This window comes from Haliea sp. E1-2-M8, from assembly GCF_030649675.1.
GTDB lineage: Bacteria > Pseudomonadota > Gammaproteobacteria > Pseudomonadales > Halieaceae > Haliea.
On the sequence record NZ_JAUTDR010000017.1, the window covers coordinates 57672 to 99307 of the forward strand.

Annotated in this window: 47 protein-coding genes and 1 pseudogene (1 of these 48 only partly in view); 22 read left to right on the forward strand and 26 right to left on the reverse strand. The window is 61.4% G+C overall.

Features of this window, described 5'->3' with window-relative positions:
* Positions 1-49, forward strand: partial view of a gamma-glutamyl-gamma-aminobutyrate hydrolase family protein gene (locus tag Q6D67_RS14670; protein WP_304706413.1) — the 3' end only. It extends 638 nt beyond the left edge of the window; 49 of the gene's 687 nt are visible here — the last part of the coding sequence; its start codon lies off the left edge, out of view; the stop codon is at positions 47-49.
* Between the two features lie 36 nt (positions 50-85).
* Complete coding sequence (locus Q6D67_RS14675) at positions 86-364, forward strand: DUF3144 domain-containing protein (RefSeq protein ID WP_304706414.1); 279 nt, start codon at positions 86-88, stop codon at positions 362-364.
* Here the strand turns inward: Q6D67_RS14675 and Q6D67_RS14680 are convergent.
* The 5 genes from Q6D67_RS14680 to Q6D67_RS14700 all read right to left on the reverse strand — a co-directional run bounded on the left by Q6D67_RS14680 (position 349) and on the right by Q6D67_RS14700 (position 7113).
* Positions 349-2697 (reverse strand): bifunctional diguanylate cyclase/phosphodiesterase, encoded by a 2349-nt coding sequence (locus Q6D67_RS14680; RefSeq protein ID WP_304706415.1) that lies wholly within the window; start codon positions 2695-2697, stop codon positions 349-351. The two genes, Q6D67_RS14675 and Q6D67_RS14680, sit on opposite strands and share 16 nt — an antisense overlap.
* Before the next feature lie 181 nt (positions 2698-2878).
* Positions 2879-3562 (reverse strand): YrbL family protein, encoded by a 684-nt coding sequence (locus tag Q6D67_RS14685; protein WP_304706416.1) that lies wholly within the window; start codon positions 3560-3562, stop codon positions 2879-2881.
* On the reverse strand, positions 3531-4406 hold the full coding sequence (locus Q6D67_RS14690) for a mitochondrial fission ELM1 family protein (RefSeq protein ID WP_304706417.1): 876 nt from the start codon (positions 4404-4406) through the stop codon (positions 3531-3533). Before Q6D67_RS14690 ends, Q6D67_RS14685 begins: the two co-directional genes overlap by 32 nt.
* Positions 4403-5650 (reverse strand): HD-GYP domain-containing protein, encoded by a 1248-nt coding sequence (locus tag Q6D67_RS14695; RefSeq protein ID WP_304706418.1) that lies wholly within the window; start codon positions 5648-5650, stop codon positions 4403-4405. Before Q6D67_RS14695 ends, Q6D67_RS14690 begins: the two co-directional genes overlap by 4 nt.
* 209 nt (positions 5651-5859) lie before the next feature.
* Positions 5860-7113: an HD-GYP domain-containing protein gene (locus Q6D67_RS14700; RefSeq protein ID WP_304706419.1), complete on the reverse strand. Its 1254-nt coding sequence runs from the start codon at positions 7111-7113 to the stop codon at positions 5860-5862.
* Positions 7114-7355: 242 nt separating this feature from the next.
* Between Q6D67_RS14700 and Q6D67_RS14705 the strand changes: the two genes are divergently transcribed.
* The 3 genes from Q6D67_RS14705 to Q6D67_RS14715 are packed head-to-tail and all read left to right on the forward strand — an operon-like array spanning position 7356 to position 9134.
* Positions 7356-7580 carry a hypothetical protein gene (locus Q6D67_RS14705; protein ID WP_304706420.1) on the forward strand — a complete coding sequence of 75 codons (225 nt, stop codon included), beginning with the start codon at positions 7356-7358 and terminating at the stop codon, positions 7578-7580.
* 25 nt (positions 7581-7605) lie between these two features.
* Positions 7606-8370 carry an SDR family NAD(P)-dependent oxidoreductase gene (locus Q6D67_RS14710; RefSeq protein WP_304706421.1) on the forward strand — a complete coding sequence of 255 codons (765 nt, stop codon included), beginning with the start codon at positions 7606-7608 and terminating at the stop codon, positions 8368-8370.
* An 11-nt stretch (positions 8371-8381) separates the two neighbouring features.
* The gene (locus tag Q6D67_RS14715; protein ID WP_304706422.1) at positions 8382-9134 is read left to right on the forward strand and encodes a glucose 1-dehydrogenase; all 753 of its coding nucleotides are present in this window, start codon (positions 8382-8384) and stop codon (positions 9132-9134) included.
* 18 nt (positions 9135-9152) lie between these two features.
* On the opposite strand, the gene Q6D67_RS14720 is transcribed toward Q6D67_RS14715, so the two are convergent.
* Positions 9153-10094 (reverse strand): zinc-binding dehydrogenase, encoded by a 942-nt coding sequence (locus tag Q6D67_RS14720; protein WP_304706423.1) that lies wholly within the window; start codon positions 10092-10094, stop codon positions 9153-9155.
* Positions 10095-10258: 164 nt separating this feature from the next.
* On the opposite strand from Q6D67_RS14720, the gene Q6D67_RS14725 reads away from it, so the two are divergent.
* Entirely contained in the window at positions 10259-11113 is an 855-nt protein-coding gene (locus Q6D67_RS14725) for an SDR family NAD(P)-dependent oxidoreductase (RefSeq protein WP_304706424.1), read from the forward strand.
* 8 nt (positions 11114-11121) lie between these two features.
* Here Q6D67_RS14725 and Q6D67_RS14730 read toward each other — a convergent pair whose 3' ends face one another.
* Both Q6D67_RS14730 and Q6D67_RS14735 read right to left on the reverse strand, forming a co-directional pair.
* Entirely contained in the window at positions 11122-11775 is a 654-nt protein-coding gene (locus Q6D67_RS14730) for a Dabb family protein (protein WP_304706425.1), read from the reverse strand.
* Entirely contained in the window at positions 11772-12116 is a 345-nt protein-coding gene (locus Q6D67_RS14735; protein WP_304706426.1) for a hypothetical protein, read from the reverse strand. The genes Q6D67_RS14730 and Q6D67_RS14735 overlap by 4 nt, the downstream gene beginning before the upstream one ends.
* A 23-nt stretch (positions 12117-12139) precedes the next feature.
* On the opposite strand from Q6D67_RS14735, the gene Q6D67_RS14740 reads away from it, so the two are divergent.
* Positions 12140-12574, forward strand: a complete 435-nt coding sequence (locus Q6D67_RS14740) for a nuclear transport factor 2 family protein (protein ID WP_304706427.1) — start codon at positions 12140-12142, stop codon at positions 12572-12574.
* 248 nt (positions 12575-12822) lie between these two features.
* On the opposite strand, the gene Q6D67_RS14745 is transcribed toward Q6D67_RS14740, so the two are convergent.
* From Q6D67_RS14745 to Q6D67_RS14755, 3 genes are read right to left on the reverse strand one after another with little or no spacing between them, the layout of a single operon-like run.
* Entirely contained in the window at positions 12823-13179 is a 357-nt protein-coding gene (locus Q6D67_RS14745; protein ID WP_304706428.1) for an EthD domain-containing protein, read from the reverse strand.
* Between the two features lie 10 nt (positions 13180-13189).
* The gene (locus tag Q6D67_RS14750) at positions 13190-14074 is read right to left on the reverse strand and encodes a crotonase/enoyl-CoA hydratase family protein (protein WP_304706429.1); all 885 of its coding nucleotides are present in this window, start codon (positions 14072-14074) and stop codon (positions 13190-13192) included.
* 50 nt (positions 14075-14124) lie between these two features.
* Positions 14125-15378 carry a sulfotransferase gene (locus Q6D67_RS14755; RefSeq protein WP_304706430.1) on the reverse strand — a complete coding sequence of 418 codons (1254 nt, stop codon included), beginning with the start codon at positions 15376-15378 and terminating at the stop codon, positions 14125-14127.
* A 173-nt stretch (positions 15379-15551) separates the two neighbouring features.
* Between Q6D67_RS14755 and Q6D67_RS14760 the strand changes: the two genes are divergently transcribed.
* Positions 15552-16421, forward strand: coding sequence for a TIGR03619 family F420-dependent LLM class oxidoreductase (locus Q6D67_RS14760; RefSeq protein WP_304706431.1), 870 nt, complete (start codon positions 15552-15554; stop codon positions 16419-16421).
* A 41-nt stretch (positions 16422-16462) separates the two neighbouring features.
* Here Q6D67_RS14760 and Q6D67_RS14765 read toward each other — a convergent pair whose 3' ends face one another.
* The 7 genes from Q6D67_RS14765 to Q6D67_RS14795 form a co-directional block, all read right to left on the reverse strand.
* A complete protein-coding gene (locus tag Q6D67_RS14765) occupies positions 16463-17122 on the reverse strand; it encodes an EthD domain-containing protein (RefSeq protein WP_304706432.1) in 660 nt (219 codons plus the stop codon).
* 19 nt (positions 17123-17141) lie between these two features.
* Positions 17142-18758 carry a fatty acyl-CoA synthetase gene (locus tag Q6D67_RS14770; protein ID WP_304706433.1) on the reverse strand — a complete coding sequence of 539 codons (1617 nt, stop codon included), beginning with the start codon at positions 18756-18758 and terminating at the stop codon, positions 17142-17144.
* A 94-nt stretch (positions 18759-18852) separates the two neighbouring features.
* A complete protein-coding gene (locus tag Q6D67_RS14775; protein ID WP_304706434.1) occupies positions 18853-19614 on the reverse strand; it encodes an SDR family NAD(P)-dependent oxidoreductase in 762 nt (253 codons plus the stop codon).
* Positions 19615-19629: 15 nt separating this feature from the next.
* Positions 19630-20619, reverse strand: a complete 990-nt coding sequence (locus Q6D67_RS14780) for an LLM class flavin-dependent oxidoreductase (RefSeq protein WP_304706435.1) — start codon at positions 20617-20619, stop codon at positions 19630-19632.
* Positions 20620-20713: 94 nt separating this feature from the next.
* The gene (locus tag Q6D67_RS14785) at positions 20714-21961 is read right to left on the reverse strand and encodes a sulfotransferase (RefSeq protein ID WP_304706436.1); all 1248 of its coding nucleotides are present in this window, start codon (positions 21959-21961) and stop codon (positions 20714-20716) included.
* Entirely contained in the window at positions 21958-22791 is an 834-nt protein-coding gene (locus Q6D67_RS14790) for an SDR family NAD(P)-dependent oxidoreductase (RefSeq protein WP_304706437.1), read from the reverse strand. Before Q6D67_RS14790 ends, Q6D67_RS14785 begins: the two co-directional genes overlap by 4 nt.
* 30 nt (positions 22792-22821) lie before the next feature.
* Positions 22822-24018 (reverse strand): DUF1214 domain-containing protein, encoded by a 1197-nt coding sequence (locus tag Q6D67_RS14795; RefSeq protein WP_304706438.1) that lies wholly within the window; start codon positions 24016-24018, stop codon positions 22822-22824.
* Positions 24019-24209: 191 nt separating this feature from the next.
* Here Q6D67_RS14795 and Q6D67_RS14800 point away from each other — a divergent pair, with 191 nt between their 5' ends.
* Genes Q6D67_RS14800 through Q6D67_RS14810 form a run of 3 tightly spaced genes read left to right on the forward strand, consistent with a single transcriptional unit; the run spans position 24210 to position 27378 of the window.
* A complete protein-coding gene (locus tag Q6D67_RS14800; RefSeq protein ID WP_304706439.1) occupies positions 24210-25316 on the forward strand; it encodes a DUF1254 domain-containing protein in 1107 nt (368 codons plus the stop codon).
* 36 nt (positions 25317-25352) lie between these two features.
* Positions 25353-26123: an SDR family NAD(P)-dependent oxidoreductase gene (locus Q6D67_RS14805; protein WP_304706440.1), complete on the forward strand. Its 771-nt coding sequence runs from the start codon at positions 25353-25355 to the stop codon at positions 26121-26123.
* 37 nt (positions 26124-26160) lie between these two features.
* Positions 26161-27378, forward strand: a complete 1218-nt coding sequence (locus tag Q6D67_RS14810; RefSeq protein WP_304706441.1) for a DegT/DnrJ/EryC1/StrS aminotransferase family protein — start codon at positions 26161-26163, stop codon at positions 27376-27378.
* Between the two features lie 14 nt (positions 27379-27392).
* Here Q6D67_RS14810 and Q6D67_RS14815 read toward each other — a convergent pair whose 3' ends face one another.
* From Q6D67_RS14815 to Q6D67_RS14825, 3 genes are all read right to left on the reverse strand, one after another.
* A complete protein-coding gene (locus Q6D67_RS14815) occupies positions 27393-28442 on the reverse strand; it encodes a DUF748 domain-containing protein (protein ID WP_304706442.1) in 1050 nt (349 codons plus the stop codon).
* Positions 28443-28487: 45 nt separating this feature from the next.
* Positions 28488-28721, reverse strand: a complete 234-nt coding sequence (locus Q6D67_RS14820; RefSeq protein ID WP_304706443.1) for a hypothetical protein — start codon at positions 28719-28721, stop codon at positions 28488-28490.
* Positions 28722-28847: 126 nt separating this feature from the next.
* Positions 28848-29126 carry a hypothetical protein gene (locus Q6D67_RS14825; protein ID WP_304706444.1) on the reverse strand — a complete coding sequence of 93 codons (279 nt, stop codon included), beginning with the start codon at positions 29124-29126 and terminating at the stop codon, positions 28848-28850.
* Positions 29127-29334: 208 nt separating this feature from the next.
* Here Q6D67_RS14825 and Q6D67_RS14830 point away from each other — a divergent pair, with 208 nt between their 5' ends.
* From Q6D67_RS14830 to Q6D67_RS14845, 4 genes are all read left to right on the forward strand, one after another.
* Entirely contained in the window at positions 29335-29934 is a 600-nt protein-coding gene (locus tag Q6D67_RS14830) for a DUF4112 domain-containing protein (protein ID WP_304706445.1), read from the forward strand.
* A 140-nt stretch (positions 29935-30074) separates the two neighbouring features.
* Complete coding sequence (locus Q6D67_RS14835) at positions 30075-30617, forward strand: PRC-barrel domain-containing protein (protein WP_304706446.1); 543 nt, start codon at positions 30075-30077, stop codon at positions 30615-30617.
* 48 nt (positions 30618-30665) lie between these two features.
* Complete coding sequence (locus tag Q6D67_RS14840; protein ID WP_304706447.1) at positions 30666-31415, forward strand: superoxide dismutase family protein; 750 nt, start codon at positions 30666-30668, stop codon at positions 31413-31415.
* Between the two features lie 10 nt (positions 31416-31425).
* The gene (locus Q6D67_RS14845) at positions 31426-31944 is read left to right on the forward strand and encodes a hypothetical protein (protein ID WP_304706448.1); all 519 of its coding nucleotides are present in this window, start codon (positions 31426-31428) and stop codon (positions 31942-31944) included.
* Here the strand turns inward: Q6D67_RS14845 and Q6D67_RS14850 are convergent.
* Positions 31941-32147 (reverse strand): cytochrome P450, encoded by a 207-nt coding sequence (locus tag Q6D67_RS14850; RefSeq protein ID WP_304706449.1) that lies wholly within the window; start codon positions 32145-32147, stop codon positions 31941-31943. The genes Q6D67_RS14845 and Q6D67_RS14850 overlap by 4 nt on opposite strands.
* A gap of 635 nt (positions 32148-32782) precedes the next feature.
* On the opposite strand from Q6D67_RS14850, the gene Q6D67_RS14855 reads away from it, so the two are divergent.
* The gene (locus Q6D67_RS14855; protein ID WP_304706450.1) at positions 32783-33259 is read left to right on the forward strand and encodes a VOC family protein; all 477 of its coding nucleotides are present in this window, start codon (positions 32783-32785) and stop codon (positions 33257-33259) included.
* A gap of 2 nt (positions 33260-33261) precedes the next feature.
* Here Q6D67_RS14855 and Q6D67_RS14860 read toward each other — a convergent pair whose 3' ends face one another.
* Positions 33262-34263 (reverse strand): polysaccharide deacetylase family protein, encoded by a 1002-nt coding sequence (locus tag Q6D67_RS14860; RefSeq protein WP_304706451.1) that lies wholly within the window; start codon positions 34261-34263, stop codon positions 33262-33264.
* On the reverse strand, positions 34260-35039 hold the full coding sequence (locus Q6D67_RS14865; protein ID WP_304706452.1) for a glucosaminidase domain-containing protein: 780 nt from the start codon (positions 35037-35039) through the stop codon (positions 34260-34262). The genes Q6D67_RS14860 and Q6D67_RS14865 overlap by 4 nt, the downstream gene beginning before the upstream one ends.
* A gap of 178 nt (positions 35040-35217) precedes the next feature.
* On the opposite strand from Q6D67_RS14865, the gene Q6D67_RS14870 reads away from it, so the two are divergent.
* From Q6D67_RS14870 to Q6D67_RS14880, 3 genes are all read left to right on the forward strand, one after another.
* Positions 35218-35610 carry an acyl-CoA thioesterase gene (locus Q6D67_RS14870; protein ID WP_304706453.1) on the forward strand — a complete coding sequence of 131 codons (393 nt, stop codon included), beginning with the start codon at positions 35218-35220 and terminating at the stop codon, positions 35608-35610.
* A gap of 88 nt (positions 35611-35698) precedes the next feature.
* Positions 35699-36235, forward strand: a complete 537-nt coding sequence (locus Q6D67_RS14875; RefSeq protein WP_304706454.1) for a methyltransferase — start codon at positions 35699-35701, stop codon at positions 36233-36235.
* 76 nt (positions 36236-36311) lie between these two features.
* Complete coding sequence (locus Q6D67_RS14880) at positions 36312-36578, forward strand: DksA/TraR family C4-type zinc finger protein (protein ID WP_304706455.1); 267 nt, start codon at positions 36312-36314, stop codon at positions 36576-36578.
* Between the two features lie 7 nt (positions 36579-36585).
* On the opposite strand, the gene Q6D67_RS14885 is transcribed toward Q6D67_RS14880, so the two are convergent.
* Positions 36586-37896, reverse strand: coding sequence for a tetratricopeptide repeat protein (locus tag Q6D67_RS14885; protein ID WP_304706456.1), 1311 nt, complete (start codon positions 37894-37896; stop codon positions 36586-36588).
* A 394-nt stretch (positions 37897-38290) separates the two neighbouring features.
* On the opposite strand from Q6D67_RS14885, the gene Q6D67_RS14890 reads away from it, so the two are divergent.
* From Q6D67_RS14890 to Q6D67_RS14900, 3 genes are all read left to right on the forward strand, one after another.
* Complete coding sequence (locus Q6D67_RS14890; protein ID WP_304706457.1) at positions 38291-38956, forward strand: CPBP family intramembrane glutamic endopeptidase; 666 nt, start codon at positions 38291-38293, stop codon at positions 38954-38956.
* Positions 38957-39042: 86 nt separating this feature from the next.
* Entirely contained in the window at positions 39043-39810 is a 768-nt protein-coding gene (locus tag Q6D67_RS14895; RefSeq protein WP_304706458.1) for a MauE/DoxX family redox-associated membrane protein, read from the forward strand.
* Positions 39811-40674: 864 nt separating this feature from the next.
* Positions 40675-41229 (forward strand): site-specific integrase, encoded by a 555-nt coding sequence (locus tag Q6D67_RS14900; protein WP_304706459.1) that lies wholly within the window; start codon positions 40675-40677, stop codon positions 41227-41229.
* Here Q6D67_RS14900 and Q6D67_RS14905 read toward each other — a convergent pair.
* A pseudogene (locus Q6D67_RS14905) lies at positions 41225-41569 on the reverse strand (transposase); the annotation flags it as partial. The gene Q6D67_RS14900 and the pseudogene Q6D67_RS14905 sit on opposite strands and share 5 nt — an antisense overlap.
* Between the last annotated feature and the right edge of the window lie 67 nt (positions 41570-41636).

Below are 41636 nucleotides of genomic sequence, written 5' to 3' on the forward strand. Positions count from 1 at the left end.
GGCGCTGGTGCAGGCCGCCACAGGCGATGAACGCTTTGCGCTCAGGTGATAGACTGTGTGTTTTTAGCAGGACGGGGATATTTTTATGAGCGAATCTGATTCTGAGATCCACTTGCAGTGCATGGAGCGTTTTATCGAGCTGGCCAATACGATGAAGAACGACGGCATGCCGACACGGGTCGTCTCGGCGGCCTTGATGACGGCGTCGGGTGTCTACGCAACCTATTCCGTTGCCGGCAATGACGGTGGGCTCAATGCTTCCGGCGTGGACAAGGTCACCGCGGCCTACAAGCAGAACCTGGAGAATATCCAGCGCGCCAAGCGCGAGCAGGCGGAAGCTGCCGGGTCTCAGCCAGGCAGCTGAGTGCTGGCCGGGAGATCCGCTTCCGCGCGTATCTCCCGGATCTGTTCCAGGAAGTAACCCGGCGCCAGCATGGGCCGTAACTCGGCGGCTGTCACGGGGCGGCTGAACAGGTAGCCCTGAATGACCTCGGCACCGTGGCGGGTGAGGAAGTGGAACTGTTCGCTGGTCTCCACGCCCTCCGCGACCAATTCCAGTTGCATGGACTGGCCCATGGCGATGATCGCCCGCACCAGGCTGGCGTCGTTTGCACTTTTGTCGAAATCGATCACAAAGCTGCGATCTATCTTGAGTTCGTCGAGTGGGAACCGGCTGAGGTAACTGAGCGAAGAGTAACCGGTACCAAAATCGTCAATGGACAGCCGCAAGCCCAGCGCCTTCAGCTCCTGCAGGGCCTTGACCGTGCCGTGGCTGTCTTCCATCAAGATGCTCTCGGTGAGCTCCAGTTCCAGCGCGGAAGGCGGCAGGCCACTGGCGTCCAGAATCTCCTTCACCGTCGGGCAGAAATTCTTGTTGAACTGCAGCGCCGAGACATTGACTGCAATTTTCGGCAGCTCCAATCCCTCCCTGCGCAGCTCGACGAGTTCGCGACAGGCCTCCCGTATGCCCCAGTTGCCCATCTCGCCGATGAGCCCGATTTCCTCCGCGACCGGGATGAACCTGAAAGGCGGAATCATGCCTTGCTCCGGATGTTGCCAGCGCAGCAGCGCCTCCGCGCCGACGACCGTACCGGTGCGTGTGTCTACCTGTGGCTGGTAGTGGAACAACAGTTCATTCCGCTCCAGGGCCTTGCGCAGATCGGTCTCCAGCCTCAGCCTCTCCACGCCTGCCGCATCCATGTCGCTGGTGTAGAACACGAAGGTATTCTTGCCTCTCGCCTTGGCGTGGAACATGGCTGTGTCGGCGGCCTTGAGCAGACCTTCGAGATCGCTGGCATCGTGGGGCGCCAGGGCGATACCAATGCTGGGGGTGATCACCAGCTCGTGGCCCTGGATTTCCACCGGCTGGAGCAGGGTATCCAGCAGACGCTGGGCGACAATGCGCACAGCCTCTGCGTCTTCAACCTGGTTCAGTACTACCGTGAATTCGTCGCCTCCCAAGCGCGAGACATCGATACGCGAGTCTGAATCGACAAAGTGGGCCACCACGTCACTCTCGCGGACACAACTGGCCAGGCGTTGGGCCACCTCCCGCAACAGCGTGTCACCAGCACTGTGTCCCAGGGAGTCGTTGACCCGCTTGAAGTTGTCGAGATCGAGAAACAGCAGGGCCAGCATTTCGTTATTGCGTTTGGAGAGACGCAGGAGCAGGTCGAGCTGCTCGGTGAACAGGCGCCGGTTGGGCAGGGATGTGAGGCTGTCAAAATACGCCATCTGGCGCAGCCTGTCCTTGGTTTCGGTGACCTGCTTGACCGCCAGGTTGAGCTCTTCGTTGCGCTGGGACAGCTGTGCGGTGCGCTCCTCGACCTTCATGCTGAGCAATTGGTGGTCAACCCCTATGCGGGTCTTGTAGCTGTTCAGGCCGCCGATGATGGTGTTGAGCACGGCGGCGATTTCCTTGACCTCACCTTCACCATCGACGGTCAGCGGCTGGTCCAGGTGGCCGGCGGCAATGTCGTCCGCCATTTGCGCCAGCCGCGCCAACGGTGCGGTGAGGTTCCGGGTATAGCGGCTGATAAGCCAGCTGGCGGCGATGGCAGTGAGCAGGGCGATTGCGGCCATGATCCCGAGCGTGGGCAGGATCAGCAGCAACAGCATGCTGCGGCTGATACCGGCATGGAGGTAGCCGACAACGAAGCGGCTGCCCTGGGGCTGGGCCAGGGCAAGTCCGAAATCGTCCCGGGCAAGGTTGTTGCGGGTTGGATTGACCGCAGAAAACACCGGCAGGGACAGATCAATCAACTTTTCGCCACCGCTCAGCGTTGCCAGTATCTCGCTGGCCGGCGGACTGGCACCGCCGGCATGGGACGTCACGCTGCTGTCCAGGTCCGACACACCGGCACCGCGCACGGCCTTGAACGCTGGAACCCCGTCCATGGCACCCGGGAATCGCTCCAGGCCTGCCAGCAAGGTGCCCTCGGCACTGTGCAGACGGACAAAACTTACGGCGGGCGAGAGCCTGAGCAGGCGGCCAAGTGCTGCGTCCAGTTGCTCGGTATCGCGCAGGTAAATATCGGCGGGTAACTGTATCTCACTGGCCACACCGGCGGCTGCCTGTTGCAGCAGGCTGTCACGCAGCAGACTGTACTCACGCAGTCCCAGGACTGCCAGCACCGCCACGGCGATGCCGATTGCGGTTGTGAATACGAGCAAATTGATGCGGCCGGCCACGGTCACGCGCCTGGTCTCCACTGGGGAATTCTGGAGTTTGTCTGCGGGGCCAGGTGCGCATCCCTTGAAGCACGGAGAAGCAAGCTTTCGATTCTCTTTGATCCCATGATATTCATGCAGCGGCCTGTCAGTGCGGTAAGGTACGTTATTTCGCGGGGTGCGCCAATGGGGGCAAGTCCCGGGGACGCTATTTTCGGCCTGTCGCGTCAATCAGTGCAGCAAGATAGCGCAATTTCCTGCCTGCGCGGTGTCGTGCCCAGGGTGCGACCCAGTAGCCGGCCGGTATCAGGTCGGGCCAGCCGACGCTGTCCACCACCACGATGCGGCTTGGCCTCAGGGCACGCTGCTGGACCACAAGATTGTGCAGCAACAGGCGGCGCGACGGCATCCCCAGGGCCTGCCAGTCGCGGCTGAAGTCGGCGAGCACTGTCTGCAGGCTTGCATTCCGTCCGTAGAGTTCCAGGTATGCCTGCAGAGTGAGGGAGATATTGCCGTCATCGTCCCGGATCAGCTCGCTGCGAAGACCCGGCCCGAGGTTGGTGGGAACCAGCCCGTCAATTATGGGTATCAATTGGTAGGCAGCCTGGCCGACACTGCGCTGCAGCAGCCGGTAGGCACGAATTTCCTGCAGGTTGTCGTCGAAGCGCGGCAGCGGCTTGAGCCGTTTCAGCCAGGACTGTCCTCTTCGCTTGCGGGACGGACTGCGATCAGGGCGCAGGATCTTGATACACCAGGCCGGATCCAGCGGGTCGACGAAGCAAAGACGGCTGTCGCCACTCGCAAAGGCATCGGCAGCGCTACCGAGTTGCCGCACCACCGCGTCCGGAGGCGAGCCTGCGTCAGTCGAGCCGACGGTTGATTTCCCGCGCAATGCGTGTCGCCTCCTGTAGTGGTGGCCGTGGTGGGGGCATTGTACCCAGGCACTCCAGTTCCTCCAGGCGCGCTACTCGCCCTTGCTGCTCCAGATGCTGGATGCCGCCACTGACACGGCCCGGACGCCGCAGGGGCACCGTCAGGACACCGACCGCGGCGCCACAGCTCAGGCTCTCGTAGACCATTGAGGCGCTGTCCTCCGAAACCCAGATTACACCACTGCGGGCATAGTGTCGCAGCAACCAGTCCGGGCCGGTCTCCTCCCGGGGGACCAGCCGTAGCTTCGGATTGGCCTGTTGGCGCAGAAGGGTGAGGAAGCTGGCGGGTGTGCGGCGGGAGGTGGTCAGGGTCCAGCGCACTGCCGGCAGTGCGATCTGCAGCCGCTGCAATTGTGCTGCCAGGTGGGCATCGTTCCAGCAGAAATGCCGCGATGGCCCGCCCACCAGGATCAGGCCTCGATCCGCTGTCGCGCCGGTGGCCGGCAGAACCGGGTTCAAGGGGCCAAGGCTCAGGAGCACGTTGCGGGAAGGATTGAGCCCGTCATGTTCGGGGACAACGCACAGGTCGAACAGTGGCCGGGGCAGCCCCGGGTCCATCAACGCTATCAGTTTGCCGCCGTAGCGCCAGCGGTAGCGCAGGCCGCGCCAGTGACTGTGGCGTCCGGCGGTCAGGATCAGGCCGGGGGCCGGCAGCTGCGCGGGTGAATCTTTCCGTGCCACCCGGCAAATTCGTGCCGGCCGCAAATCGCGCAGGGCTTGCGCCAGGCCAGCCAGCTGTCGCTGGTGTCCCGGCCGGTCATCTTCAAGGCACCAGATGACCTGGGGGGTGGCGCAGCCGGTCACGCTGAGGCGTGGACTTTCGGCCGCTCAATACCTGCGAGGTCGATGCCGTAAGCGCCCGGTTCAAGACTGCGCACGATATTGACAGGACGCCCTGCTGCCTGGTCGTTCGCATCCTGCAGGTCCCTGAGTAGCGGCACCGTCAGGCGCCGCTTGTTCGGGTCCAACAGGATCATGACTGTCGGGTGCAGGCGACGGGTGCGATACTCCGCAACCACCACCCCGACTTCACCGGAACTCAGCTCGACAAGGGTTCCCGCGGGATAGACACCGATTGCGCGGATAAAGGCTTCTACCAGTTCGGCCTGGAAGTCCTCATCGCGGGAATCATAGAGAACCCGAATGGCATGCGAGGGGGCAATGGCCGCCGCGTACTCCCGGTGGCTGGTGAGCGCGCCATAGGTATCGACGATCGCCGCAATGCGCGCCACCGCGGGGATCATTTCGCCTCTGGTCCCCAGTGGGTAGCCGGAGCCGTTGTGGCGCTCATGATGGTGCGCGACCATGTTGAGCACATCGGGGTTGATGATGCCACTCTCTTCAATAATTTTCAGGCCGTGGGAGACATGGTCCTGCATGTACGCCGACTCCTTGGCGGTCAGGGGGCGTTTGGCATGCAGCAGCTCTGGGTCCACCCGCAGCTTGCCGATGTCCATCAGCATGCCGCCCATGGCCAGCGAACGCAGGTCTTGCCGCGACAGGCCGACCTCCCGGCCAAGTGCTACCGACCAGATCGCTGAGCTGAGAGCGTGTTCGTAGGTGTATTGGTCGTGTTGCTTGAGTCGAGCTACCCAGAGGCAGGCGTCGGGATTGCGGCTGATACTCCCGATCAGGGGTTCTACCGATTTCCGCAGGTGGATGACGTTGATCTTGCCGCCCCTGCCGACCTCCTCGAAAATTTCGCAGAGATCGTTGATCAACTGGTCCAGAGCCTGCTCGGCCCGGGGTCGCTCCTCGCTGAAGTCGCTCTGGTCGCCATAGCTATCGAGGAGGCGGTCGCGAAAAATGTGGGCAACCGGGACGCGTTTGTGCACAGCGGCGTGCTGCACCTTCTCCGCGGGTTGCTTGCTCTGCCGCGTATCCACGAACACGTAGTGGCAGTATTCCTGCAACCGGTCAATCTGGATCCGATTCTCGATCCTGAAACCCTGGATCATGAACGGCGTTTCCAGCCACGGCCGATCGAGGGCACTGACAAACATGCCCACTTCCAGTTCAGCAGTGGCGATCTTGATCGTCTCAAGCATGCCGCACATTACCCCCGGACCACGGTGCGTGACCTCCATGGACCTAGATTAGCCCTGGAGAAGGCATTTGTAGCGGCTTTTCTCCAGAAAAACTGAGAAAAACTGTAGAAAGTTGGGATTTGTCGCCCGTTCAGCGCGGCTGGTTGCGCCAAAGGCGGCAATTCAGGGCATCAAACTGGTCGTTGCAGGGCTATCGCTGAGGGCCGCAGTCAGATACCGAACTGGCGGTGCAGGTCCAGCTTGTCCAGGTTAACCCCGAAAGCCCCCGGTTCCAGGGCGCGTTTGATCGTGGGCATGGGTTTGCGCAGCCAGCCTGATGTGGCTGCCTGTAATTTCAGTAACTGTGGTTTTTCCAGCGGCCGCTTTTTCTGGTTCAGCACCAGCAGTACTGTGGGACGCAGGCGATGGGCGCGGTATTCCGCCACCACGACGGCCACGGAGCCGTCAGACAGCTCCACCAGCGTGCCAGCGGGGTAGATGCCGACCGCGCGGATAAAGGCTTCGACCAGTTCCGCCTGGAACCCGATATCCCGCTCTTCATACAAAATTCGCATTGCCTCAGCGGGAGATACAGCGGGGGCATAGTTGCGATCGGTTGTCAGCGCGCCGTAGGCGTCCACCAGGCCAGCGATGCGGGCGAAGGTGGGGATCCGGTCCTCCGCCAGGCCCCGTGGATAGCCGGAGCCGTTGTAGCGCTCGTGATGGTGGGCGGCCATGTCCAGTATGTCGCGGTTCATGATGCCGCTGGCCTGGATGATTTCGAGGCTGTGGTCAATGTGTTCCCGGACCGCCGCAGTTTCTTCCGCGGACAGTGACCGCTTTGCGGCCAACAAGTCCGGGTTGATCCGCAGCATGCCGACATCCATCAGCATGCCGCCGACGCCCAGCGAGCGGAGATCCTGCTTGGGGAGGCCCAGTTCCCGTCCCAGCGCCACGGCCCAGATACCGGAACTCAGGGCCCGGTCATAGGTATACTGGTCGTGGCTTTTCAGTCGCGCAACCCAGACGCAGGCGTCCGGGTTGCGGCTGATGCTGCCCACCATGGGGTCGATCGACTGCTTCAGCCGCACTACATTGACCTTGTTGTTCCGGGTGACCTTGAGATACATGTCCTCAACGTCCTCGGTCAGCGCGGTGACCACTGCGCTGGCCTTGCTGTGCTCCTCCATGAAGTCGGTCTTGTCCTGGTAGGACTTGATGCTGCGATCGAAGAAAATGGTTTCCAGGGGCAGGTGTTTGCGACTGCCGCGTGTTTTGGGCAGTCCCAGCTCCGGATCCGCTGCCTCCGGCTCGGTATCCACCAGCACGTACTTGCAGTACCTCTGGAGTTGCAGGATCTCATCCTTGTCGGCAATGCGGAAACCCTGCAGCGGGAATGGTGTACCCAGCCACGGCCGGTCCAGCTGGCTGACGAACATGCCAACCTGCAGGTCTTCGGTGGGAACTTTTCGGGCATCCAGCATGGACGGGTCCGCGATCGCGCAAAGGCGCAATTGTAACGCGCAAGTCCCTATCAGTGCAGGTGCCGCTCACGGTATCGCCGGATTTTGGTATAGTGCCGGCGTTCATTTTGGTAACAGGGGCAGCATCATGCGTTCCGCGTCTCCCATAGCGGACAGTGCCGGAGCGGCCGTTGCGCTGCCCCGGGGCTGGTCGCGGCAAGCGAGGAAGTACCACGCGGTGTCGGTTTAAGCGCGGATGAGCAATGGCTCTCAAACCGGCTGCGGGATATTCAGACGCGGCTTCCGCAAGCGAGTGCCCGGGCTCGACATCGACGCCCTGGTGGCGGAGGGGGCGGCCCTGGGGCGTGGGGCTGCCGGCGCTGCCACTGGAGGATCTGCTGGGCGAACCGCTGGCGGAAGTGCGGCAGCGGCTGGGTCTGGTGCCTCCGGTGGAGTACAAACGCGCCGGCCCTGTTCTTATAAATTGACCTGACCTGACCTGGGAGTTTTGACATGCAAGAAGCAAATGCCCTCACTAGCGGGGTGGTCGTAACCGGTGCCGCATCGGGCATCGGCCGCGCCTGTGCCGAGGTGCTGGCCGCATCCGGGCGGGCGATCGCCCTGTGGGATCTGAACCAGGATTCGGCCAGCAAGCTTGCCGGCGAGCTCAGCGCCGAGCATGGGATTGCCGCTGTCGGGCTGCGGGTAGATGTCGCGGACCCGGCGGCCATCCACACGGCTGCAGCCGCCAGCCGGGAGGCCATTGGGGCTATTGGCGGGCTGGTGCATGCCGCGGGAATGGTGCTGCAAATGCCGGTCGCCGACACCGAGGTGGAGGCATGGGATCGGTTGATGAACGTCAACCTCAGGGCGCTGCTGCTGGCCGTACAAGCGCTGCTGCCCGACCTTGAACAGACCGGGCATGGCGCGGTGGTGGGTATTGGCTCCATCAATGCCACTCTGGGGAACGGCCTGATTCCCGCCTATAGCGCCTCCAAGGGCGGCATGATTTCCCTGGTGCGCTCGCTGGCCGATGATCTGGGGCAGCGCGGTGTGCGCATCAATACTGTGTCCCCGGGGCAGATCCGTACGCCGATGCTGCAGCCGGCCGTGGACGCCCTGCCCGAGGGCAGCTTCGAGCGCCGTATTTTGCTGGGGCGCCTCGGGGAACCTGGTGAAGTGGCGAACGCGGTGGCGTTCCTGCTATCGGATCTGGCCAGCTATATCACCGCCTCGGAACTGGTGGTGGATGGCGGCAACATTTCGTCCCAGCGTTAAGGAGATTGGTAATGCAGAAGTTCGCAGGAAAAGTGGCACTGGTAACGGGCGCGGGCGGTGGTATCGGTCGTGCGGTCGCCTGCGCGCTGGCAGCAGAGGGTGCCAGCGTCATAGTCGCCGATATTGTGGATGCAGGCCGGGACACCGTGGCGCTGATCGAGGCGGCGGGCGGCAGGGCGGCGTTCGTGCGCACGGATGTGCAGAGCAGCGCCGACACCGCGACCATGGTGCGGCAGGCGGTGACCCGTTTCGGCCGCCTCGATATCGCCATCAACAATGCCGGGATCGACCCCGAGGTCGCCCCGGAGGCTGAGTGGGACGAGGCCACCATGGCGCGCATCCTGGGGGTTAATGTGCAGGGGGTGTTTCTGTGCCTCAAGCATGAAATTGCCCAGATGCTGAAGCAGGGTGGTGGTGCCATCGTCAACCTGGCCTCGGCGGCGGGCGTGGTCGGCGTGGTCAACAAGCCTGCCTATACCGCCAGTAAGCACGCGGTGGTGGGGCTCACCAAGGCGTCGGGCCTGCAGTATGCCAGCCGCGGCATCCGTATCAACGCAGTCTGCCCCGGCGCGGTGGACACGCAGATGCTGCAGGATAATCTGGCCGATGGGGTGGACAAGGCCCTGGTCGGTGCCAACCATCCCATCGGCCGCCTCGCATCCCCCGAGGAGATTGCCAGGGCGGTGCTGTGGCTGTGTTCCGAGGACGCCGGCTATGTGGTGGGCCATGCCCTCGTTGTGGATGGCGGGCTGACTGTGCAGTAGTTGCACCTTGCGCCGTCGTCAGGGGTTGAACGCGACCTTGATGGCGCCCTGCTTGCGGTCCGCGGCGATGGCAAAGGCTTCCGCCGCGGCTTCCAGTGGCAGCCGATGGGTGATCAGGGTGGGCGCGATCAGGGGATTGCGCGCCAGCACGGCGGCGGCAATCTCCACATCCCTTACCAGACCCTGGCGCGCCTGGGCCATGGACGTCACCGTGCGCAGCTCCTTCATCATCATTTGCATCACTGGCATGGTCAGGCCACCCCAGTAGGAGGCCAGCATGAGGATAGTGGCGCCGGGCTGACACAGGTCCGCGGCCTGCGCCATCGCGCTGTCGGTTCCCGCGCAATCAATGACCAGGTCATAGTCGTCCGTAGCGCCGCCCAGGGTTGCCCCGAGAATTTCCCCGGCCCGCTTCTGGGCGTCGTGGCGCGCGAACAAATGCACTTTTGACGTCGCCTGGCGGGCAATGGCTGCCGCACACAGGCCGATGCTGCCACCGCCGATGATGGCAACCTTGTGTTTGTCGCTGATGCCCGCCAGGGCGATACCTCGCACCGCTACGGACAGGGGCTCCACCAGGCAGGCATCCTCGGTGCGGATCCCCCCGGGCAGGCGCACCAAACACTTCTCGGGGATGATCAGCTCCTCGGTCATGCCGCCATCGCGGCCCACACCCAGAACGGCCTCCGAGCCGCGCACACACAGGTTGTAATCCCCGCGCACACAGCGCTCGCAGTGGCCGCAGTACACCGTCGGTTCGATGGCGACCGCGGTTCCGTCCATGGTGACGCCGGCGATTTCGTGGCCCAGGGTGAAAGGTATTGGCCAGCCGTCCTGCCAGAAGTGCAGGTCACTACCACAGATACCGGCCGAGGCCACTTTCACCCGCACGCCATCCCCGCTGGGAGCGGGTACCTCGTGGACCTGAACTTCGTGATTGTGACAGCGGACAGCTTTCATTGCGTTTTCCAATTTCGCTTTTAGTAACCCTTAGCTTCAGTGTGTCCTGAATGCCGGTTGGGGACAAGAGAGGAAACAGTGCCCGCATCCCGGGTCATGGACTTGCCACCTGAGCAGTTTATTCATGGGATAATGTGGCGAATACCAATCAGGGAGTTTCCAGCATGGGTCAGGACATGGCGGTTTTCAGGGGCGGCGTCGCAGTCATTACGGGCGCGGGGTCCGGAATAGGGGAGGGGCTCGCCCGGCTCGCGGCGCAGCAAGGCATGCGGGTGGTGCTGGCGGACGTGGCGCTGGATCGCGCCGAACAGGTAGCGGAGGAAGTCCGCGCCGGGGGTGCCGAGGCACTGGCGGTGCACACCGACGTCGCCGAGCCGGAAGCCCTGGACCGGCTGGCGGCCGTGACGCATGAGACCTTTGGCGATGTCACCCTGCTGGTGAACAACGCCGGCATCGAAACCCTCGGCTATGTCTGGGAGCTGCCCGCAGCCCTGTGGGAAAAGACCCTGAATGTCAATATCCACGGCGCCATCCACGGGGTGCGAGCGTTTGCGCCGCGCATGCTGGAAGCGGGCAAGCGCGCCTGGATAGCCAACACATCCTCGATCGGCGGCCTGGGGATCATGCCGATCCAGACCTCCTATGTGCTCAGCAAACACGCTATTCTTTCCTTCAGTGAGTGCCTGTACCTGGAGATGCAGGTGAAGAAAGCGCCTATCCATGTTTCGGCCATCCTGCCGGGGCCGGTGGCAACGCGGATCTTCGAGGATTCCAAAACCGGGGAGGATCCGGTCAACGCCCGGCACCGCGAGATCATGCGCAATATGCTGAAGTCGGACGGCATTACCGGGTTCGAGGCCGCCGAGCGGATTCTGCCGCAGATCGCCGAAGGCCGCTTCTGGGTGTCCACACACCCGGAAACCACCCGGGAGTTTGCCAACAACCGGGCCCGGCATCTGTCGGAACTCTCCGCTCCGTCGCTGCCTCCGGAGGTGCTGGCGGGTCTGGGCGTGGGGTGACGCGGGGATCAGATATCCGGGTGCGCGTTGGCTGCTGCGCGCGCGATGATGCTGTTTTCCAGCGCGCAGAATACGTGACACAGCCCCGTGTCCACGACCCAGACGTCAGGAAACTCGGGGTCGAAGCGTCGGTCCACCCAGCCCCAGTGATAGGGGTGCAGCAGGTATTCCCCCATCAGGCCGTCTATGGCGGCGTATTCCTGTTGCCATACGTGGGTCCAGCGCGATCCCGGGGTGGTCACCCGGCCCAGACGCCAGTTGCGGATCGCCGCCATGTAGCGCGGCATGCCCAGCAGTTCCTGCTCGAAGGTCTCGACCTCCGCGGCCGGCACGCCCTCGCGCACGCTGAGCAGCAGCGTGCGCCAGATGCCCTGGCGCAGACCGGGGTCGCGCTGGCCGCTGGCCACAGTCTGGTAGCAGACGGCATCGGCGCTGGTGAAGCCGGGCAGGCTGCCGAATTCCATTGCTGGTTTGTCGGCGTAGGCGTGCCAGAGCAGGTCTACCGTGAACTGCCCGCCGCCCCAGCAGCCCTCCAGGTTGCGGCCGCAGTGCCAGCCGGCAAGGCCCGGGGCTGCCTCCAACTGCGTGTGCAGGGCGGTCTCGGCCGCTTCAAGGTCGGCGTCCTCCTGCAGAAAGACTTGTACCGTTTCCAGCGCGCTCATGCGTCCTCCAGAGACTGGGGGAGTGGCTGCCGGGCATCACCCATTACGTGGCGCCGCCGCTGCAGACAGAGTTGATCCACCGCCTCCCAGAATGCGGAGACCTCCGGGCCGGCCGTACCCCGCATGGTGTAATAGCCGTAGACATCCGTTACTGCCCACAGCAGCCACAGGGTGTTCGGCTGACCATCGAGCCGAACCGGTGGCGACACCCAGCGTTGGCTGAGGCTGAGCGTATGGCGGGCGGGCAGCCCCGGCAGGTACTGGTTTTCCAGCCGCTGCAACACGGCATTGATGTCATCGGGCTGCAGGACAATCTCGTCAAGAATGTGTACCTTGCTCACAGCAACCTCCGTGGAGAACAATAATGGCGGACAGTTTCAGTGACGAACGCAGCATACTAAACACCTTGAGCGAATTCCCGCGAGTGGTGGATCGCAATGAATGGGACCGTGTCGGCGAGGTGTTTGCCGAGGACCTCAGCTTCAATTACGGCGACGGACGGGAGCAGAAGGGTCTGGCAGCGCTGCTGACACAGTTCCGCAGCTTTCATGATCGCTGCAGCACCATGCAGCATCTGATCGGCAGTGTGCAGCTGGAACTCAACGGTGACAGCGCTGTGACCCGGGCCTATGTGCAGGCCCGGCACCAGGGCAAGGGTGACTACGCGCAGAGCTTCTACGACACCCACGGCGAGTACACCGACCAGTGGGCGCGCCGACCCGAGGGCTGGCGTATCGTGCGCCGGGATGCGCATTGGGTATTGTCTGTTGGCGAGCCAAGGGTGTTGTTTGACGGCTGAATTTTTTGAGTAATTCAAGTGCGCCGGCAAGACATAAACGGTCGCTGTTTGCCGACGTGTCCGGGGCTGGATCGCGCAGAGACTGCGCTCCCACCAGAGACTGCGCTCCCACCAGAGACTGCGTTCCCACCAGAGACTGCGTAGCAGCGACCAGCGATTCAGGATTCCCGTTGCCACACCAGCACCGCGCGGCTCCCGTCCACAATTTGTCCGCGCCCCACTCGCGCAGAACAGGGCTGCCCTGTAGCTCAACTGAAGTCCGAAATATGCTCGTCCACCACGAACATACGGGTGTGGGAGCGATCCAGGAAGTTCTCTTCGTCCTCGGCGATGCGCCCGCCGATCTCCGGCAGCGCGCTCAGCGCCATGGCGGCGTCGTAGGCGGCCTGGTCGGCAAACCAGATTTCGGTGATAACGTCGAAATCCCGTTCCGCGGCTGCCTCGTTGATATAGGCGCCCTCTGGCCAGATGAAGTTGCGCCGATAACCACAGATCTGCGGCAACAGGCTGCGGATCAGCGGTACATGACGGTTCTCGTAGTAGTCGATAAAGGCCTCGCGGGAGAGGCCAGGCTTGCATTTCAGCAGGGCGATGGACTTGTGCATACGGGCGGTCCTATTTTTCGGTGGGCCATTCTGCGCAGAAGGGCGGCATGGCGGAGGCTTGGGCGGTAAACTCGGGGCTGCGCTTTTCCAGGAAGGCCGCAACTCCTTCCTTGCCGTCGCCGGTACTGGTGTAGAACATGGCCAGTGATTCGACGCGGTGGGCTTCCAGCGGCGATTCCATGGCGCTGTTGCGGTAGAGCATCTGCCGGATCAGGGCAACGCTGACCGGAGACCGATCAGTGACCAGGCTGCGGGCAAAGGCACAGGCTGCATCCAGTAGCTCATCCGGTTCCAGCACCTCGCGCACCAGGCCCTTGTTCCGGGCTTCATCCGCATCGAAGATATCCGCCCGATACAGCCACTCCAGGGACTGTTGCAGCCCGACGATGCGCGGCAGCAGCCAGGTGGAGCAGGCCTCCGGGGTAATGCCCAGGCGCCCGAAGACGAAGCCGAAGCGGGCCCTGGTGGAGGCAAAGCGGAAATCCATCGGCAAGGTCATGGTGGCGCCGATGCCCACCGCCGCGCCGTTGATCGCGCCGACGATGGGTTTGCGGCAGTTCAGCATGGCCATGGCCACACGGCCCCCGGTATCGCGCACACCTTGTGAAATCGCTGGATCGTCGAGCCGGTCCCGCAGGTCGCCAAGGGTAGGTTCTAGACTTTCGTCCAGGCCGAAGACATTGCCCTCGATGGAGAGATCCATGCCCGCGCAGAAGGCCTTGCCAGCGCCGGTCACCACGATACAGCCCACACTGTCGTCGTCGCTGGCGCGGTTGTACGCGGCCACCAGTTCGTTGGCCATTTCCACGGTAAAGGCATTGAGGTCGTCGGGGCGGTTCAGAGTCAGCAGCAGCAGGCCGTCGTCGACTTCGTAGCGCAGGGTCTGATAGCTCATGCGGGTTTCCCTTTCTGCAGGGTTTTCAAATTGTCAGATCGGACCGGGGCTCAACCTTGCTCTGCGCGCACGGGGAACTGCTCGAAATAGAAGCTGAAGCGCTCCCGCAGTGCCGCCGGGTCCACTCCGAAATCGCCCTTCAGGTCGTACACCATCTTCCCCTCCTTGCCGCGCGGGTGGGCGTCGATAAAGGCCTGCATCTGCGCCCGGGCTGTAACCGTCAACTCCACCCCCGCGGTTTCGTAGATTTTGGCAACCGTGGCCATATCGTCTGCCATGAATTCGTGGAACAGTATGTCAATGCTCTGCTCGGGCGGAAAGCGCTGCCGGTCCTGTACGCAGGCGCGCAGCAGGTGCTCCACCCGATCGCTCCAGTATTCGACAACCGCGCGGGTGTCGATGCGTTTGCGGCCCATGCGGTAGCCATAGGCAACCATGGTTACAGCCGACTGGATTACCGCCACCGGGTCGCGATGGGTAATGACACAGGTAGCATCCGGAAACACGGCCTGCAGCACCGGCAATTGTTCCAGGTGCTGTGGGCACTTCAGCACCCAGCGATCCGGACCCTGGCGCCACTGCAGCAGCTTGAGGACATCGCGCATGTACTGGTAGTGGGGCGTCTGGTCATGCTGATAGTAGTGGTCGCGCCAGCGCGGGCTGGGCGCGAGCCACTCGAAATTGTAGGACGCGAAATCCGGCCCCATCAGCTCCAGTTCTTCGTGGATATGGTCCGGGTGCATGGGATGCATCGCCGCCAGCAGCGGGGTCACCTGCTGCATGCCCTCCCACGCCTGCTCGCAGCGCAGGTAGCGCGGATCCCCGCCATCGGGCAGAGGCGGCTCTCCCGGCAACGGAACCGGCTCGTAGGACTCCCACAGGGGCAGGGAGCGAAACCGCGTGTCGGCGGCGAGAAGATTGAGCAGGTGGGTGGTGCCGGAGCGGGGCAGGCCGGCGACAATAATGGGCTGGCGGATTTCCTGCTCGAGAATCTCGGGATGGCGCTGCCACTGGTCCTGGATCAGCAGGCGATTGCTGGCGTAGCGCACCAGGTAGCCAAACAGGTTGGCCCGCTGGCTGCCGGTCATGTCGGGATCATGGCCCCATTCGTCCAGCAGCAGTTGCAGGCGTTCGCGGAAGTCCTCCGGGCCGAAATCCGCCAGCCCGGTGCGCTCCCGGGCGGCGGCCAGCACTGCCTCCTCGCTGAAGTCGATTTGTTGCTGTTCCCCGTAGGCGATCGCGGCTCGTTGGATATCAGTCAGCTCGGGGTGGGCGAGGTCGTGTATACGAATGGCAGTAGACATGGGCTGGTTCAGTTCAAGTTATTGGTTGGGAACTTGCAGTTCCGGCAGATGTACCGGGCTCATGTGGCAATGCTTTTATCCTTGCAGTGTAATGCAAGCGTCAAACAGATGGCAGGCTATCGCATGGCGATCCGTCAGCTAAAATCTGTAACAGAATTCAAGGAGTTGAACCGATGAAGTTTTGGCAGTCCCTGGCCTGGTGCGAACCAGAGCAACTGGTGGCGGTAGCGAAATTCGCCGAGGAGTTGGGCTTCGAGGGTGTGCTCAATGCCGATCACGCGGTGTTTCCGGAAACGGTTCACGCACCCTATCCCTATTCCGATGACGGCAAACCGCCCATGCCATCAGATTCGCCCTATCCCGACTGCTGGGTCAGCCTCGCCTTCATGGCAGCTGCCACCACCCGGCTGCGCCTTTCTACCTCGGTATACGTGCTGCCATTGCGCAATCCGTTTGAAGTGGCCAAGGCGGCGGGGTCGCTGGCGATCTTCAGTGACAACCGCTTCGCCCTGGGCATTGGCGCAGGCTGGATGAAGGATGAGTTCGATATCTACGGCGTGGAGTTCAGCGCCCGCGGCAAGCGCATGGACGACATGCTCGAGGTCATGCGCAAGTTGTGGCAGGGTGGCATGGTGGAACACCAGGGGCCGTACTACACTTTCCCCCGGCTCTGCATCGAGCCGGCGCCATCGCGGCAGGTGCCAATTCTGGTGGGCGGTGCCAATGATGCTGCGCTCAAGCGGGCAGCGTTTCGAGGCGAGGGCTGGCTGGGCGCAGGCAATGCGCCGGATGAGGTGCCCGCCATCATGGAAAGACTGCGCCAATATCGTCGCGAAGCGGGCCGCGAGTCGGAACCGTTCGAGACCATCGTCGGCCTTACCACCAGCCCGGATCTGGACACCTTCAAGCGGCTGGGTGAGCAGGGTATGACCGACGGGGTCAATTTACCCTTCACGTTTGCTCTGGGGGCGCGCTCCTCACTGGATGACAAGAAGCGGTTTATGGAGAGTTTCGCCAGGCAGTTTGTCCAGCCGCTGGGTTGAGAGGGTGGGCTGAGCGAAAAACCTGGGGACGGCGCGCCCGCTCAAGGTGTTTCGGGAGCGTACAGCTCGCGCAGCAATTCCGGAGTACTTTCACAGACCTCGGTCAGCACGTCTGCCCGCAGCTCCAGCGCCGCAGGCGGCGACAGCCCACTCAGCGCACCGCCATTTTCCGGCAACCACAGGCTCAGCACTGCGTCGAAGGGAAACCGGCCCTCGCCACTGGGCGCATGGGCCTGGGTGTAATCGACGCTGACGCGGGGCAGGCCGCCTTCCTCCGCCAGTTGCTTGCCCCAGCTGTTCACAGCATCCCGAAAGTTTCCGGCGTCGCCGGCATGAGTCAGCATCAGCATTTGCCGCTGTGTGCCGGCGGGGGCAATATCCCGGGCACTGCCCGAGAGCAGCATTTCCTCTGAGCCTGCGGGGCGAATCAGGCGCTGGTCCATGAACCGTTTTTCGTCCTCGTCCAGAATCTCCCGAACGCGACCGCTGTGCACGCCGGCAACATCCACCCCATCGTCGAAGAAAAATTCGGTGATGACGTCAAAGTCCACCTCGCCAGCGGAGGACACTACATGGTTGCGCACATACTTGCTGAAGGGAAAATAACGGCTTCCCAGGCGGGAGTGGCTGGTTTCGTAGTATTCGCGAAACGCTTCGCGGGTCGAGCCAGGGCGGTGGGAGAGCAGGCAGACAGATTTCATGGCAGTTCCTTCGAGTTGGTCAACGGGCGTTTTTATCAGTATGCGCCTGAGAGCCTGTCGTCATAAAAGTAGCGGCGAAGGTATCGCGCAGGTTGCGCTTGAGGATTTTACCGGACGGGTTGCGCGGCAGATTGTCCACCGTCAGCACTGCCTTGGGCACCTTGAAGCCGCCCAGTTGCGCGGCGCAGTGTTGGATTACGGTGTCTGGATCCACCTGGCAGCCGTCCCTGGCGACCACCACCGCAGTCACCGCCTCTACCCAGTGCGGGTGGAGCAGGCCGATCACTGCAACCTCCGACACTTCCGGGAGCTGGTAGATCACTTCTTCTACCTCGCGGCTGGAAACGTTCTCGCCACCGGTCTTGATCATGTCCTTTTTGCGATCGACGATGGTCAGGTAGCCTTCGCTGTCCATGACTCCAAGATCGCCGCTGTGGAACCAGCCGCCCTCGAATGCCGCCGCGGTGCGCTCCGGATCGCGGAAGTACTCGGTGAGCAGCTGCGGCGAGCGGTGCACCACTTCACCGATCCCGCCCACGGCTACGTCGCGGCCCGCGTCGTTGACCACCCGGGTCTCCGTGTACAGCGCCGGGCGGCCCGCGGATCCGGCCTTGCGCAGCTGGTCGGCCGGTTTGAGGATGGTGGCCATGGGCGCCATCTCGGTCTGCCCGTACAGGTTCCACAGGCGAATGTCGGGCAGGCGGGCATGGATCTCCTTCATGATTTCCACTGGCATGATTGAGGCGCCGTAATAGCCCTTGCGCAGATTGCTGAGGTCGGACTGGTCGAAATGCTCACTGCGCAGCAGCGAGATCCAGACTGTGGGCGGGGCGAAGAATGAGCTCACCTGTTCTTCGGCCAGCAGGCGCAGCAGCTTGGCCGGCGTGTTGTCATCGGTGATGATGTTGCGCCCGCCGGCCTTGATCGCAGGCCCGAGGAAACAGTCGAGCTGGGCGCAGTGGAACAACGGCAGGGCGTGCAGGGTGGTGTCTTCCTCAGCGATCTCGGCATCGATCAGGCAGGCGCTGTATTGCCACAGGATTGCTGAATGGCTCAATACAGCGCCCTTGGGCGCAGATTCAGTGCCGCTGGTGTATATGATCTGCGCCGGAGCATTGGCGTCAATGCCGGGATTGTCGGTGTAGTGGCCGCCGCTGCATAGTTCGCCGAAGGGGATCATGCCTGCGGGTGTGTCGTTGGCACTGTCGCCAGCCAACCAAACCAATTGCTCAATCTCCGGGCATTCCGCTGCCGCGGCCAGCGCCTTGTCACCCTCGGTTGCGCCGACGAACAACAGGCGGGCCCCGGAGTGCCCGAGAATGTAGGCAGTCTCCCGCGCGTTGAGCATGAAGTTGACCGGCACCAGGATGGCGCCAATAGCGGCTACGGCGTAACGCACTGCGGCGAAGGCGATGGAGTTGCGGGAGAGAATGGCCACCCGGTCACCCGGTTGTATCCCCATGTCAGCAAGGCCGCCGGCAACGCTCAGGCACAGGTCCCGGAATTCGCGGTAACTCAGGTCGCGCTCACCCTGGCGCAGGGCGAGCTTGTCCGGGTGGCGACGGGCACTGCGATGGAGTGTGTCAAAAAGCGTCTGGCGCGCTAGCGTCTGCGTGTTCATTGCTGGTGTTTCCATGGGAGCTTCCGAAACCGGCGTAACCGCTTGAGGCCAAGGTTACTGCATCCGCCGCAGCGCCGGAAGGCCAAAAGGGATAGGGGGATCAATGGCGTCAAAGCACCATATAACCGCCGTCGCTGACCAGCGTGTGTCCCGTGGTATAGCTCGACAGGTCGCTCGCCAGATACAGCACCGGGCCGATAATCTCATCGGTCTCTGCCACCCGCTTCTGCAGGCAGGCGTTGATCGCGCCGTCCATATAGCCCGGTATGTTGGCGGCACTGTCAAACAGGTCGGAGTGATAGCTTCCCGGCGCCAGGCTGTTGACGCGAATGCCCTTGCCAGCCCACTCGGCTGCCATTACCTTGGTCAGGGCATCCAGTGCCGCCTTGGTCGCGGCGTAGAATCCCACCAGCGCCGAGGGCTTGAGTGCACCGACGGAAACAACGTTGATGACCGAGCCGCCGCCGTGCTCTGCCATTCGCGGCGCCATGCGGGAAGCCAGGTACCAGGGTCCCTTGGTGTTGACGTCAAAGAGCTTCTGGAACAGGTCCACCTGCAATTCGGACAGTTCACCCATCACCGGATTCATGCCGGCATTGTTGATCAGTATATCGACATGCCCGAAGGTGTCGTAGGCACGGGTTATCACGGTATCCAGATCCTCGGTGCGCCCCATATGGGCCGCCAGCGCCAGTGCCTTGCGACCTTTGCCGCGTATTTCCTGAGCCACTGCCTCGCAGTTCTCCAGGCGACGGCTGACGACAATGACATCGGCGCCGGCGTTCGCCAGTCCCAGGCTCATGGCCTTGCCCAGCCCGCGGCTGCCGCCGGTAACCAGCGCCACTTTTCCCGTCAGATCAATGGTGTGCATGAGTGGTCATCCTTTTTATAGTGGGTTGATCGCCACCTTCGGCGCCACCTTGTCGAAAAAGTTGCGCAGGGTACGCCAGCTGGTTTCCGCGTCCAGTCCACCCACCAGCGGGTGCAGGACATAGGCGTCGTTCGGCGCCAGCGAGGGCGCCTTCTCCAGCACGGTTTCCGGTCGCACCACCTGGTAGGTGCCCAGGGCCTTGAGCGCATCCGCATCCATGGCGCTGCTGAACATCATGTCCAGGTCGGAGCTGCTCTGCCAGCGGGCGTAGCAGTTGGTCTCGTAAAGGGCGCAGGGCGCCAGCCGCTCCCAGTCCTGTTCCGGCGTTTCGGACACGTAGAGAAAGGAAAAGGCCATCTCCGCCTGGAAGCGCGGTGCCTTGCCCAGTTTTTTGCACTCGGCTACGTAGATCTCATTGAGGTGTGGCATGCCGGCGATAAAGCCGTCGCCCTCCCGGGCAGCGCGCCGTGCCGCCGGTGCCGCGCTGCCGCCCATGAGAATCGGCGGGTGCGGGGTCTGCAGTGGTCCTGGGGTAATGTGGGCGTTACGTCCACGGAAGCGGAAGGGCTCTCCGCTCCAGGCCCGCTTCAGGGTCTGGACCCCCTCGTCCATCAGGGCGCCGCGCTGCTTCGGGTCCACCCCGAACATCTCCATCTCGGAACCGACGTAACCCCCCAGCAGCAGGACTTCCGCACGACCGCGGCTGAGATGGTCCAGCACCGCCACATCTTCCGCCACCCGCAGGGGATCGCTGAAAGGCACCAGCACGTTCACCTGCAGGCGCACATTGCGGGTAATGCGCGCCGCGGCGGCGGCGAGCACACTGGGGCTGGGCAGATAACCGTCCTCGCTGCCGTGGTGCTCGCAGAAGTTGATGGTCACCGGATAGCCCTGGGCATCGATCCAGGCGATCTGTTCCAGGGCCAGGTCGTACATGTCCGCCATGGAAAGTTGTGTGGTTTCCGCAGGGGCGCGGCATTCGTATTTAACGCAGACAAAAGCCATTGCTTTCTCCATCAGGGGGCGGCCTGCGCAGCCGGCCCGGATTGCATTGTTGCCCCGGCGCCCTATAGGGCTGCCCCGGGCGTTCAGTTTCGACCTACACTTCGTCTGGAACCTTGAAATAGTGCTGATAACGCTGGAACAGCTGGCGCTTGCGCGCGTTCTCTTCCTGCTCCCCAATGCTGTACTGGTGTCGGCCAAACTTGCCCTGGGGCTTCTGTTGCAGATAGCCCTGCATCGCCTGCAGGGCGGCGGGTTCCAGGTTCAGGCCCATCTCCCGGTACAGCGCCTGCAGCGCGTCCAGCGGCTGATCCACAAGCTGCGCATAGAGGAAATTGTGCAGCTGTTGTTCCGGCACCGCGCCCGCGCGCAGCAGGTCGACGACCCCGTTCAGCCGTGCGGCACCTGCTTCCGGTGTCATCAGATTCTCGAAAGCGCCGGCGTCGAAGGGCTGGCTGCTGCGCATCCAGTACAGGGTGCCCAGCAGGTTGGTGACCGAAGCCTGGGCGACGACAGGATCGCGGTGGGTGATCACCACCCGCGCGTCGGGGAAGGTGCGGAACAGCACCCGCAGATTGCCGAGATGGGAGGGCGCCTTCAGCAACCAGTGCCGGCGCGGGTTGCGCCACTGCAGCAATTTCAGCATGCGCTTGTAGTAAGCGTAGGCGTAGTCCAGGTCCTGCTGGTAGTACCAGGCGTTGTAGCTCGGAATCTGGTACTGGCCCGGCAGGTTCTCGGTCAAGAAGGTGCAACTCATCGCGACGATACATTCATTGGGGATATTGGCCCCCATCTCGTGCATGGCTGCATAGGTGGGCACCACCCGGCTCCACTGGGTGACCAGGTGCTGGCAGCGTTCGATCCGGGGGTCGCTGTGGTAGCTTGCGGTGTCCGGTGGCGGGTAGGGAAACATCATTTCCCAGTTGCGCGGCGAACCAAACTGGCTGTCCTGTGCCAACAATTCAAACAGGATGGAGGTGCCGGCGCGGGGCAGGCCGGTGACGAAAACCGGGTGCTCGATCTCCTCCTCGTCGATTGCGGGGTGTTCTGCGTAAGCGGCTTCGATGCCCAGCCGCGCCTCCAGCCAGCGCAGGATGTCCGAGCGGGTCATCAACCGGCCCAGCAGATGCAGGTCGGCTTCCTCCTCCAGGGCCTTGAGGAAGACGTGGAAACCCTCCAGCCACTCGTCGCTGCCAAAGTCGTCGAAGCCCGTATTGCGCCGCGCGGTGGCCATCAGCTCCTCGGCCTGCAGGGGTACAAGGCTGCGGATATCCATGTGCCGGCCCTCGTCGATCACCTGCTGTACCCAGTCGGGGCGCGGTGGGGGTGTCCAGCTGCTCTTCATGGCATGTAGGCGCCGCCGCTGACGGAAATCAGCTGGCCGGTGATGTAGCCGGAGCGCTCCGAGGCCAGGAACAGGGCCAGCCAGGCAATGTCTTCCGGCCGCCCCAGGCGCGGGATGGGCAGGCCGCTCATGTTGTAAAGGGTACCTTCCTGCAGGGCCTTTTCCATATCCGCCGGCTTGCCCATGGTATCGAAGCCGAAGCGGTTCCAGAAACTGCCTGCGCCGACGTCATCGGCTTCATGGGGCACGATCCAGCCGGGGCAGATGTTGTTCACCCGCACGCCCTTGCCCGCCCACTCCCAGGCCAGGCCCTTGCTGAAACTGTTGACGAAGCCCTTCACGCCGCCGTAGTGAACAACGTTGGCTGCCGCTTCGCCGAGCAGGGAGGAGTTGGAGGAGATGTTGATGACGCTGCCGGTCTTGCGTGAAAGCATGTCCTCCGCCACCGCCTGGCAGCAGTTGACCACGCCGTCCACATTGAGCGCGATTTCCCAGCGCCGGGCGTCCTCGTCCAGCTTATCGAAGTCGGAGGGGTGGGCAACGCCGCCTGCGTTGTTGACCAGCACGTCCACCGGACCGAATGCGGCGTTGGCGCGCGCTACCATGGCGTTGACACTGGCGCGGTCGGTAACGTCGGTCTTCACCGCCAGCACCCGTCCCGGCAGCCCCTGCTCCGCCGCTTCCGCCGCCAGCTTCTCACCGGTGGCGGCGTCCCGCGAGGCGCTGACCACGTTGAGCCCCTCGCGGGCGAACTCGAGCACCAGGCCGTGGCCGATGCCGCCGCTGCCGCCGGTGATGACGGCGGTCTTGCCTTGCAGTTGCAGATCCATGGGCAGCTCCTCGGGTATTTGGTAAAAATGTCAGACGCCGAAGCGCTGGATGGTGCCGCTGCGGCGCGCGGCAATCTGCGCGGCGCGCTCACGTGCGTCCACCCGCTTCACGTTTTCCGGAAGATGGCGGTCCAGCTCACTGAGCTTGATCTGGGTGGCCTGCGGAATTGGATAGTGGTCGGCCTGCATCCAGCGCACAGTGACATAGCCTTCCTGAAAACCGGCAGGGTCCAGCCAGTTGGCGTGGCCGGTGTCCGCGTGGGCGATGACGAGGATCAGCTCGCCGTCATCCTCCAGTCGGGCATAGTGACAGTTGGTGTTGCAGAGCACGCTGCGATAGTCCATGGAGCACCACCAGTAGTTGCCAAATTCCACAGCCCAGTAATGCGCCTGCGGCGGCTTTACCCGCACGATAATCACCTCGTCCGTGGGTAGCTGCCAGTAGGCTATCAGCGGTTCACCGCCGGGCGTGGCGTCGATGGCGTTGTCATCCAGCTGGCGGTACGAGAGGAACGTGTTCGGCTGCACTTTCCAGCGCTCGATCATGTCCGCCCAGTAGCTCAGGGAATCTCCTACCCAACGGGATACCGCGTCCAGGCCTCTGCCCAGGCGCTCGGGATCCATCACCTTTGCCGGTGCCGGGGTGTCACTCAAGCGGTCGATGCGTGCGTGCATGGGCTTTTCGTGTTCCCAGTCGGCAAAGAACTGGCGAAAGGTGACCCTAAACGTGTCCGGCGAGGTTTGCAGCCAGTTGCCCGGATGCGGGTGCGGGCTGCAGATAAGCTCGAAGCTGCCGTCCGGCTCTACCTGTAAATCCTGACCGAACAGGGCGTGGGCGACGCCGCCACCCCAGGGTGTGTTGCCGGTTTCCACGGCGGTGACCGCGAAGTAGCGAGCGTTACCGCGATAGCCGCTGATACGATAGGTGTCGGTGCCGTTGATGGGGGCGCCAAGGTAGACGGCGTCGGGGTTATCGCCCCCCTGTTTGCGCAGCGGGTCGAAGTAGTGCAGCAGTTCCGGGTGCAGGGGGTCGTCGTTCTCCAGGAAGAACTGCATGCCCAGGCCAATGTTCTGGGCCAGGCAGCGGAAGCCGGCGCTGCGGCTGAGGTCGCCCCCGGGTACGCCGTCGCGGAAGGGAATGCGGCCGGCGGCCTTGAGCTGATCGCAGAACTGGTCCCAGGCCTCAAGCAGTTGCTGGTCCCTGGACCCATGGTCCCGGTTGTTCATCCGCTCACTCCTCATTTTTATCGGGTTGACCATCGTGGGCCGTGAGATCGCCGCTGACAAGCAGGCCACCGCGAAATGCCCCGGCATTGGTCTACATCTTTAGTCCAGATCACCACTTGCCCGCTCCGGCCCTGTTGTAAAGCGACCCGCTGGATTACGGTTCCCCCTCAAAGCCTTCCCGGGGATATGCTGTGCACTACCTGAAATCGGCGATCGCGGTTGCATTGGTCTACGCAACGCGCGGCCTTGGTGCAGTGTCGCTATTGGCAGTTCTGTTGGGCGTCGCTGGTGTTAAAGCCGTAGCCGCTGCCCCCACTTCATCGCGGCCAGACCCCGCGGCAATTATCGAACACCGGCAACAGGCGCTCGCTTACGTGGCGGGGCTACAAGCCTATTTTTATGGCTACCCTGTGGTCGACTACCTGCGCGTCATGCGCGACCAGATCACACCGGAACGCGATCCGGGTGGCGTCTATGCCCCGGTCAACCAGATAGCCTTCCAGGATAACCTCGCAGAGCCGGGTGGACTCTATGCCGGGCGAGGGCCCAACACCAGCACCCTGTACTTCACGGCGTGGATGGATCTGACCGATGAGCCCGTCCTGATTGAGGCGCCGGACACAGATGGTCGCTATTACGTACTGACCTACGCGGATATGTACTCCGAGGTCCAGCACAGCGGGCGCCGAACCACCGGTACGGGCGCACAGCAGATTCTTGTGGTCGGGCCGAACTGGCAGGGCGAGGCGCCAGAGGAAGTGCAGATCATGCCTATGCGCACCCATCAGGCCTACCTGCTGGGCCGGGTGTTGGTGGACGGCCCGGATGACCTGGCGGCGGCGCGACAGGTCATGTATCGATTCCGCATGACGGGTGCGCAGCGTCCTCCGGCGGATTTCGCACTGCCGGAGCGGGAGGCGCTTACATCGCTGGCTTTCTTCGAGGTGCTCAACAGTTTCCTGCGCGAGAACCCGCGTATCGAGGGCGAGGAGCTGTTGATGGCTCAGATGAATCAGGTTGGCATAGGGCCCAACGCGGAATTCCTGGCGCGTAGTGTGCCCGCGGGGATACGGCGCGGCCTGGAGCGCTACGCGGTGACAGATCGCATGTCCGACCTCAAGAGGCGTGCCGACGGTTCGGTGGTGGTGCGGTTGCAGCAGACCCGCCCTGATACGGAGGGTGTCAATTGGCTACCTGTTAACGACGGGCCGTTGTTTGTAACTCTGCGATTCTTTGAGCCTGCGGCGGAAGTGCTGGCGGGCGAGTATGCACCCCCCGCGATCAGGCGATTGCCCTGAGCGTATAATCTTTAGTTACACAGGAGAATCAGGCGCATGCGTGAGCGACTCAACAACAAGGCCATCATCGTCATCGGTTCCGGCACCGGCATTGGTGCCGCAACGGTCAAGCAGCTTGCAGCGGAGGGCGCTCACGTCTGTGTGGCGGACATCAATTTGGATGCTGCAACCAAGGTCGCGGAGGACGTTCGCGTCGCTGGCGGGCGAGCTTTTGCCCTGCCGATTGATATCGCGGATGAAGGTACGGTCAACGAGGCGGTCGGCCAGGCCGTCGCCCAGCTGGGTGGCCTGGACGGTGCCCATGTCAACGCCGCGGACCTCCGTGTCATTTTCGAGGACAGCGATGCCCTGGCGGAAGATCTGGCAGTATTCGACCGCACGTTGCAGGTGAATCTGCGCGGCCATCTGCTGTGCACGCGTGCGGTGCTGCCACACCTTCTGCAGCGGGGCCAGGGGGCGATTGTCTATACCAGCTCCAGTGCTGCGGATGTGGGTGAGAATACCCGTCCGGCCTATGCCGCAGCGAAGAGCGGGCTCAATGCCCTGATGCGCCACGTTGCCTCCCGCTGGGGGCGGGAGGGAATTACCGCCAACTGCGTGGCGCCGGGGTTCGTGTTCACGCCAGAGATGCAGGCCGGCGGCCAGGTCCCGCAGGAGCTGCTGGACGGCATGCTGGCGCGGATTCCCGGCATCCGTCTCGGCCAGGTCGAGGATATAGCGGCGGTTGTCGCCCTGCTGCTGTCGGAACAGGGCCGCTGGATCAACGGCCAGGTGTACAACGTCAACGGTGGGGCGCTGATGCGCTGAAAGTTTTTGCTGCCAAGGTTTGGAAAGAGGAGCTGATATGAGACTACCCCCGAGAGAAATCCGCTACGGCGGGGCGATGCTGGACCAGAAGGAAATAGATGCGGTGGTCAAGGTGATGGAGACCAGCATGGTGGTTGCCGGCCAGACCTCAAGCTTTGAAAGCCGCTGCGCCAAACTGCTGGGCAAGGAATACGGGGTGATGGTCAACTCGGGCAGCTCGGCGCTGCTGCTGGCGGTGCGCCTGCTGGACCTGCCGCCCGGTTCCGAAATCCTGACGCCGACCCTCACTTTTGGCACCGACATCTCCAGCATCGTGCTCAACGGCCATATCCCGGTGCTGGTGGACGTGGAGCCCGATACCTATCAGATCGACATCGACCGTATCGAGCCGCTGATTACACCCAAGACCAGGGCCATGCTGGTGCCCAATCTGGTCGGCGGCATGCCCGACTGGGACAGGCTGCGCGCCATAGCCGACAAGCACGGCCTGAAGATCATCGAGGACAGTGCCGATACCCTGGGTGGGACCTTCCGCGGTACTCCCGCGGGCAACCGCAGCGACATCAGCATTACCAGTTTCTCCATCTTCCATATCATCACCTGCCTCGGCAACGGCGGCCTGGTGGCGATCAATGACCCGGCGCTGTGGGATCGCGGCCTGATGCTGCGGGCCTGGGGTCGTTCGTCGGAGAAATACCTGTACGGTTCCCGGCAGCAGGAGAGCGATGGCCGCTTCCTGGAAGACCTGGGCGACATCGAGTACGACGGCATGTTCATCTTCGAGGAGCTGGGCTATGGCTTTATTCCCAATGAGGCCGGCGCCGCTTTTGGCCACGAGCAGCTGAACAAGCTGGACGAATTCACCCGGCTGCGTCAGGAGCGCTTCCGCCTGCACGACGAGTACATGGACAGCCACAGCGAGTACTTCATCAAGCCGCGCGTGTCCGGGGATGTCTTCACTACCTGGATCTGCTACCCGGTGATGCTCCGCCCGGAACTGGGCTGGAGCCGCCGCAAGTTGCAAGTACATCTTGAGGAAGCGGGCATTTTTACCCGGGTGATCTTCTCCGGCCATGTGGCGTTACAACCGATGATGAAGGAGGTGAACTACCGCCTCGACCCTGCCGGTTACCCCAATGCGGAGCGGGTCATGCGCCACGGGCTCATGCTGCCCTGCCATCCCACCATGACCAACGAGGACTGCCAGTATCTGTATCAGGTGCTGGATGACTTCATCGGGCAGCAATCGGCTTGACGGTTACGGCGTCGTCATGCCTTGGGCTCGAAAGTGGCCTCGTAGGCATCGACAAAGGCATTCCGCAGGATGGACATGAAAGCCTGCCAGCCACTGATATCCTGCTGGTCGACGTTGCCACGAATTTCTATGCGCGAGGCGATGCGATTTTCCGGCTGGTTGCGGAATAGCTGTCCCAGTCCCGCGACCACGGCCTCCCACGCGGCGCTGAGCACCCCCTGTTCCAGGTCGCCCTCGAGGTCCAGTATGGTGACGTTGTCGAGCAAAGGCTTGGCGTAGCCTGCCAGCACGCCGTTCCTGGCCTCAAGCTCCAGCACAAAATCCCCGTGCCCGGACTCGAAGTCAAAGTTGGCATAGGCTTCGCTGAGAGTGTTCAGGTGCCGCAGGTCGATTCCGGTTATCTTCATCTGGAAACTGAAATCGCGGAAATCCCCGAGCGGGTCGAGCTGGCCCTCGAGCAGGGTCTCGGCGTCTTCCAGCATGATACCGGTGAAGCGCATGGCTGCCGGGTGGGCCCCCTCGCTGCGATCGACATTGGATATATTGTCGATGGCGCCGTTCAGATCGCTCAGCACAAGGTCCACGGCGGGCTCGGAGTTGAAGTTCCGGAAGTGGATGGTGCCGTCGTGGATGCCGAGCCGGTTGATTTCTATCGGTACCAGCTCTTGCAACGCTTCCTGCCAGTTGGTGCCGCTGCCAGTTTGGCCGCCGAGCTCTTCATCGTCCACAAAATTGAGTTCGGGGCGATAGAACTCGATCTCCGCAACCACGGCACCGCTGAGCAGGGCGGAGCAGCTCAGGGCCAGGTCGACCGAGTCTACCCGAAGCAGTGGAACCGGAAAGTTCGCGGAGATCTTGGTAAACTGCAGCTCCTGCACAGTGGAGGCACCGCGCCACAGATTGATTTCCACCTCTGATACATGGCCACTGTATGCGCCCATGTCAGCCATCTGGTCGTTGAGATAATCCCGCACCAGCCACGGCAGGCTGGCCCGGAATATGATCAGCATCACGGCGATAGCCGCGACGATCACGATGATGCGCAAATTACGTCCGGACGGCATCACTCACTCTGCGGTGGCTTGACGGCTGGCGCCAACGGGAGCTGCTCACGAATCCGGATTCACGGGTTCAGTTCCATGTGCGCCCGCTTCGTTTTTGCGGCCGCCCCGGATGTTGAGCGCGAACAGGCCTGCCTGTAGCGCGATCAACGCGTAGGCCGCTGCATGCCAGCCCCAGACTGTCCACAGAAGATTACTCAGAATAAACCAGCCAAAGCCCCATTGACGCCTGCGCGCTGACTGCGAACCTACCAACCATGCTGCGATGAGGGTGGCAGCCATTGCGGGCCATTGCAGGGCATCAAGGATTGGTTCCACCGGATATGTTTTCTCGGATTACGGGCCAGCTCTCAGAAACGCCCGCCGGGTGCGTGGCCGGCAGCCGTTTGACAGCCGCCGGTTGGAATATCAACCATCTCTATAATGGGTCTTCCGGTACGCACTGACTGCTGCAGCGACGATGCAGCCAACAGCTACGACCATCAACGTGGAACTGACAGGCCTTGAGCGAAGCATATGCTGTGCGGAATCCAGCGCAGCTTCCCCTGTGTCCCGCAGGCGGAGCCCCTGATGCGCGGTTTGCTGGTAGAGGGTCCTGCCGCGTTCAGCGCCGATATTGCTCAGGGCGTGGCCGAGATCGCCAATATCGCTGCGCAGGTCCGAAAAGTCGCGCTTGAGTCGTTTCATTTCCCTGCTTCCAGAATTGCTCATGATTCATGTCTCTCCGTAGTTGGTGTAAAAGCTACAGCCCCTCCTGACGGTGTCCCCGCCCGAATGCGCGCTCAATAATCAGCGTACGCCAGCGGATATCCAGCGTCTGTTCAATTACGCACATAGGCTGTGAGAGCTCAGGTACATAACTACCTGATGGACTGTGGCGGGATGGAGAGTAGAATTGTGGCGCAGGCAGGGCTTTGATCAGCCATTGCCATTGCACCCTGAGCGCAGCCTGCACCAGCGGGCGGCTCACAGTGGATCAATCGGCATCGGGGAATTCGTCCGAGGTTACGCGATGACTGGCACGAGTAATACAAGCGCAGGCAACAATAGCCGCCTTTTGGCGCGCTACGCCTGGTTACTGGACAGCAGCATACCTCTCCCCTTTGGACGCAGTATCGGGCTGGACGGCATTATCGGCCTGATTCCGGGCATCGGCGATGCGCTTGGCGCTATCTTGTCGTCGGCTGTAATTTTCGGCGCCTGGCGCATGGGCACACCGCGCTCCGTGCTGCTGCGGATGGCGGGTAACGTCGCCATTGAAACGGTTATCGGCACCATTCCCATTGTCGGCGATTTATTTGATTTTGCCTTTAAAGCCAACCAGCGCAATGTGCAGTTGTTGCAACGCTTTGAACAGGATACCGGTGCTGTTCGACGGCAGAGTCGCTGGGTAGTTGCCGCGACTGCGGCCACAGCGATCCTGTTCCTGGCTGGATTGGTCACTGGCGTGACCCTTCTTGGCATCGCCCTGGTCCGATTGCTGACAGGCGGCTGATTGTTCGCTCTCGCACAGAAGCCAACCGAATTTAGGTACAAGCTGTCAGCAAGCTTGAGCCCCGGTCTGGAACACTTGCGCGGCGCCCAAGCTTATTGCGACCACAATACACGCCAGGTACCACGGCGAAGGAGTTCACAATGAAGACACCATTTATCAAGAAGCTCGGCGCTCCGCTGTTGGCGGGAAGCCTCACTCTGAGTTTTTCGGTCATCGCGGAGCAGGGCCTGTATTCAGTTGACGAATTAATGGACGCTGACGTCTACGATTCCACTGGCGAGGAAGTCGGCGAGGTCGAAGACATCCTGCTGGGTGACGATATGTCAGTCCATGCCCTGATTATCGAAACCGGCGAGGTTCTCGGTATGGGCGGGCGTGAAGTGGTGGCGAAACGCGGTACTTTCACCGTTCGCACTGAAAGCCATGATAGCGAGTTCGATGACATTGAGTACGAAGTGCATATGGAGGCAACCCAGGAAGCACTGAAGAATTTCCCCGAGTACGATGAAGACTGGTGGACTGAGACTCGGAAAGATCTGAAGCAAGCCTGGGCCAAGACCAAGCGGAATACCAAGAGCGCCTGGGAAAGCACCAAGGAAGCAAGCGATTCTGCCTGGGACAAGACCAAGCGTGGCGCCGAGAAAATGGGTGATAAAATAGAACAAACGACTGACGATCTGTAACCTGATGCATCACGGTCGCAGGGTAGGCAACACACTATTGAGGTTCTCATGAAAACTCAGCAAACAGTAACAACAGGCTACCTGCTGCCTCGCGCAGCCACCCTCGCTGTTCTGATGGTCGTCGTGGGCTGCGATTCCGGTCGGGAGACTGACAGTATCGCCACACCGCCCGCCGCGCCCGCGCCGGAGGAACGTGCGGCGGGGGATGCCAGGCCTGACTACACTGATCGCGTTACTTCCAGTGAGATGGATCCCGACGAGATGGACCAGGGCGCCGCCAGAACATCCGGTGAAGCCCCTGGCGATTCCCAGGACGCGGAGCCGAAATCGGCGCTGGCCCAGGTCAGGCCGACGATACACGGCAAGGCAGAGGGCACTGTGACATTCGCCCTGGGCGAAGGTGGCGAAGGTGATCAGGAAATGTGGGTCACCGTCGACCTGGAGGGGCTGGAGCCGGGCCCTCACGGTATCCACATCCATGAGGTGGGTGATTGCTCGGCGGATGACGCCTCATCTGCAGGGGGTCACTTCAACCCACAGGATACCTCTCACGGCTCTCCGGACGCCGCCGAGCGGCACGCGGGAGACATGGGCAATATAGAAGCGGACGGGGATGGCCGGGTGGATACCGAATTGACTTTCAGGGGTCTGGCGTTATCCGGACCCACGTCGATACTGGACAGGGCGGTCGTGATCCACCTTAAAAAGGACGATCTGGAGAGCCAGCCTGCGGGCGACGCCGGTGACCGGGTGGGCTGTGGCGTCATTCGCGGTGAAAGCAAGTCTTCGGCGCAGTGAAGCAGACGCCATGGGGTTGCTTGATACACACGGTGAGCAGTATCCCGGCAAAGTTAGCGCTGAATTCGAGACCCGGGAGTCGGCCGAGAGCGTGATTGCGCAGCTCGCGGCGGACTCTGGCCTGAGCCAGTCCCGGGTGGAACTGGTGGTGCCCGGGGACCAGCGGCTGGGTTCCAAGGTGGAGCCAGAATCCCGCGGCATAGCTCGCACCGCGGTTAAATCCCACCTCGTCCTGGGGCTGGCATTTCTTGTGTTGGGCCTCGCGGCCGCCTGGCTACTGGTCACATTCGGTCCGCCATTGACTCGCTCCAGCCCCGTGATGGTGTTTATCGTTTTGGGGTTTTTCCCGCCTCTGGTCGGGCTGATGCTGGCAGGTGCGATCACCCTGCGGCCCGACCATGAGCCGCTGATTAGCTCAACTCGCCAGGCGGCGGAATCCGGCCGCTGGACTGTCGTTGTGCATTGCACAGAAGAAGAACAGAAACAGCGTGCCAGGGAGCTGCTCGATGTTCGGGCGGAAACACTTTAACGTCGCTTGCGGCGAAAGCGGATCGGCATGCGCTTGAACCCATCGTTGAACATCGACACCGCATGTACCGGCGGCTCCACCAGCTCGAAGTCGGTCAGGCTGGCCAGCAGCTCCTCGAAGGCGATCTGCAACTCGAGTCGTGCCAGGTGCACCCCAAGACAAAAATGGGGGCCGACGCCGAAGGTGCGGTAGTGTCGGCGCACCGGTTCGCACCGGTTCGCGCCGGTTCACCCGCACGGGCAGGGGCGCGGCGATGCTGGTGATGAAGTCGCATTCCCCCTGGTCCTGTACCACCTCGATCAATTCCCGGGCGATAGCGCGCAAGTCGTCCTCTCGCCGACGTATTTCCGGTGGCTTGAAGGCGTAGTCCACCAGGGCGCGGTTCTGCCGGTGTCGGGGCGGGTCCATCAAGTTCAGGGATTGCATCTCCGGACTCAGCAGTTCCGGGGGTGTGTCCTCCAGCGAGGGGCCGCCGGTGTTGCTGAACAGTTCCGGGTGTTTCATTACCTGGTCGATCTCGCGGCGACGGAAGACGTTCCAGTGCCCGCCGCGGGCAGAGACGGATTCCCCCTCCCAGCAGATAGCGGGCCCCTGCCGACACTGATTGAACAGGGGGTAGGGAGCGCCGTCGCGGAAATTATCCAGATCCGTCAGCTGTGCGACGGGGCATTGGGCTTGCTTGTTGTCGGTGGACATGTGGCCTCGCAACTCTGGTGGTGGGGTCGGACTGATGAACCGGGTAGTGTCTTTTCTACCGTGTAGGGGTTCGCGGGCTATGTGAAAATCCCGCATAATCTGAACAGATCACAGCAAGCACTTTTGGCGAAAGGAGATAACAATGACGCAGGATCCCGCCCTCGAGACCCTGGGCTTGCCGCCCATCGACCAGATCGGTTTTGTGGTAAAGGACCTCGACGCATGGGTGCGCCAGTTCGGCCCGGTGTTCGGTCCGTTTACGTTTATGGACGGCTCGGTACAGGGTGCCGACTTTCGCGGCCGCAGCGAGGACGTCAGGCTGAAGATCGCGTTCGGCAGCAGCGGTGACCTTGAGATTGAGCTGATCCAGTGGCAGGACGGCACCAGTCCGCACAGCGAATTCATTCAGTCAGGGCGGGAGGGTTTGCACCATCTGCGCTACCGGGTGACGGACGCCGATGCCTGGATCGCAAAGCTCGCAGCCGTCGGCTACAGCCCCTACTGGTACCAGCGCTGGAATGCCGACACGGTGTTCGCCTATCTGGAGAACCCGGACTTTCCGCTCTACCTGGAGCTGTTGCAGATGCCCGAGTCGGGCGCAGGTGAGCCTGCTAACTGATTTCAATCACCCAGCCACAGGTAGGAGTACCAGTAAAACTCACCCGTGCTTGCTCCGGTGGGCGCCGTGCAGTTGGCCTTGTTGCGCCCGGCCCGGGTCGGGGGCAGTTCGACACGGTAACGAATCTCGTCGACCGTCGATACCGAAAGTATCTCGCCATCAGCAGAAAAGCAGCTGATGGTCGGCAGATCGGAACGCGCCAACTCCAGCATCATTACGTTTCCTTCCCGTTGCTGCTCCAGGACCGGCAGGGGCTGGCTGTGGATTGCCAGCTTGAGACGCTCCACGTCGTCGTGGCTGGTCGCCATGGGAAAGCGGGGAACCTGCCGCGGGTCCGTATGTAGCCCTACCGCGCCAGATTGCTGGGCCAGACCGTGAAGGCCGCGCTTTGCCACCATGCTTTTGAGTGCCCGATTGTATTCTCCGAAGGGATAGGCGAAGGCGGTTACCTCTATCCCCAGTTCCGCTGTTATGCGCTGCAGGTTTTGGTCGATCTCCGTTTCCACCCGGCGACGCCATTGCCTGTCGTTTTCACCGTCTTGCCTCCGCACCAGATAATCATGGCTGTGGGAGTGGCCGCCGATCTCGCCGCCCATTTCCAGCAGCTTTCCCGCCTGCGGCCATGACATGTAGCCCTGCACCTCGTCGTCGAGGGGCTGACTCGCCAGAAACACGGTAAAGGGCCATTCCCGCTGGGCAAGCATCGGGGCCGCTTCGGTAAAAACCGAAATATAGGCATCGTCGAAGGTGATGGCGACGGCATTATCGGGCAGGGGATCACCCGACAGACCTTTGGACAGCAGTTCACGCAACGGTATGACATTGAAGCCGTTGTCCGACAGGTAATCCAGGTGCTGCCGAAAACGATCAGGGGTGACACTGGTGCTGGGCGGTGTGGACTCGCTGACGTGGTGATAGAGCAGGACAACGCCGTGATCAGCAGCGCCAAGTGTGGGCTGAACGGCGGAGAGTGCCACCAACAAAACGAGAAGCCGAAGAATCATGTCTGAGCCTGGGCCTCCATCTCGCTGGTAAATTCCCGATACTGCCTGATCATTGCCTTCACTTCTTTGACGTAGGCCTCCCGGCGCTCGGAATAGTAGAGCAGCCCGTCGGCCAGGGCTACGCCGGAAAGGCGCTCCTCGGCTTCCCGTAGTTGTGCCCGCAGCTGGCGAAATAGCAGATATTTGGGGTGAGTATTGAGATTGAGCATGTACCCGGCGATGGCCTCACCTACCGAATCATAGGCCTTCAGCTCGTGCTTCCGTCCGGCAACCCGGTTTTCGGGCACCACACCGCAGCCGGGATCAAAGCACCAGTGACCAAACAGGTTATTGGCCTTGACTGCAAAACGGGAACGGCCCCAGCCGGATTCCTTGGCGGCCTGCACCGCCGCCAGTTCCACGGGCACGATGTCGACGCGTTGGAGCAGGGTGGCGATCTTCATCTCCGTAGCGAAATCTTCCGGCACGCCGTAGGCATCCGCAAGCCGATTGAGCCGCCACCGATTGTAAAAGCCGATTTCCCCAGCGGCCTCGAAAGCCCTGGCTATCGTCTTTAGCCTGGACCGCTGCTCGCGCACAGCATTATTCTCGCTGGTGATTATGGGCTCCATGTAGGTAAAGAATGCCTCTTTCATTTCGACAGTCTGGTCGAACCGGGAAAAATCCGGAAGGCTACTGGAGTGATCCTTGAAAACGTACCACAGGCAGGCCAGCACCGTGAATGCCAGCCCGGCGATGATGGCCCAGCGTTTTCGCCCGGAGTGATTACTTTGCATGTTCGCTTCCCGATCCATTACCTCTCCGTGCCAGGGCGATTGTTTCGTAAATTAACTGATCTCAATGCTGCGTTTTGTTGGGTAACATAGCACACATGGTGCGTGATTCCGCCATGTGGGGAGCCATGTGTCGTGCACGGTTCATTGTATTCGTTACTCAATTCAGACAGGCCATTCGATGAAGTTTTACTCGCGCAAATGGGTCAAACCCGAAAACCTCAACCCCCATGGCAGTCTGTTCGGCGGCCAACTGCTTAGCTGGATCGACGAAGAAGCGGTGATCTTCGCCATGTGCCAACTGGGCGAGAACCGGCACCTGGTGACCAAGTTCATGTCCGAGATCAACTTCGTCAGCTCAGCAGGCGAAGGGGATATTATCGAGATGGGCGTTGAAGTGACCGCCTGCGGCAGCTCTTCGGTGACCCTGCGAGCAGAGGTGCGCAACAAGATCACCAAGCAGACGATTATTTCCATCGACCGCATTGTGTTTGTCAATCTGGATGCAGACGGGCGCCCGACGCCCCACGAGTATCTATGGCCGGGGCCGGGAGGCGAGGGGGACAACGGCTGATCGCAATATAGCGACTAAGCTTGCCTGTGTCTTCGCTTGAATTCATCTCTGAAACCTGCTTATAGTTTCTCATGAACGGAAGATTCACATGCTCTGGATAGCTACCCTGGGTGCCGCACTGTTGTTGGCCATCGAACGTGTCATTTACGTTCTGATCTGGCGTCATCCGGCAGGCTTCATGCGGTTGTGCAGCCAAAGACGGATTTTTGGGATGGACGATCCGGTGGCGGCGTTGTACCGGATTTTCCTCGTCTTCAAGTGCATTCAGATCGGCGTATTCGTTGCGTGGTGGTCGCTGTTCGATGGGCGCTTTCCACCCCTGCCGAGCGCACCGATGCCCTGGCTTCTTGTCGGCACCGGGTTGTTCCTGGCCGGACAGGTTCTCAACTTCGGCGTATTCTGGCGCCTGGGAAAGGTCGGCGTTTTCTACGGCAATCGGCTCGGCCATCAGGTCCCATGGGTGACCGGGTTTCCTTTCTCAGTGGTGCCGCACCCGCAATACGTCGGCACCATGATCTCAATCTGGGGCATTTTCCTGATCATGCGCTACCCCCACCCGGACTGGATTGTCGTGCCATTGCTCCAGACGCTCTATTTGCTGATCGCCATGCGGCTGGAACGCTGACATTTGCCTGAGTCACGATCAAACAAACGAAGCCAGCCGTTGTCTACATCTGACAAGAGTTTTTCAGGAGTTCACCATGGCGGGCGGTTGGTCAAAAGACGGTGCCGTACAGGACCAGATTGATGCAAGCCTGGATGAGGCTGTAGAACGCGCCAGGCAGCACCTGGTTAGCGGAGAGAGCGCCAGGGATTGTGTGGAGTGCGGACTGGCGATTCCCGAGGCTCGGCGCAAGGCCATCCCCGGTGTGCAGCTATGCATCAAATGTCAGGCTGAGCTCGAAGTGGGCGGGGAGCAGACCGCAGGCATTAATCGACGGGGCAGCAAGGGTAGTCAGCTCAGGTGATTCCCCGTCAATATTGAAAATTGTATTCCCGCACAATGGCGTGGGCCCGCGCCACGGTACCCTCGCGCAGGATCGGGCGGAAGCGGACGCTGCGCAGCATCCGGTAGAGGACCAGGCGGGCGTCGTCCGCTCGTTCAGCCTCCAGTTCAATATACTTGATGTCACGCGCCTCGCCCAGTTCCGAGACATCAAAGCGCACCACGGCACGGGCCTGGTTATTGGCCGGTGGCGTCATCGGGCCAGGTTGGAAGACCGGCTCACCGGGCAGCTCCACCGGCTCTGCGAACAGGGAGGCAGGGTCAGTTGCCGGGCTACCGTCCTCCGACCCCAGGGCGTAGGCGCGCTCATAGCACTGCCGGGCCAGCGCTGTCTGCCCCCACCAGGCGTACCAGTCACCCTGGGCGATCCCGGCCTCAACCAGTGCCTGTACATTGGTCGGATCCTGGCGCTCCAGCAGCGTCACGATCCGCTCCATGGTCCGGCGCCCGGTGCGATAGTTGTTCTTTTTCAGCCGGTGGAATTCGAGTTCCTCCTGGGTCGAACTCGGCATGGCATTGAGCCCGCTCTGCGAAATGTTCAGCTGGACGACCGGGCCCTGCTCACGCTCGTAGCGGGATATCAGGTACTCGGCCCGCATGCGCTCGTAGAGGTGGGGGACCTGGGCCAGGTCGTCGGCATTACCCGCCTGGATCTCATCGATCATGCCGCTGTGCAGTTTATGAATCTTGAGCAAGTGCCTGTAGGTGGCATCGCCAAACCCGTCCAGGAAAGCCTTCCGCTTCCAGTCACCATACGCCATTGCGGCCTCGGACATGGCTTCGCTGCCGGGTTGGTAGAGCTTGCGCTGAACGCGATAAAGATAGTCATGGCCTGCGTCCGCCATCGCGACCTGTCCCAGAGCCAATTGACTGACAAGCAGGTGTTCCATCAGCGATAGCTGGTCTTCGCTGTAGAGGCCTCTATTCACGCGGATGAGGTGCAGGGCGCGTTTGAAGGCGTCGATGGCAGGGCGGTGCCGCCCCGTGTGCTGGTAAGCGCGACCGAGCTCGCTCAGCGGTTCGATCAACGTCGGCGAATAGGGCCCCCTGGATGCTTGCAGCAAGTCTACTGATCGCTGGTGCTGTTCTGACAACGGATCCAGAAGTGGAGTGTCTTCCTTGACTGCGATCCGCGGGAGGCTGCTGATGCGCACAATATCCAGGCCGTACGGGGTAGGGCGCGGAGGTTCGGGTGCGATGGAGTTGTGCGGGTGCGATGCGCGCTGGCCCGCTGCCGGTAGCGACAAGGTCAACACCAGGACAATCGTCAGATAACGCATTGGCCATCCTCCCAGCCAACCGCCAGGCTGCCGCATCAGGTCCCACCCTGCTTGAAAATGGCCTCGGCGTTGAAGCCGCGCTGGTAGAGCCCGAGGGTATGTTTATACTCTAGACCAGAATTCGTTTTTGCCAAGTCAACACAGGCATTCCATGTCGTCATCAGGAAGTTGGAACCTGTGGCCTGTATAGGTTGTCGTCATCATCTGTGGCGCCTGCCAGGGCGCGGCTTGTCCTGTTCCGGGGCGAGGCTTCTTGCGTCGCTTATGGATGTCGAATTAGAATCCCGTTCACAAAAAAAACCTTCAACGCAACGAATTCCTTTATTGTCGCAATTCAAGCAGTATTTATTGCCAACCTGAAAGATAAATCCAGAAAGTTATTTGGAGATTGATTGTGTCTATTTTTGTCCCTGGCCGACAACGCGAGGTCCGAAGCGGTATACGCGTTCTCTACACTGTTGTACTACTTGTTGGCGCGATGTTTGCTCCTGTGCCGTTCCCATTTAAGGTGCCGCTGTTCGCCTGTCTGGCGCTTCTTATTGTATGGGCGGAAACGGGCAGCGTCGCGCCTGTCGGCTTGAAATGGCCAGTGTCACTCAGGTCGACGCTTCTTTGGGCCCTGGTGACGGCGCTCTTCGTAGTTTTCATCCTTGGCGACATCATCAATCCAATCATCGAGTGGCTTGCGGGCTTTGAAGCTGACCATTCCGGCTATGGAGCATTGGAAGGGAACATGGGTGCTGCCCTCAAGCTTCTGGCTTATGCCCTTGTGAGCGCGGCAATTGCGGAAGAGATTGTTTACCGAGGCTTTCTGTTGCACGAGCTGTCAGCTCTGCTGGGCACTTCATTTGCGAGCAAAGCTTTGGCGGTCTGTATCGGAGGTGTGGTGTTTGCGATTCCCCACTACGAGCAAGGTATTGTTGGAATGATTTCTATAACGCTGGTCGGGATTGGCTTTGGATTTGTATTTTTCCGCAGCGGTAGAAATCTTTGGGCGCTCATGGGCGCTCACGCCCTGGTGGATATTTGGGGTATCTTCGGCTTGTACAAAGGCTGGTAAACAGCCGTTCGATGGACCGCCAATGGATTCCAGGCTATGAGAGGCACTGGGAACGAGATTACCGAGCAATGACTGGAGAGTTTGAGATGACCCAAGATGCTACCCGACAGCAAGCGAATTCCGCCGAACTCTATCGGATGGTGACCGAAGAACATGTCTGTCCGTTCGGTCTCAAAAGCAAGGATCTACTGGAGCGACAGGGTTTGGAGGTCGAAGACCATCTTCTCGAGACACGCGACCAGGCCGAAGCATTCAAGGCCGAGCACCAGGTTGACACCACGCCGCAGGTCTTTATAGACGGTGAACGCATCGGCGGCTATGAGGAACTGCGAAAGTACTTCGGACTGGAAGTGCCCGGGGAAACAGAAGTCAGTTATAGGCCTATCGTTGCGATTTTCTCTACCGCGTTCCTGATGGCATTGGCGGTTGCCTGGGTAGCGCTGGACACCCTGTGGTCGATACGTACGCTGGAGTGGTTTGTTGCCATTTCCATGTGCCTGCTGGGCTTGCAAAAGCTCAAGGATCTGGAAAGCTTCAGTACCATGTTTCTCAACTACGACCTGTTGGCTCAGCGGCAGGTGCGCTACGGCTACGTTTATCCATTTGTTGAAACGGCGGCTGGTATTCTCATGCTGGCCGGCGTGCTGATATGGCTGGCCGCACCGGCGGCTCTTTTCATAGGCACCATCGGGGCAGTGTCGGTGTTCAAGGCTGTTTATATTGACAAGCGCGAACTCAAGTGTGCCTGCGCTGGCGGCGACTCGAACGTGCCGCTGGGTTTTGTGTCATTGACCGAAAACCTGATCATGATTCTGATGGGCTTGTGGATGCCCGTCAGGATGTATCTGCTTTAAGTGAGTGTGGGTTCGCAGCTTTTCCCTGTGGGTGTGCTGTTCTTGTTGGGAGAGCTCGGGCTCTATCGTAACCTGTTGATTATTTTAATGTATTGGTACCGGAGGCCAAGCCCCGGCGGAATATCATGTAATCGCAATTTGTATTAAAATACTATTGAAGATATGTACGAAACGAATTCCGCTGTCTAACCCTGTTTCATGCTCTATTATCAAATCTCATCTTTTATGTTGTTACATTAGTAGTATCTACGTATTTGGGTCCGGTTTTTGTGATTTGATGTTGTGACGGATGTGGTTGACCAATATTACTTCTGAGTCTTTGGGATATTTGGTTCCGGAGTTTGGGTCCGGAAAGCCAAGCTGCTGGAGAGGGCTATGCCAAAGAGAGCAAGAGAACTGACAGACGCCGCTGTACGGAGGCTGCGACACGGTAGGGATAGACCCTGTGACGGAGCGTAAGGCTCTAAAATATGTCCTGATTGCTGAACAGGCTAAGGCCGTCACCTTCAGCGACGTGGCGAAGGAGTACATCGCCAAGAAGTCTCGGAAGTAAAAAGCGCGAAGCAAGTCTACAAACTGACCCAGCAACTGGAGACCCACGCCTACCCAACCATTGGGCGCATGGTGGTGGCGGACATAGAGCGGGCTCACATCGTTAAGCTGTTGGAGCCCATCTGGACCACGAAACATGAAACTGCAAGCCGGGTCCGCCTCCACACTGAGCGCGTGGTAGACCTCGCCGGGGTTAAGGGGCTGAGGAATGGCGACAACCCGGCACGGTTGAAAGGCAATCTCGACCTAACCTTATCCGCCGGACACAAGGTAGCCAAACGGAAACACCACAAAGCGCTCCCCGTGGATGACATGCCAGACTTTTGGCCCAGATTGAAAGATCAGGACACACTGGGAGCCAGCGTCTTACAGTTCCTTATCCTCACAGCGGCCCGTCCGGGTGAGGCGAGGGATGCCCGCTGGAATGAGATCGACTTGAAAGCCAAGCTGTGGACTATACCGGACGATCGGATGAAGGGCGGCAAAACCCACAAGGTGCCGCTGACTAATGAGGTAGTAAAGCTGCTGAAATCCCTGCCGCGCATGAACGAGTACGTTTTTCCTAGCCCCCGCGCTGGTAAGCCGATCTCCGACGTTGCGGTAAGCAAGGTACCCAAAGCATTGGGGCGTGATGTGACCGCGCACGGGTTCCGCGCCACCTTCCGGACGTGGGCCCAAGAACACACCAGCTACGCCGAAGAAGTGCCGGAGCTTGCCCTGGCCCGCGTCAACAGCGACCTTACTGGTACCGCTTACGCTAGAGGGGAGCTGATTGACAAACGGCGCATCCAGCGGGCGATGTGCTGTCGAGCTCGCGGACCCGGTCTTTTGATGAGTCACCAAACTTTACATAGAAGGTGGCAATAGTGACAGCGCCGTAGCCGGCAAGCTCAGGGCTGTTCTTTCTCCGGGGCGTCAGTCCATAACCTTCCTCGCGAGGCAGATGGACGAGCACGGTGAATCGACTCGCCGGCTCGACCAACGTCCCGATCGCAGATCGGCTCAGGCCGATTATCAGATCGACCTCCCAATGTCCGGGCAAGGCACGATCTTCTACCTCAGCGGGACGGCTGGAGATCACGACTTCCTCGCTGACGTGTGCCCTTGCTTTGGCCTGAGCCCTGGCTCTCGGTACACGGAACGCCCGCCCGGTGCGCAGACAGCTCACTAGTTCGCGCTTGAGAGCGACGCACCCCTGAATATAGAGTTATTGTCAAATCTGGTGTTCAAGGGCCTGAATCAAGCGGCGGCCTGGTTTGATTCTGTTACCTCGA

Coding starts and splice junctions, on each gene's coding strand:
- Q6D67_RS14675 (WP_304706414.1), top strand. CDS start 86: ATGAGCGAATCTGATTCTGAGATCCACTTGCAGTGCATGGAGCGTTTT.
- Q6D67_RS14695 (WP_304706418.1), bottom strand. CDS start 5,650: ATGCTTGAGACGATCAAGATCGCCACTGCTGAACTGGAAGTGGGCATG.
- Q6D67_RS14700 (WP_304706419.1), bottom strand. CDS start 7,113: ATGCTGGATGCCCGAAAAGTTCCCACCGAAGACCTGCAGGTTGGCATG.
- Q6D67_RS14705 (WP_304706420.1), top strand. CDS start 7,356: ATGGCTCTCAAACCGGCTGCGGGATATTCAGACGCGGCTTCCGCAAGC.
- Q6D67_RS14710 (WP_304706421.1), top strand. CDS start 7,606: ATGCAAGAAGCAAATGCCCTCACTAGCGGGGTGGTCGTAACCGGTGCC.
- Q6D67_RS14715 (WP_304706422.1), top strand. CDS start 8,382: ATGCAGAAGTTCGCAGGAAAAGTGGCACTGGTAACGGGCGCGGGCGGT.
- Q6D67_RS14720 (WP_304706423.1), bottom strand. CDS start 10,094: ATGAAAGCTGTCCGCTGTCACAATCACGAAGTTCAGGTCCACGAGGTA.
- Q6D67_RS14725 (WP_304706424.1), top strand. CDS start 10,259: ATGGGTCAGGACATGGCGGTTTTCAGGGGCGGCGTCGCAGTCATTACG.
- Q6D67_RS14730 (WP_304706425.1), bottom strand. CDS start 11,775: ATGAGCGCGCTGGAAACGGTACAAGTCTTTCTGCAGGAGGACGCCGAC.
- Q6D67_RS14740 (WP_304706427.1), top strand. CDS start 12,140: ATGGCGGACAGTTTCAGTGACGAACGCAGCATACTAAACACCTTGAGC.
- Q6D67_RS14745 (WP_304706428.1), bottom strand. CDS start 13,179: ATGCACAAGTCCATCGCCCTGCTGAAATGCAAGCCTGGCCTCTCCCGC.
- Q6D67_RS14750 (WP_304706429.1), bottom strand. CDS start 14,074: ATGAGCTATCAGACCCTGCGCTACGAAGTCGACGACGGCCTGCTGCTG.
- Q6D67_RS14755 (WP_304706430.1), bottom strand. CDS start 15,378: ATGTCTACTGCCATTCGTATACACGACCTCGCCCACCCCGAGCTGACT.
- Q6D67_RS14760 (WP_304706431.1), top strand. CDS start 15,552: ATGAAGTTTTGGCAGTCCCTGGCCTGGTGCGAACCAGAGCAACTGGTG.
- Q6D67_RS14765 (WP_304706432.1), bottom strand. CDS start 17,122: ATGAAATCTGTCTGCCTGCTCTCCCACCGCCCTGGCTCGACCCGCGAA.
- Q6D67_RS14770 (WP_304706433.1), bottom strand. CDS start 18,758: ATGGAAACACCAGCAATGAACACGCAGACGCTAGCGCGCCAGACGCTT.
- Q6D67_RS14775 (WP_304706434.1), bottom strand. CDS start 19,614: ATGCACACCATTGATCTGACGGGAAAAGTGGCGCTGGTTACCGGCGGC.
- Q6D67_RS14780 (WP_304706435.1), bottom strand. CDS start 20,619: ATGGCTTTTGTCTGCGTTAAATACGAATGCCGCGCCCCTGCGGAAACC.
- Q6D67_RS14785 (WP_304706436.1), bottom strand. CDS start 21,961: ATGAAGAGCAGCTGGACACCCCCACCGCGCCCCGACTGGGTACAGCAG.
- Q6D67_RS14790 (WP_304706437.1), bottom strand. CDS start 22,791: ATGGATCTGCAACTGCAAGGCAAGACCGCCGTCATCACCGGCGGCAGC.
- Q6D67_RS14795 (WP_304706438.1), bottom strand. CDS start 24,018: ATGAACAACCGGGACCATGGGTCCAGGGACCAGCAACTGCTTGAGGCC.
- Q6D67_RS14805 (WP_304706440.1), top strand. CDS start 25,353: ATGCGTGAGCGACTCAACAACAAGGCCATCATCGTCATCGGTTCCGGC.
- Q6D67_RS14810 (WP_304706441.1), top strand. CDS start 26,161: ATGAGACTACCCCCGAGAGAAATCCGCTACGGCGGGGCGATGCTGGAC.
- Q6D67_RS14815 (WP_304706442.1), bottom strand. CDS start 28,442: ATGCCGTCCGGACGTAATTTGCGCATCATCGTGATCGTCGCGGCTATC.
- Q6D67_RS14820 (WP_304706443.1), bottom strand. CDS start 28,721: ATGGCTGCCACCCTCATCGCAGCATGGTTGGTAGGTTCGCAGTCAGCG.
- Q6D67_RS14825 (WP_304706444.1), bottom strand. CDS start 29,126: ATGAAACGACTCAAGCGCGACTTTTCGGACCTGCGCAGCGATATTGGC.
- Q6D67_RS14835 (WP_304706446.1), top strand. CDS start 30,075: ATGAAGACACCATTTATCAAGAAGCTCGGCGCTCCGCTGTTGGCGGGA.
- Q6D67_RS14840 (WP_304706447.1), top strand. CDS start 30,666: ATGAAAACTCAGCAAACAGTAACAACAGGCTACCTGCTGCCTCGCGCA.
- Q6D67_RS14845 (WP_304706448.1), top strand. CDS start 31,426: ATGGGGTTGCTTGATACACACGGTGAGCAGTATCCCGGCAAAGTTAGC.
- Q6D67_RS14855 (WP_304706450.1), top strand. CDS start 32,783: ATGACGCAGGATCCCGCCCTCGAGACCCTGGGCTTGCCGCCCATCGAC.
- Q6D67_RS14860 (WP_304706451.1), bottom strand. CDS start 34,263: ATGATTCTTCGGCTTCTCGTTTTGTTGGTGGCACTCTCCGCCGTTCAG.
- Q6D67_RS14865 (WP_304706452.1), bottom strand. CDS start 35,039: ATGCAAAGTAATCACTCCGGGCGAAAACGCTGGGCCATCATCGCCGGG.
- Q6D67_RS14870 (WP_304706453.1), top strand. CDS start 35,218: ATGAAGTTTTACTCGCGCAAATGGGTCAAACCCGAAAACCTCAACCCC.
- Q6D67_RS14875 (WP_304706454.1), top strand. CDS start 35,699: ATGCTCTGGATAGCTACCCTGGGTGCCGCACTGTTGTTGGCCATCGAA.
- Q6D67_RS14880 (WP_304706455.1), top strand. CDS start 36,312: ATGGCGGGCGGTTGGTCAAAAGACGGTGCCGTACAGGACCAGATTGAT.
- Q6D67_RS14885 (WP_304706456.1), bottom strand. CDS start 37,896: ATGCGTTATCTGACGATTGTCCTGGTGTTGACCTTGTCGCTACCGGCA.
- Q6D67_RS14895 (WP_304706458.1), top strand. CDS start 39,043: ATGACCCAAGATGCTACCCGACAGCAAGCGAATTCCGCCGAACTCTAT.
- Q6D67_RS14900 (WP_304706459.1), top strand. CDS start 40,675: ATGCCAGACTTTTGGCCCAGATTGAAAGATCAGGACACACTGGGAGCC.